The sequence below is a fragment of the Dictyobacter halimunensis genome, assembly GCF_036245075.1.
The window spans coordinates 1-57,671 of the sequence record NZ_BSRI01000003.1 but is presented as its reverse complement, the minus strand read 5'-3'; the positions used below and the strand labels follow the sequence as shown (position 1 = coordinate 57,671).

Annotated in this window: 54 protein-coding genes (1 of these 54 running past the window's edge); 16 read left to right on the top strand and 38 right to left on the bottom strand. The window is 51.3% G+C overall.

What is annotated here, in order from left to right; translation table 11 throughout:
* From AABA21_RS39040 to AABA21_RS39020, 5 genes are all read right to left on the bottom strand, one after another.
* Positions 1 to 324 carry the 5' end (the start) of a hypothetical protein gene (locus AABA21_RS39040; protein WP_338258616.1) on the bottom strand. It extends 1,059 nt beyond the left edge of the window, so the window shows 324 of its 1,383 coding nt (coding positions 1-324); it begins with the start codon at positions 322 to 324; the stop codon falls past the left edge of the window.
* 17 nt (positions 325 to 341) lie between these two features.
* Positions 342 to 1,139: a hypothetical protein gene (locus AABA21_RS39035; RefSeq protein ID WP_338258614.1), complete on the bottom strand. Its 798-nt coding sequence runs from the start codon at positions 1,137 to 1,139 to the stop codon at positions 342 to 344.
* Between the two features lie 66 nt (positions 1,140 to 1,205).
* The gene (locus AABA21_RS39030; protein ID WP_338258612.1) at positions 1,206 to 2,132 is read right to left on the bottom strand and encodes a hypothetical protein; all 927 of its coding nucleotides are present in this window, start codon (positions 2,130 to 2,132) and stop codon (positions 1,206 to 1,208) included.
* Between the two features lie 1,277 nt (positions 2,133 to 3,409).
* The gene (locus AABA21_RS39025; protein WP_338258610.1) at positions 3,410 to 4,507 is read right to left on the bottom strand and encodes a methyltransferase domain-containing protein; all 1,098 of its coding nucleotides are present in this window, start codon (positions 4,505 to 4,507) and stop codon (positions 3,410 to 3,412) included.
* A gap of 104 nt (positions 4,508 to 4,611) precedes the next feature.
* Positions 4,612 to 4,752 (bottom strand): hypothetical protein, encoded by a 141-nt coding sequence (locus tag AABA21_RS39020; RefSeq protein WP_338258608.1) that lies wholly within the window; start codon positions 4,750 to 4,752, stop codon positions 4,612 to 4,614.
* Between the two features lie 264 nt (positions 4,753 to 5,016).
* Here AABA21_RS39020 and AABA21_RS39015 point away from each other — a divergent pair, with 264 nt between their 5' ends.
* The 4 genes from AABA21_RS39015 to AABA21_RS39000 all read left to right on the top strand — a co-directional run bounded on the left by AABA21_RS39015 (position 5,017) and on the right by AABA21_RS39000 (position 7,620).
* Positions 5,017 to 5,283: a hypothetical protein gene (locus AABA21_RS39015; RefSeq protein WP_338258606.1), complete on the top strand. Its 267-nt coding sequence runs from the start codon at positions 5,017 to 5,019 to the stop codon at positions 5,281 to 5,283.
* Positions 5,284 to 5,345: 62 nt separating this feature from the next.
* Positions 5,346 to 5,690: a hypothetical protein gene (locus tag AABA21_RS39010; RefSeq protein WP_338258604.1), complete on the top strand. Its 345-nt coding sequence runs from the start codon at positions 5,346 to 5,348 to the stop codon at positions 5,688 to 5,690.
* A gap of 20 nt (positions 5,691 to 5,710) precedes the next feature.
* Positions 5,711 to 6,025 carry a hypothetical protein gene (locus AABA21_RS39005; protein ID WP_338258602.1) on the top strand — a complete coding sequence of 105 codons (315 nt, stop codon included), beginning with the start codon at positions 5,711 to 5,713 and terminating at the stop codon, positions 6,023 to 6,025.
* 809 nt (positions 6,026 to 6,834) lie between these two features.
* The gene (locus tag AABA21_RS39000; RefSeq protein ID WP_338258600.1) at positions 6,835 to 7,620 is read left to right on the top strand and encodes a DUF4231 domain-containing protein; all 786 of its coding nucleotides are present in this window, start codon (positions 6,835 to 6,837) and stop codon (positions 7,618 to 7,620) included.
* Positions 7,621 to 7,717: 97 nt separating this feature from the next.
* Here AABA21_RS39000 and AABA21_RS38995 read toward each other — a convergent pair whose 3' ends face one another.
* A complete protein-coding gene (locus tag AABA21_RS38995) occupies positions 7,718 to 8,128 on the bottom strand; it encodes a hypothetical protein (RefSeq protein WP_338258599.1) in 411 nt (136 codons plus the stop codon).
* Between the two features lie 284 nt (positions 8,129 to 8,412).
* Between AABA21_RS38995 and AABA21_RS38990 the strand changes: the two genes are divergently transcribed.
* Both AABA21_RS38990 and AABA21_RS38985 read left to right on the top strand, forming a co-directional pair.
* Entirely contained in the window at positions 8,413 to 10,590 is a 2,178-nt protein-coding gene (locus tag AABA21_RS38990) for a PAS domain S-box protein (RefSeq protein WP_338258597.1), read from the top strand.
* Positions 10,591 to 11,131: 541 nt separating this feature from the next.
* The gene (locus tag AABA21_RS38985; RefSeq protein ID WP_338258596.1) at positions 11,132 to 11,683 is read left to right on the top strand and encodes a hypothetical protein; all 552 of its coding nucleotides are present in this window, start codon (positions 11,132 to 11,134) and stop codon (positions 11,681 to 11,683) included.
* Positions 11,684 to 12,341: 658 nt separating this feature from the next.
* On the opposite strand, the gene AABA21_RS38980 is transcribed toward AABA21_RS38985, so the two are convergent.
* Both AABA21_RS38980 and AABA21_RS38975 read right to left on the bottom strand, forming a co-directional pair.
* On the bottom strand, positions 12,342 to 12,755 hold the full coding sequence (locus AABA21_RS38980) for a hypothetical protein (RefSeq protein WP_338258595.1): 414 nt from the start codon (positions 12,753 to 12,755) through the stop codon (positions 12,342 to 12,344).
* A gap of 376 nt (positions 12,756 to 13,131) precedes the next feature.
* Entirely contained in the window at positions 13,132 to 13,464 is a 333-nt protein-coding gene (locus AABA21_RS38975) for a hypothetical protein (RefSeq protein WP_338258594.1), read from the bottom strand.
* A gap of 319 nt (positions 13,465 to 13,783) precedes the next feature.
* Between AABA21_RS38975 and AABA21_RS38970 the strand changes: the two genes are divergently transcribed.
* Positions 13,784 to 14,776, top strand: coding sequence for a tyrosine-type recombinase/integrase (locus tag AABA21_RS38970; protein WP_338258593.1), 993 nt, complete (start codon positions 13,784 to 13,786; stop codon positions 14,774 to 14,776).
* 357 nt (positions 14,777 to 15,133) lie between these two features.
* On the opposite strand, the gene AABA21_RS38965 is transcribed toward AABA21_RS38970, so the two are convergent.
* Complete coding sequence (locus tag AABA21_RS38965; protein WP_338258592.1) at positions 15,134 to 15,652, bottom strand: hypothetical protein; 519 nt, start codon at positions 15,650 to 15,652, stop codon at positions 15,134 to 15,136.
* A 285-nt stretch (positions 15,653 to 15,937) separates the two neighbouring features.
* On the opposite strand from AABA21_RS38965, the gene AABA21_RS38960 reads away from it, so the two are divergent.
* The gene (locus tag AABA21_RS38960; protein WP_338258590.1) at positions 15,938 to 16,309 is read left to right on the top strand and encodes a hypothetical protein; all 372 of its coding nucleotides are present in this window, start codon (positions 15,938 to 15,940) and stop codon (positions 16,307 to 16,309) included.
* Positions 16,310 to 16,489: 180 nt separating this feature from the next.
* Here the strand turns inward: AABA21_RS38960 and fes are convergent, their stop codons facing one another.
* From fes to AABA21_RS38930, 6 genes are all read right to left on the bottom strand, one after another.
* Complete coding sequence (gene fes, locus AABA21_RS38955) at positions 16,490 to 17,746, bottom strand: enterochelin esterase (protein ID WP_338258588.1); 1,257 nt, start codon at positions 17,744 to 17,746, stop codon at positions 16,490 to 16,492.
* A 518-nt stretch (positions 17,747 to 18,264) separates the two neighbouring features.
* Entirely contained in the window at positions 18,265 to 19,095 is an 831-nt protein-coding gene (locus AABA21_RS38950) for a class I SAM-dependent methyltransferase (RefSeq protein ID WP_338258586.1), read from the bottom strand.
* Between the two features lie 460 nt (positions 19,096 to 19,555).
* Positions 19,556 to 19,807, bottom strand: a complete 252-nt coding sequence (locus AABA21_RS38945) for a hypothetical protein (protein ID WP_338258584.1) — start codon at positions 19,805 to 19,807, stop codon at positions 19,556 to 19,558.
* Complete coding sequence (locus tag AABA21_RS38940) at positions 19,804 to 20,217, bottom strand: DUF6262 family protein (protein ID WP_338258583.1); 414 nt, start codon at positions 20,215 to 20,217, stop codon at positions 19,804 to 19,806. Before AABA21_RS38940 ends, AABA21_RS38945 begins: the two co-directional genes overlap by 4 nt.
* Complete coding sequence (locus AABA21_RS38935) at positions 20,214 to 20,489, bottom strand: hypothetical protein (RefSeq protein WP_338258582.1); 276 nt, start codon at positions 20,487 to 20,489, stop codon at positions 20,214 to 20,216. The genes AABA21_RS38940 and AABA21_RS38935 overlap by 4 nt, the downstream gene beginning before the upstream one ends.
* Entirely contained in the window at positions 20,486 to 21,895 is a 1,410-nt protein-coding gene (locus AABA21_RS38930) for a tyrosine-type recombinase/integrase (protein ID WP_338258580.1), read from the bottom strand. Before AABA21_RS38930 ends, AABA21_RS38935 begins: the two co-directional genes overlap by 4 nt.
* Positions 21,896 to 22,082: 187 nt before the next feature.
* Here AABA21_RS38930 and istA point away from each other — a divergent pair, with 187 nt between their 5' ends.
* Both istA and istB read left to right on the top strand, forming a co-directional pair.
* The gene (gene istA, locus AABA21_RS38925) at positions 22,083 to 23,588 is read left to right on the top strand and encodes an IS21 family transposase (RefSeq protein WP_338258579.1); all 1,506 of its coding nucleotides are present in this window, start codon (positions 22,083 to 22,085) and stop codon (positions 23,586 to 23,588) included.
* Positions 23,585 to 24,352 (top strand): IS21-like element helper ATPase IstB, encoded by a 768-nt coding sequence (gene istB / locus AABA21_RS38920; RefSeq protein WP_338258578.1) that lies wholly within the window; start codon positions 23,585 to 23,587, stop codon positions 24,350 to 24,352. The genes istA and istB overlap by 4 nt, the downstream gene beginning before the upstream one ends.
* 25 nt (positions 24,353 to 24,377) lie before the next feature.
* On the opposite strand, the gene AABA21_RS38915 is transcribed toward istB, so the two are convergent.
* Together AABA21_RS38915 and AABA21_RS38910 are read right to left on the bottom strand one after the other, a co-directional pair.
* Positions 24,378 to 24,992: a hypothetical protein gene (locus AABA21_RS38915; protein ID WP_338258577.1), complete on the bottom strand. Its 615-nt coding sequence runs from the start codon at positions 24,990 to 24,992 to the stop codon at positions 24,378 to 24,380.
* Positions 24,973 to 26,082 (bottom strand): tyrosine-type recombinase/integrase, encoded by a 1,110-nt coding sequence (locus AABA21_RS38910; protein WP_338258576.1) that lies wholly within the window; start codon positions 26,080 to 26,082, stop codon positions 24,973 to 24,975. The genes AABA21_RS38915 and AABA21_RS38910 overlap by 20 nt, the downstream gene beginning before the upstream one ends.
* Positions 26,083 to 26,205: 123 nt before the next feature.
* On the opposite strand from AABA21_RS38910, the gene AABA21_RS38905 reads away from it, so the two are divergent.
* Complete coding sequence (locus tag AABA21_RS38905) at positions 26,206 to 26,433, top strand: hypothetical protein (protein WP_338258575.1); 228 nt, start codon at positions 26,206 to 26,208, stop codon at positions 26,431 to 26,433.
* 83 nt (positions 26,434 to 26,516) lie between these two features.
* Here AABA21_RS38905 and AABA21_RS38900 read toward each other — a convergent pair whose 3' ends face one another.
* From AABA21_RS38900 to AABA21_RS38880, 5 genes are all read right to left on the bottom strand, one after another.
* A complete protein-coding gene (locus AABA21_RS38900) occupies positions 26,517 to 27,485 on the bottom strand; it encodes a toll/interleukin-1 receptor domain-containing protein (RefSeq protein WP_338258574.1) in 969 nt (322 codons plus the stop codon).
* A complete protein-coding gene (locus tag AABA21_RS38895; RefSeq protein ID WP_338258573.1) occupies positions 27,478 to 28,974 on the bottom strand; it encodes a tetratricopeptide repeat protein in 1,497 nt (498 codons plus the stop codon). The genes AABA21_RS38900 and AABA21_RS38895 overlap by 8 nt, the downstream gene beginning before the upstream one ends.
* On the bottom strand, positions 28,955 to 29,137 hold the full coding sequence (locus tag AABA21_RS38890; protein ID WP_338258572.1) for a hypothetical protein: 183 nt from the start codon (positions 29,135 to 29,137) through the stop codon (positions 28,955 to 28,957). The genes AABA21_RS38895 and AABA21_RS38890 overlap by 20 nt, the downstream gene beginning before the upstream one ends.
* Positions 29,138 to 29,578: 441 nt before the next feature.
* On the bottom strand, positions 29,579 to 30,091 hold the full coding sequence (locus tag AABA21_RS38885) for a hypothetical protein (RefSeq protein WP_338258571.1): 513 nt from the start codon (positions 30,089 to 30,091) through the stop codon (positions 29,579 to 29,581).
* A gap of 32 nt (positions 30,092 to 30,123) precedes the next feature.
* Positions 30,124 to 33,360 (bottom strand): type ISP restriction/modification enzyme, encoded by a 3,237-nt coding sequence (locus AABA21_RS38880; RefSeq protein ID WP_338258570.1) that lies wholly within the window; start codon positions 33,358 to 33,360, stop codon positions 30,124 to 30,126.
* 446 nt (positions 33,361 to 33,806) lie between these two features.
* Between AABA21_RS38880 and AABA21_RS38875 the strand changes: the two genes are divergently transcribed.
* Positions 33,807 to 34,124, top strand: coding sequence for a hypothetical protein (locus AABA21_RS38875; RefSeq protein ID WP_338258569.1), 318 nt, complete (start codon positions 33,807 to 33,809; stop codon positions 34,122 to 34,124).
* 14 nt (positions 34,125 to 34,138) lie between these two features.
* Positions 34,139 to 34,318: a hypothetical protein gene (locus AABA21_RS38870; RefSeq protein ID WP_338258568.1), complete on the top strand. Its 180-nt coding sequence runs from the start codon at positions 34,139 to 34,141 to the stop codon at positions 34,316 to 34,318.
* A gap of 405 nt (positions 34,319 to 34,723) precedes the next feature.
* Here the strand turns inward: AABA21_RS38870 and AABA21_RS38865 are convergent, their stop codons facing one another.
* The 8 genes from AABA21_RS38865 to AABA21_RS38830 form a co-directional block, all read right to left on the bottom strand.
* Positions 34,724 to 36,868: a UvrD-helicase domain-containing protein gene (locus tag AABA21_RS38865; RefSeq protein WP_338258567.1), complete on the bottom strand. Its 2,145-nt coding sequence runs from the start codon at positions 36,866 to 36,868 to the stop codon at positions 34,724 to 34,726.
* A gap of 374 nt (positions 36,869 to 37,242) precedes the next feature.
* Positions 37,243 to 37,929 carry a hypothetical protein gene (locus AABA21_RS38860; RefSeq protein WP_338258566.1) on the bottom strand — a complete coding sequence of 229 codons (687 nt, stop codon included), beginning with the start codon at positions 37,927 to 37,929 and terminating at the stop codon, positions 37,243 to 37,245.
* 55 nt (positions 37,930 to 37,984) lie between these two features.
* On the bottom strand, positions 37,985 to 38,878 hold the full coding sequence (locus AABA21_RS38855; RefSeq protein ID WP_338258565.1) for a hypothetical protein: 894 nt from the start codon (positions 38,876 to 38,878) through the stop codon (positions 37,985 to 37,987).
* A 478-nt stretch (positions 38,879 to 39,356) separates the two neighbouring features.
* Positions 39,357 to 39,578, bottom strand: coding sequence for a transcriptional regulator (locus AABA21_RS38850; protein ID WP_338258563.1), 222 nt, complete (start codon positions 39,576 to 39,578; stop codon positions 39,357 to 39,359).
* 230 nt (positions 39,579 to 39,808) lie between these two features.
* Positions 39,809 to 40,579, bottom strand: coding sequence for a helix-turn-helix domain-containing protein (locus AABA21_RS38845; RefSeq protein ID WP_338258561.1), 771 nt, complete (start codon positions 40,577 to 40,579; stop codon positions 39,809 to 39,811).
* Positions 40,580 to 41,451: 872 nt separating this feature from the next.
* Positions 41,452 to 42,534 carry a phosphotransferase gene (locus AABA21_RS38840; RefSeq protein ID WP_338258560.1) on the bottom strand — a complete coding sequence of 361 codons (1,083 nt, stop codon included), beginning with the start codon at positions 42,532 to 42,534 and terminating at the stop codon, positions 41,452 to 41,454.
* 87 nt (positions 42,535 to 42,621) lie between these two features.
* On the bottom strand, positions 42,622 to 43,938 hold the full coding sequence (locus AABA21_RS38835; RefSeq protein ID WP_338258558.1) for a serine hydrolase domain-containing protein: 1,317 nt from the start codon (positions 43,936 to 43,938) through the stop codon (positions 42,622 to 42,624).
* A 395-nt stretch (positions 43,939 to 44,333) separates the two neighbouring features.
* A complete protein-coding gene (locus AABA21_RS38830) occupies positions 44,334 to 44,945 on the bottom strand; it encodes a recombinase family protein (protein WP_338258556.1) in 612 nt (203 codons plus the stop codon).
* A 271-nt stretch (positions 44,946 to 45,216) separates the two neighbouring features.
* Here AABA21_RS38830 and AABA21_RS38825 point away from each other — a divergent pair, with 271 nt between their 5' ends.
* From AABA21_RS38825 to AABA21_RS38815, 3 genes are all read left to right on the top strand, one after another.
* Positions 45,217 to 48,219 (top strand): Tn3 family transposase, encoded by a 3,003-nt coding sequence (locus tag AABA21_RS38825; RefSeq protein ID WP_338258554.1) that lies wholly within the window; start codon positions 45,217 to 45,219, stop codon positions 48,217 to 48,219.
* Between the two features lie 196 nt (positions 48,220 to 48,415).
* Positions 48,416 to 49,105, top strand: a complete 690-nt coding sequence (locus AABA21_RS38820) for a hypothetical protein (RefSeq protein ID WP_338258553.1) — start codon at positions 48,416 to 48,418, stop codon at positions 49,103 to 49,105.
* The gene (locus AABA21_RS38815; protein WP_338258552.1) at positions 49,095 to 49,295 is read left to right on the top strand and encodes a hypothetical protein; all 201 of its coding nucleotides are present in this window, start codon (positions 49,095 to 49,097) and stop codon (positions 49,293 to 49,295) included. The genes AABA21_RS38820 and AABA21_RS38815 overlap by 11 nt, the downstream gene beginning before the upstream one ends.
* 66 nt (positions 49,296 to 49,361) lie before the next feature.
* Here AABA21_RS38815 and AABA21_RS38810 read toward each other — a convergent pair whose 3' ends face one another.
* From AABA21_RS38810 to AABA21_RS38775, 8 genes are all read right to left on the bottom strand, one after another.
* Positions 49,362 to 50,594, bottom strand: a complete 1,233-nt coding sequence (locus tag AABA21_RS38810) for a coiled-coil domain-containing protein (protein ID WP_338258550.1) — start codon at positions 50,592 to 50,594, stop codon at positions 49,362 to 49,364.
* Positions 50,595 to 50,747: 153 nt separating this feature from the next.
* On the bottom strand, positions 50,748 to 51,692 hold the full coding sequence (locus tag AABA21_RS38805; protein ID WP_338258548.1) for a ParB/RepB/Spo0J family partition protein: 945 nt from the start codon (positions 51,690 to 51,692) through the stop codon (positions 50,748 to 50,750).
* Positions 51,689 to 52,666 (bottom strand): ParA family protein, encoded by a 978-nt coding sequence (locus AABA21_RS38800; RefSeq protein WP_338258547.1) that lies wholly within the window; start codon positions 52,664 to 52,666, stop codon positions 51,689 to 51,691. The genes AABA21_RS38805 and AABA21_RS38800 overlap by 4 nt, the downstream gene beginning before the upstream one ends.
* 403 nt (positions 52,667 to 53,069) lie before the next feature.
* A complete protein-coding gene (locus AABA21_RS38795; protein ID WP_338258546.1) occupies positions 53,070 to 55,070 on the bottom strand; it encodes a hypothetical protein in 2,001 nt (666 codons plus the stop codon).
* A 687-nt stretch (positions 55,071 to 55,757) separates the two neighbouring features.
* Positions 55,758 to 56,414, bottom strand: coding sequence for a hypothetical protein (locus tag AABA21_RS38790; RefSeq protein WP_338258545.1), 657 nt, complete (start codon positions 56,412 to 56,414; stop codon positions 55,758 to 55,760).
* 157 nt (positions 56,415 to 56,571) lie between these two features.
* Positions 56,572 to 56,802: a hypothetical protein gene (locus AABA21_RS38785; RefSeq protein WP_338258544.1), complete on the bottom strand. Its 231-nt coding sequence runs from the start codon at positions 56,800 to 56,802 to the stop codon at positions 56,572 to 56,574.
* 18 nt (positions 56,803 to 56,820) lie between these two features.
* The gene (locus AABA21_RS38780) at positions 56,821 to 57,267 is read right to left on the bottom strand and encodes a hypothetical protein (protein ID WP_338258543.1); all 447 of its coding nucleotides are present in this window, start codon (positions 57,265 to 57,267) and stop codon (positions 56,821 to 56,823) included.
* A 181-nt stretch (positions 57,268 to 57,448) separates the two neighbouring features.
* A partial coding sequence (locus AABA21_RS38775; RefSeq protein WP_338258542.1) for a hypothetical protein occupies positions 57,449 to 57,671 on the bottom strand: 223 nt, incomplete at its 5' end.

Sequence of the window (57,671 nt, the reverse complement as noted above, 5' to 3'; positions counted from 1 at the left end):
GACCAGCAGCGGCATCCCGACGGTGAGCATGTGCAGCCAGGAGGAGCGCCATTTCCTCGACCAGAGCCGCCTGAGCAGTCCATAGACCAGCGTCAGCAGCAGGATCGTGACCACCACCGTCGAGAGCAGGTCTTGGTGGATCAGGGTGTCCAGCCCTGCCAGCACCCAGGAGAGGAAGGCCAGCCCCCAGGAGCCGACTACGGCCCCATAGGCAAATCCAAAGAGCGCGGCCAGCAGGTCGGCGCTGATCAGCAGAAAGAGAAAAAAGTGGGTGCCGCGACTGCGGAGCGCCAGCAAGAATGGATCGGGGTGTTGTGCTGCCATACAGGTCATTCTCCTTTCTATCTGTTGCGCACGGTGCCTTCGCCATGATCCCAATCGTACGTCGATCGCTTCGGTGGTGCCTCGGACTTGGGTTCTAGCACGGCTGATGTTTCTGGCGGCTCCTGCTCCTGGTGCGCCTGACTCGTGCGCGAGGTGGCATCTGGTGCTGGCGGCTCGATGGGCAACGCTAACTGGACATGGGCAGCGGCAGCAGATGCTGGGGGTTCTTGATCCTGATCGGACTGCGAACGGGCGGCGGCCTGCCGGGCTTTCCTCTTTGCGGCCTGTTCCGCCCTGGCCTGGGCGGCGGCCTGTTTTTTCATGGCTTCCGCTTGCTGGCGTGCTGCTTCGGCCTGCAGGTGCAGGTGCTCCGCCTCGGTGAGCAGGCGACGTGGAGACCAGACCGTGCGCGGATGCAGCATCTCCAGCAGCACCGCGAGCAGCGGCGCCAACAAGAGCAGAATGCCCCAGCGGAGCACCACCACGCGCAGGGGGGTGTCCCATCCACGCGGCAACTGATCCCAGAAGAATGCCAACCAGGAAGTGAACGCTGGGAGCGGCAGGTAGATCGCCACCAACAACAGGATGCCGATCGCGCCAAAGAGCCAGGCAAAGCCACCCACACTCGCCCAGCGGTCACGCGCCTGCCAGATCTCCCTGGCGGCCCAGCGCTGGATTAGCCAGGCCAGCAGCAGAGACAGTGGGCCAAGGAGCCAACCGAGCACCAGCAGCCCAATCAGCGCGACACCACCACGTGCGGCATCTCGCCACCTGATCGTGACCCCATCCAGAGAAAACGATGGTTCCTGGTTCATGTAGATGGTCCCTCCTCTCCTGAGATGGGCCAGAGCAGGCGGCGAGCGTACCTCCGGATCTGGCTCCTAGTCCAGTTCGAGTTTGCGGATGACGATGCGCGCCCGTTGCTCCTCGCTTTCGATGCGATCCCGCCGGGCCGCGACGACGGCATTGTAGGCATCAGGCGCGCAAAAATACCACACAGCGGCAAAGTGCTCAAGATGGGATGGGAAGACGATCTGCCCGTAGCGCTGGAAGCTTTTGCGCGACAACTCGACTTCAATGGCGATCCGTTCACCAGCGGCAATGGGAACAACCTCCCCGGTGACCAGCGCCATGGTGTCGTTCTCTATCACTTCCAGGATCCCGTCTGGCCTGGTCGGCAGCGTTTCACCAGCCAGCTTGCGCGGCGTATCCAGCAGTTCCAGTTCCCGTTCGCAGATCCAGACATGCTTCGGGATCTGCTCCCAGCTTCGGCGCGCCAGCAACAGCCGAACGACATTGATATGGTGGTAGTGTTCCAGCGCCTGCTCTGTATTGTCCGTTGGCCAGTCAACCTCTTCATAGGGCAGCCCCAGGCGGCGCAGGCCCGCTTGCGTCAGCGTCACCCACTTCGGCTGGTCGAGCGTTGGTTTCCACGTCTTGGCGAATCCCATTTTCCCTACCCACCGGGTATCGACGATCCGGCCCACTGCATGGATGCGCTTGCGGTAATCCTCTGGCCAGGGCAGGATGCCACGATTGCCCCCGCGTGTCGATGCTTCCTCCGGATCATCGGTGCGCTCTGGTGCTGCTCCCTCGCGTGGCCTGCGGAGGCCAAGCGGAGACACGTTCGTGGCAGGGGCATAGCCAGGCGCAAAGGACTGCCCCAGGGTATCATAACGCATGTATTTTTGCTCACCAACGAGGCGCATCCCCAGCAGATCGCGTGGTGTCGGGAGTGATGATCCGTAGTGAGAGCGGCGTGGCTCATCTGGGTACTGTGGGTGCGATGAAATCCGGCGCGAGCTCATAGGCGTCCTTTCCTTTGCAGGTAGCACGACAGCATGTATTGACATGCATCGATGTATCACTATCCGCTATATACGTATCAAGATGCATGAGGGTTACATTGGAACCTGCCAACAACAATCTTGCCTGTTCAAGAGCTGTTATGCATTTGTAGGGAAGGGGATATATTTCCCTGTTGTCTGCTTCTTTTTGCAGAACGAACGCAGGACTGACGATATTTTGAGATTGCATGGAAGCAAGAGGCACGGCTTTGGTTGCTTGTTTTGTGGGACTCATGTATAAAATAGAAAGGGGGCACTGAACCCCGGTCCTTGTTGGTGCCGTGTGCCCTCTCACTTTTTTAGACACATCTTTTGTTTGACCCAAGGTAGCTTTACGGAAAGGAATATGATGTGGTTCTCTCGGCCGTTTCCCTTGCTATCTGCCAGATACCATCCAACCTCTCCTGATGAAGGAGTATAGCTCCTCTCAAGGTCGCTGTGGAACAGTGTGGATTGTCTGGCTGGCTCATTAGCTGCGCGGTACCCTGTGAAGGTGAAAAGGAAGACGGGTACGCCGCACAGAGGAAAGTGTCCTCTTTGGCAATCCACGTGAGTACCCTACTCCTTTCATACTTCTCTTGCAACCTCAGCAGAAATACGTAGCACAAAAGTGTTCCGTAGTTATAACTCAGTACTACATTTCCTATTCTCCTTTGCTACCACTATCTAGTTATGCTAGTATTGAACCACCAGCGAGCTACGTCTGGTTATAGAGAGTTCCCACTACGTGGCCGTGATCACCCCTCACCAGGTAGTGATTGCGGCCTTGTTCTGACTGCATGCAACACCATGTAACGATGAGAAAACAACATGCAACGACATATAGTGATGGCAATCGTGCATCCAAGGCTGGCTTCGGGCAAACAGGGAAATGCGCTGAGCGCCGGTGGGGAGCGCGACGAAAATTGTTTGTTCTCGCCATTTCTCTCTTTTCTTTGTCTCTGAGGATCAGGTATGGCGAGAACACCTCCCACCTTCGTTCTCTTCTCCCCTATCCGATACGTGGGCTGGCTTTCCAAGGAGTTCATCCACCTGGCGTCTCTGTGATGGTGCATCACTCTTTACCCCATCCCCATCCAGGCGTGATAGCTATAGTGGATCAAGCATCTGAAACGGAATATCGTCAGGTAACGAAATGGAGATCCCATGTGTGGCTGTTGGTCAATGGTCACTATCGCATCGCGAGCTGGAGGACGTGACCAAAGATCACCAGGGCCGCACATGGGAGCGTGTTCCTCTTAGAGGGAGGACTGCTGGAGGATGGCTTTGTTCAGGGCAAATGTCATCTGTCCCTCAGAGAGACAGGAGAACGTAAACGCGGTGTGTTTAGGGTGGGCAAGATCATCAAACTGCGTGTAAAGCATTTGGATCTCTTTCCAGAGTGAGCGATTCCCACGGATTTTTTCTGGGAAGAACTGAAGCATACGATGCGTTTCCCGCTCTTCTACTACATACACTTTAGCCCCCGTTGCTTTGCGCCAGAGCGAATACCCCAAGGTCGGAAGATGGATCTGCAGGAAAAAGCGGAAATCGGGATCATCAAAGAGCTGGGATTGAAAGGCCGTTGTTTCTACCAGCTCTAAAGGGATGCAGGGAAGCAGGGGGCGTTTGACGCCGTCGCCAGCATGCAGGAACATGAATTCGCCACCATACTCACAGACACGCCCCACCAAGCTATCACCGACCTTCTCGGCTTCCAGCATCACTTTGATCAAGCCCTGCGCCCAGTTGAAGACGATTCTCCCTCCAGGGGCCAGGGCGTTGATCCAGGAGGGTTCGAGCCGTTCATGCGCCCCGGTCACGATCAGCGCGTCAAACAGACCAAGGTTGGCCAGCAGATTACGGCCATCAGCGTGCAGGACCCGGACACCAGAGCCAACAATGCGCTCTATGCGTGTGCGTGCAGCATCGAGGAGCGCCGCGTTGATATCGATCGTAACGACATTGGCAGCACCAACCAGCGATGCGACCAGCGCCGCATTATAGCCGGTGCCGGTCCCGATTTCCAGAACGCGGCTCCCTGGGCGCAGGTGGACTGATTGGAGCATCCTCGCCATCAGCCCCGGATGAGAGGAGCTGCTATCTGGATAGCCCTCCGGATCAATCGAGATGGTGAGTGGCTGGTTGGTGTAGACCTTGTGTAGCCACTCAGCCTGGTCGGAGGACGCCATCCTCCATTCTCGTGCATTGGGGCTAACCCGGTCAAAAAAAACAGGCACAAAGGCATGGCGCGGGACGCGGCGAAAGGCGTTGAGGATATCTGCTTGTTGGACGTCTTCAGCCTGGATGGCTCTGACGAGTTGATCCTGCAACACAGTAACAGTGGCTTGATCCATAGGTTTCTCTTCCTTTCATGCTGACACGGGTGAGAAAAAAAGGAGGAGAAAACACATTTCAATGTTTCTCCTCCCGTGCCGGTTGTGCACTCCCGTGCACTTACTTATTTCTTGTTGTCATCTTCGCCCGGCGATGGTTCTGGACCGAGATCCTCATAATCACCATCGTTACCTCGGGGATCATCGGGTTTTGGGTCGGGTTCCGGTTTGGGATCGTCGCCCCACATGACATGTTCGTTTTCCATGATGAATTCCCTTTCTGCATACTATAACATCTCAGTGTTTGTGTATCATAGTATGCCTATCAATAGAACAAACAGGATTGCCTTACCTACAAACGTAAGTTGTCTTACTTTGCTTGTAATACAATTTTTACATTTCACACTATACCATATCATTGCATAGCATTGCAACAAACAAGCAGTATGATGCATATCATTGCATTTTATGCCGATGACGTTGCGAATAGTGGTAAGATAAGATGAGTACAAAACAGGACGGAGGGCTTTATGGGAGAACAACCAGAGTGGATCACGCTGGGTGACGCTGCCCAGTATTATCATGTGGCGAAAAGTACCATTTCTCGCATTATCAGGAAACACAATATTTCAACGTCAAAAGATATTGTTGACCCACGTATCCTGCTCATTGACCGCCGGGAGCTTTTTGGGATCATGAACCAAAGTGTGAAATATGGACATCGTGAGCCGGGAACCGTGACGCAGAGCCAGCAATCACTAGACCAGGCGGCGCAGATCTCTAGCCATGACAGCTAATTGGCTGTCATGGTGAGCGCCAGGCGCCGGCGTTGTGACCATCGGTCAGGGAGGGCATGAAGATGACCGTCACAGCAGCCGCAACGGAGCAGCGAAGAGCGCAACGTGCCGACTGCTACCTTGAAAAGAAAAAGGAACGCGACCTGTTTTGCTATAATGATCTGTTTATGCAGGAGGCTTCTATGGAGGATACCTATATTTATCTCCAGGGAGAAGGAGAGACTGGGATCTTTATCAAGGAGAGTACCGTGACTTCGGTTCGCTGTGACTTAGCTCAAAGCACGGCGGTCATAACCACAAGTGACTCTGATGAGTGTTACACGGTCGTTGGTTATTTGGCAGTTCACCAGCTTCACGATCATTTTTACCAATATTCAAAGCTCAAGCTCTTTCGTTATGAACAATGAGGAGGGAGACGAATACGCCTATGATGTTTGACGACTTGACCACGACCCAGATAGAGCTGATCGTTCATGTGAAGGCCGCCTGCCAAGCAATCAAGTTCTTGCGCAACGTTGAGCCGTTGGAGTGTCTCCAGGGCAAGGAGCACTACGAGGAGTGGGTCCGCCATATGAGTGCCCTCAATACGACTCGAACGCGGTTAGGCATGGCTGCTGAATATTTGCATAGTGACCTCAATAGCTTCAATGATGCCGTTATTTATGCCGATCGGACAGGCGAGGAGCGGACCATCATTATCGATTATGGGGACGATGACTACGATCCCGATCAGCTAGAATGATTCACTATTGCTGAGGACATTGCCAAGGGACGAGAGCGAAAAGCCCCTGGCAATGTTTGGTAACCCAGCCCTGTCCCTGTTCTACAGGGACACAAGAAACATCGCCCCATCGGATTTGGAGCCCTGTTTCTGTTTCCAGTATACAGATGCGTGACGACAGATCTGGTGTCACAGGCTCAGTTGCAGCACGCGTGTGTGACCCCGGCAGCATGTCACTGCGTGACGATTCTGCGTTACGGAAGATGCCTTGTTGCCGCAATCACCACCCCTGATCCAGATGATCTCCAGCCGTGACGACTAACCGGCGAGCGTTCCACAGATCTTCACACACCCTCATCATCGTCGGGGGCCTAGCTGGTTTTTATGTGGCTCCGGCGCTGCATCTGTACCACCTGCATGACACCAGGACAAAGGGAGTGCCTAGACGATAGTGTCCATCCCCTGGAGAAGTAAGATGGTGTGCAGCTGGCGATTGCAAGGCCTCTGCTTGCTCTGGCTCTCCAGTCGCACCGAGAACCGTACGAACGAATGCGGCTTTTTTGCCTGCCAGCAGACTGTGCAGGGCTCAAACCTCATCCTCCCGCAGAGCGTTCTTACCGGTAAGAAGCCGTGCCTCTGCTTCGGCAGCAGCATGCTCGGCTGCAAGGCTTCCTATGACGATGCTATAGCTGCATTGAGAGCCATAAATATATAGAGCTAAATATAAACGTCTTGCTGGCTATTGACGATACTCCGATCTTTGGTTTATATAGTGATAATACGTTATTGAGAGATATAGATATATTATCTCATTTGGAGGGCAAGGATGCATGTTGACTACTCGATATATATTCAAGAGCAATGAGCTCAAAGATAGGTATAGTAACGGTTCCATTGACCACCAGGCGTATCTCTCCTCACTTGCCACCATCAAAAGGGAAGTGGAAGAAGAAATCGCTGTCTTTGAGAAGCAACAGTTGCAGGAAGCCAACCAAGCACGAGCGCAGCGTCAACAACAGGCCGATGAGCTCCGACTCCAGCTGGAAGCAGAGAAACCAAAACAGGTACAAACCACAACGATCGTGAAAGCAAAGGAGAAGCCTATGCAACCCGTGCAACCACCATCACTGGAAGAGCAATTGTCACAAGCCAGGGAAGACTTTTATCAAAAAGAAGCCCCAACCATCATTGATGGATACAAGCGAGACGCCAAAAAACATCGAGCCCGGCATGATAAGATGCAGCTGGCGGTGATTGCTGGCTCAGCACTGGCGACAAGTACCACCGCCGCCACGATCTTTACAAATACCACCAATATCTCTCTCACCCTCAAAGTGGTTGCGGCCTGCTTTAGCTTATTGGTCAGCATTGCCTCCGGATCGATGGCCTACTTTAAATACAAGGAACGGAGCAATGATACGCAAAAAGCGGCTGATACGATCGAAGATGACCGTAGTGCCTTAAAACTAGGAATAGGACCCTATAAAGATACACCACATAAGGATGCATTAATCACATTTGCAGGAAATACCCATAAAACCATTGCAGAGCATAAGAAAAAACAGCAACTTCTCGATCAGCCACCGGAAGCAAAATCCAACCAGGGTGGTCAATAACAGCCTCATGGACCATGTATGGCACACACGCTTTTCCTGGGAACAGCGGAACGGATCGTAACGGTACAGTGACCAGGAAATGGGAGAGCAGGCGGTTTTAGGTCCTCCGCTTGCTCTGACCCTCCAGCAGCACCGTCAACCGTACAATCTCAGCCTCTTTGTCTGCCAGCAGACTCCGCAGAGTGTGAGCCTCATCCTCCAGCATGGTATTCCTGGCGCGCAGGAAACGCGCCTCCGCCTCAGCAGTATCACACCGGGCAGCTAAGAGCCTGGCGCTCTGCAGCAAACCCGTCCGTTCAAAGCGCCAGTGATCTCGACCGACGGAGAGGTCCGGGGTAAGAGGAAGGCGTCCGCACACACGTTCGATCAGATGCCTGCTCTCCAGATCCTGCTTCTTGTGCTTTCTATGGGCACGCTGACGACACCGATTGGAACAGTATTCCCGTTCCCGATGACCGCCTTTCGCCCTGGGTGGTAGCCTCTTCCCACACTCCACACACGCATACATACGCTCACCTTGCCCCTGATATCCATCAATCGTAACGGTCACGATTGCAGTAGGGTGCGACCAGGTTTTTTGCGCGAGGGAGAGCCTCATCCTATGGTTGTGGATAAGGACACGACCAACATATTCTCTTGACTGCAGATGGACGGGCAATGTCACGGCTATCCTCAGTACAGCTTGCTTGTTTCTTGACTATCTTCTATCATGAACATATCGTTCTAGGCGTGAGAGTATGAATGCGTCTTCATTTTCGGGGATGAGGGGCAGGAAAGAGATATCTACCTACTATGTCACATACAAAGCAGACCCGACGCATCACGCATGCGTCTCGTGGTACGCTCCTCCACATTCTTGAGGCGCTTCCCGGGGCCGTATTGGTCATCGATGATGATGCGACGATTGTGTATGCCAATGCGCATGCACAGGCTATGACCGGAGCCACACCGGGGGAGGTCGTTGGGACGTCCTTGTGGCGCTGTGCACCCCAGTTGGTGAGTCCCCAACTCTATCAGGCGGTCCAGCAGGCCTCACAGACCAGCAACCCAATCAACGTCGCGTATGTGTCTCCCGCCACCAAGAACAGGTTGCACGTCTCTCTTTCGCCGACCGATGAAGGCCTCGTGCTCTTTTTCCATGGCGATCCGGAACCACTGCCCCACCAGGAGGCCTGGAACCGGGACGAACGGATGTATCGGGATCTGCTGGAAAGCTGCGCTGATGCTGTCACGCTTGTGACCCCCGATGGGGTGATCCTCGACATCAATCAGCCTACCCTGGCAGGTGTACACCGGCGGCGGGAGGAGGTGATCGGCACTCCACTCACCGAGCTGCCTGTGTGGTCCCATGACCCTATGGTCCAACAGCAATTGCGTGCCGCCATGGCGCAAGCCAGCCAGGGAGAAACCGTGCGCTTTGAGGTCAGCATCCATCCACGAACTGGCCTGTCTCTGAACATGGTGATGACGATTATCCCCCATTGTGACGCTCGCCAGCAGGTCGAGTATCTCATCTGTGCAAGCCAGGATATCAGCGAATGCAAGCACGCCGAAAACGAACTGCGGACGCTGGTCGATGCCATTCCCCAACTCGTCTGGGTCAAGCGCCCCGATGGCTTTTCTGAATATCATAACCAGCGCTGGTGTGACTATACCGGTATGACCCCCGAACAGGCCCAGGGAGACGGATGGATGCAGGCCCTGCATCCCGATGACCGACAAGGGGTCCTGGATGCGTGGCAAGTGTCTCTCCACACAGGCACCCCCTATGAAAGGGAACTGCGCCTTCGGAATGGGCGCACCGGCGCCTATCGCTGGTTTCTGGCCAGAGCAGAGCCATGCAACAATGCCCAGGGCCAGATTGTGAAGTGGTTTGGCTCCAATACCGATATCGACGAGCAGAAACGGTTAGAGCGCGCCTTGCGCCAGAGTCAGGAGCGGGCAAACGTCCTGATGGATTCCAGCATTATCGGGATCGATATCAGCAAAGGCGAGCAGATTGTGGACGCCAACGACACGTTTTTGCGCATGACGGGCTATACCCGTGAAGACTTGCGTGCAGGGCGCATCAACTGGATGCAGATGACCCCTCCAGACTATAGAGAGCGGACGCTGCAGGCGCAACAGGAATTTGACACGCAGCAGTTGGTGATGCCCTATGAGAAAGAGTTGCTGGGCAAAGATGGCAGTCGCCTTCCGGTAATTGTCGGACGTGTCGCACTACCGTCCAATCCGGCGCAGGGAATCGCCTTTGTGCTGGATAATTCGGCTCGCAAAGAACTGGAGCGACGCAAGGATGATCTTATCAATATGGCCAGTCATGAACTCATGACTCCGCTTACTGCTGTGAAGCTGCAGGCCCAGATTGTGAGAAGGCACTTGGTCAAGCAAGGGCTGCACGAAGCAGCTGAGGATCTTTTAGGGTTGGAAGAGCCTGTGGCGCAACTCGAACATCTAGTCGGAGAGTTGCTGGATATCTCTAAGATCCAGACAGACGGACTGGAGTATCGGCAGGAGATGGTGGATCTCGACGCGTTGCTGCGGGAGATCACAGACACCATGCAATACCTCAATCCGAGCTACACCCTCGTGGTGCGTGGAGCAGCACAGACCACGCTGATCGGGGATCGAAAGCGGTTAAGGCAGATCTTCACCAACCTGATCAGCAATGCCATCAAGTATTCTCCCGATGCCAAGACGGTCGAAATTGACCTCAGTACCTCCTCTGAGACGGTCACGATCAGCGTACGCGATTATGGCCTGGGCATCCCGCGAGAGCTGCACGACAAGATTTTCGAGCGTTTCTACCGGGCCGCAGGTCCCAGGCAGCTCGCGGTTCCTGGATTGGGCATGGGGTTGTCCATTGTGGCGGAGATCGTCAAGCGTCATGGAGGAACCATTATGGTGGACAGCACCGTCGGGGAAGGATCGACTTTTACGGTCACCTTTCCTCGTACCAGGGATGTCTGAGCGCGGAACGTGCGTCACTCACGGTATCTGAACCGAAGATGGCAATGGAAACGGTGGAGGCATGGACGGCACTGCCATCACCGACGAGATTCTTGCGCACATCATCGCTTGGATATGATCTGCCTGAATCCGGCGGTTTTGCAGCGCATCACAGAGGCCTACCCGCTCTTGGGCCCCATTTTTATCTGGTTATGCCGATGACACGCATATCAACGCTGGCGCGGCAAGACCTCGACATCCGCTCAGGTAGTCTTACCAGACCTCTATCTCCAACGGTAGGACGAAGAAAACGCTCTGTGCTGATCTTGCCTACAGGCCCTTCATCAGCAACAGGCGAAGAAGCCTTGGAAACACCGGAGACCGATCTTGCTCTCGTGCTCTGAATGGGCTTGGCGCAAAAAAGCTTGCCGCACCCATTGCAGTATAGCGTTTTTGTTGAGAAGGAGGCAAGCTCAAGGAGTGACGAGCAAGAAGCATCAAACATGCGTGCTCTTTATATCCGTATCGTGTACAATAGCGAGAGCAATACATGGATTAGGTAATGTCTGATTTCAAACGGCAGCGGGAATGTGATAGGAAAGAAGACAACAAAATGATGCTTGCAGACCCATCAGATCCAGTATGGTTGACTTTAACGATGAATCTTGTGCCTCCAGTCATCAGTGGTTTACTCAGCGGCTTATCAGGAATACTTGTAGGTCTCGCTATTCAAAAACGTACAAACAAAGACCAAGAGAAGCGCGATACCTTGGCCTATCAGAGAGATACGGCAAATCGCAACGCCACATATCTTTATGACGCCTATAGAGCTATACGCCAGCTGGTGGGGGGCTACGAACATGCAATTGATGCGATTGCACCATTGTCAGCTGAGGATGGAGAATCCAACAACGTCAAGAGAACTGCAAATGAAAACATTCAAAGTAAGCTACAAGATGCAGAGGCGGAGATAAGCGCCTATGCACTAATCAACAAGGAACAGGAAATACACACCGCGCTAATGTCGTTTGAACCAATTATCTTCGTTTTTCTGACTCATAAATTTCTCGTTCGCTTGCTAGAAAGGAGCCAGTGGAGCCAGCTAAAGCTGTAGAGCAGTGAAATGGTCCTGACTCGTAACTTTTCCAAGCAGCATTTGACCTTTTTTCTCGAAGCGATCCGTAGCCGGACAAAGGGAAAACGCATGGTTTCTGACGCATAACTGTTCATGCTGTCCAATGAAGCCCCTTCAGAAGCAGCTTCAAAGGTATCATTTCCGACCCATATATTTTCGCACCGATGCGAAAAAAGCCGTTTGGAGCGATCCGAACATCCAGAAAACTATCGACTTGTTGTCTGGAAAAGAATTGCGTCAGAAAGCATCAAAAGTGTGCTTCTCTTGCCTCTTAACTACTCAGGTACACGAAATTTTATGGCTCAAAATGCGAAGAGAATTGATTCAAACGACAGCTAACCGCCGTTCATCTTGCATACCAAGCGTGGCTGAGTGATATTACGATGTTCCGCCGGCTTCAGGGGGCAAATTCTATCGTCGACCCACTATCCATTATGCCTTACGAAACAGTCGTAAAAGCTCGAGAAAACTTTGACAGAAAGAGAGATGCTCTTCTCACAATTGCAAAGGCATGGGAAAGTCTCATTTGACAAAACAGAACAATCGTTATCTTTGCGCTCCGGAGATCCAGCGAAAGTGGCGATAACTATTGCTCGCTCACCGTGTATCGCTCCAGTGCGCTAACCCTTTTTGACATCTAGCGTTTCTTGCCCAGAAACACTTCCTGGAAACTGGAAACCACAGCCCATACAAACCAATAGAAGCCAGTAATGCCAATGATCGCCGCGAACACAATGATTGCCACCAATTGATACAGTCCGTGCCCAAAGGCATAAAAGGGAACCAACACCAGAAACGTCGCAACGATGTAGGGAAGCAACTTCCTGGCATAAGATGGAGCTATAATTGTCATGAAACGCCAGACCATCTGACTTCCAAGTACCACACAAAGAAGAATGGTTCCCCACATTTTCCAGGGGAGAGGAAAATATAAGAAGATACCGGCGATTACCACCAAGCCAAGCTCTATCATCAGTAGAACACCAGAAGCAGTGAGTTTACGCTTCGCTGGTCTGCTGCTGGTTTCGATAACGCTCTGATTGTTATCCATGTGAAGCATGACCTCTGTTTTCTCCCAGTGTACCTCAAATGCGCGCGCTATTCCATAGTACAAATAAGAAGAATAAGAAGCAACGCAATCATGAGTTCCGCTCGTCTGTTTTGGAGTAGAAAGGAAAGGCAATCGTTCCCATGCGACGCACCAGATATCCGAATGGCCACAGGAACGATTGCCTAGATTGTCGGCTAGTTTAGGTTCTTCGATTTACTCATCGCAAAAATGAAAGATGGACACAAACAATCACATACATCATGATGATGTAATAGAGGAAGATAGTCTCTGCTCATGATTTTTCCATTCTACGGATCTCCTTTAGTAGGAGAACGCAAAAGAAACCGCCATACATCAGTTGATAGCAGTTCCTTGCTTACTTGTCACGTTGATAATCTTCCGCGCCGAGCAGTTGAGCCACTTCGTCATACAGCGAGACAATCTTCTCGATAAGCTCGGCCGCCTCTTGATCTCCCATCAGGCTGGTCGTCGCCTGCACGGTTCCTTCATTCCCCTTGGCTGGTTGCGATGTCAACGCGTGCGTAATTTCCTGGAATGATGTTCGTAGCTCGTCCTTTGGAAAATCGGCATCTCGAAGGGTGTGAAACGAGAGATATGCTCCCATCAGACGATCCTGAAGTGATGCCTCGCTTCTCGCCATGCCCAACACCGCAACAAAAAGTTTTTCCCACGTATAGCTTAATGACATATCTTTTTCTCCATATGCTCAATCACCTAAAAACTGATAACTTTTGAATGGACGTTTTCTTCTACTGTTCTTCATAGATACATTCATTGCCGTACATACATAACGTCTGACTGCATAGGAATTAACATCACCATAGGTAAGCTAATTCGGCGCAACAAAAGGCCAGGAAATAGACATTTCCTGGCGTTTTTGCTATACTCAACCTCAGAGATCGTGCTCACAACCAGCGCGATCCGGGGCGCTAAGGCCTCAAAATAACGCAAGGAAATACCAGGTCCGACCGAACGGATCTACGCTTTCCCACGAAAAGGACCAGATCATGCCCAACATCACATCCCTGGCCGCTACCCAACAGGATCTTATCTTGTCACTGTCAGAGGCACGCGATCGCTGGCGCGTTGCCAGCGAACACCTCGATTATGCCGCCGGCACGCGGCATAAATACCTGCAGGCCACCGACCATTTCCTCGCCTGGGTGAGCAGCACCTGGCCAGAGGTCACCACGGTAGCCCACATCACCCCAATATCCCTGGTCAGCTATCGTCATGCTCTCCAGCATGAGCAACGGCTCTCCAGCAGCACCATCAATCTCCGCCTCAATGCGCTGCGGACCTGGTGCGCCTGGTTAGAGGTCGAAGGCTATCTAACCACCAATCCTGCTGCCCACCTGCATCTGGTGGAACAGCAACAGGTATCCAAACGCGAGGGCCTGACACCAACCCAAATGGACGCACTCCTGCATCTAGCCCAGGGCTCTCGTCATCCGGAACGCAACTACGCTATTGTGCAACTGCTCCTGCAGACGGGTCTGCGCGTCGATGAATGCTCACAACTCTCCTGCGACGATATCATCTTTGGCGAACGTAGCGGCACCGTGACCGTGCGCGCTGGCAAGGGCAATAAGGCACGCACGATCCCACTCAATGCGACAGCCCGGACTGCCCTTGCCGGCTACATGGCGCTGCGGCTCCACAGTGCGCCCACCATCAAAGCGGCTGCGGCTGTCTGGAATCAGGAGCACGGTCTACTCTGGCACTCGCAAAAAAAAGGACGGTTGTCCACGGCCGCCATCGAACGCATGATTGGAGAACTAGTCCGTCAGGCAGGTACCCGTGTCCCACAGGCCACGAGCGCACATACCCTCCGCCATACCTTCGCCCGCAACTACCTCTCCCAGTATCCAGGTGATATTGTGGGTCTGGCTGCATTGCTCGGCCATAGCTCCCTGGATACGACCAGGCTCTATAGCGAACCCACGGTATCAGAGTTGGCGGCGCGCGTCGAGCACATGCACAGCAACGCGTATATGTAAGAAGATAGAGAGCAATCGTGACGGGCAGCCCAGCTGGCCAAGCGTCAACGATTGCTCTGTACGTCCATAAGCAAACAGCTTGCAAAAGAAGAGCAGGAGCTGATCGATACTGTGACTCAAGGCTTCTCTCTGTGTGAAGAGGATCGGTGCTGTTCCCACTCGTCTATAGGAATATAGCGTTTCCCCAAGCGAGCTCGATCCGAGGGTCTCTGTAGGATTTGTTCTGGTACAGCTCCCTGGGAAAGTGGTTTGTGCCAGTAGAAACGAACCCACAAGATAATCAGGACAATGAATACGGCCGCAAGGGGCAGATAGAGGAAAAATGCGAAGAGGCAAAGACTAATAAAACCAAACACATCAATTGAATGAAAAAAAAGAAATAGCTGTATAGAGAGAGCTAAGCGCATCAATAAGGAGCATCCCGCGAATCACCCCTACCTCTAGCAAACTTATACGGAATCGCCAAAAGTGTCCAGGTTGTTGAAGTTTTTGCCCTATAGCAGATTGAGTATAGGCCACACGTAATCGAGGGAGCAGGAAGTTCACACCTACCACAACCACACAGAAAAGCGGCATACCAATGATACTCCAACGAAGTATGAACCACACCTGATCTAAAGGCAGAAATTGCTTCTCACCCACGAGATAAAGCAATTCAAGCCATAGTAATGGCAATAGTATGAGAAACAGAAGGTAAAGGATAAAAGAAATAATTTCGATACATGCTCGATACAATCTCGTCCTTCGTATTTTGTTATAGGTAAAAGTCGAAAGTGGAACAATTAATGCAATAATGGCACAAATTGATTGAATGGCTGGATCGCTCAGAATCACATGAGCTTGTTGCCAGATTGAGTTAAGTGGTGCCCACATCACAGTACGCTCCTAAAACTACACTTCAAAGGAGTAAACGCAGAAATATCTCGAAAATCATATGCAATAGGTCAAATCAATGAATTCCTCGTTCACATACAATCTCAGGCAGAGAGGCGCCTCAGTTTTTGTCCACAACAATTCCGATTTCTGCACAAATCATCCACATAAGACAGAGACAATCTGTGGATAACCTCCTCGTCAAGAACCAGTTGCTCTTGTACACTTTGGATAGGAACACGACCATCCTCTGACCTGTTAGCATGATCAACCACAGGAGAATGCACCATGTCTTCCACCTTGGGACTCACCCCGCGCAGCGCACTCCGACACCGTCCAATCAATAACACAGTGACCGATATTCCACCCTGGGTGCGTGCCTCGCAAGCGCTTCGTCAACATAGACCTCGCCGCCAGTTTCCGGGCCAAGCAGTGCTGCTCCACTTTCAGGAACGGTTCCCATCGGCCTCGCTCGCGACCCTGGTGAGCCTGGGTATGGTGATCATGCTCATGCTCATTCTCATCGGGCAGGGGGTCGCCAGTTGGGCCAGCATGGTGGTTACCGATTGGCAGTATGGGCGGCCGCGTACGTATCAGGTGGACGCCTTTGTTGGACATGAAGTGAACGGCCAGCCCAGCCATTTTGTCGCGCATATCTAGACCGCTGACCCACTCACACCGCTTCACACCTTGTTGCCTACGTCGCACATATACTCACAAAGAATGAGGAATTCTTTGCGTTCTGCGGTGTAACTGCTAGCTTCAGTGTCATTCGCATGCAAGTGTCTAATGAGAAAGCAGAGATCTCATGTGGACCTCTGCTTCCAAGTTGAGATACACCTACTTCTTGCTCAGCAGTGTCAGTAATCCGTTTGCTAGCGATCCACGCCAGCAGAGGTATTCGTGGCCACCATTGAACTCAGCATAAGAGGCTTCATACCCCTTTGCTTGCAAGACATCACGCAGATGTCGATTGGTAACGACTTGATCGACTGTGGTGGCTCTTTCCAACAGTCCCACCTCGATGTAGAAGCGCAAAGGAAGCTTTTTCTGGCCCACAAACTGTTTTGTCAGCCACTCTGCCTCGCTGTCATCATCAAGCATCCAATTCCACCAGAAGGCACCCGATTGCGAGAGGACATTCCCAAAAGTTTCTGAGGCCGAGTATCCCACGAAAGCAGCAGCCAATCCTCCTGCACTGAGCCCTCCGATGATCGTCTGTGCAGGATCAGTGGTCACATGATACTGCTCGTGTATCCAAGGCAACAGTTCTTGCCTTAAGGCGTCAACAAGTAAGGGGGAACATCGGAGTTCTCGGTTCCGTGTTTCTTGGTCCAAACTATCAAGCAACACGGCAACAAGCGGAGGAAGCCTGTGCTCATGCAAGAGATTATCTAAAATGGTTGGAGTTGGAATCGCTCGCAGGTAGGCGAAACCATCGAAGAGCAAGAGCAGCCCATAGGGTTCATTGCTTCCCGTATATCCCGGTGGGGTATAGACCCAGACGCGCCGTGTGTTGTTGAGAAGAGCACTGTGAAAATGATGCATCTCGACGTTCCCTTGAGCAACATCGGTGCGTGGGCTGATCCAAGGCTGAGCAGGAGCATGAGGAAGTTCAAGAATCGAGACAACCGATTCTGGGACCTCGGGGGTATCCTCGTCTTGAGGAAACACGTACCGATGTGGATTGAGTGGATCAACTTGAAACGTTGCCGTACGTGCTTTCCAATCCTCAACTTCATCAAGAGGAACCAGGGAATCATTGAGTGAGAGTTGGTAGGTGGTACGCATATCTGACCGGACCTGGTAGGTTTTGTACCACACGTTGGTTTCCGGCAGACGGACCATCTGGTTCTTGGCAAAATCTCCCCATCGTGTCGGACCTCTAATGATCACCACATTGTGTGTCTCTCCTGGATCTTTCCAGAGGAAGGTTACAAGCCTGTGCACTTCATCACCAGGGACGACTTCGATGAGAGGGGTCCCCTGCTCACCAATGTCTTGCCAGAAGAGATCGAGAGCCTGAGCCTGTCCTGTTTGCAGATCTCGTTGCAACTGAACAAGACGTGGACTCGTGAGGCTAGTCTTCGTTGTCATGCACGATCCTTTCTTCTCTAGAAGGGTAACAGAGTTCTCACCTATCTGCAAAAGCAGCATAGCATGAAAATCACTGTATGTCTAGCACTAACCCCAAATGATTGCTAACAGTCTTTTCACGTGACCGCTAATTACTGTTCCAACCCTCTTGCATTGAGGATAAGCCACCATCAGGTGACAACAATTGAAATGTTCCACTTGCAGGAACTTTTTTCGGCTTTCTGGTTTCGGGGTCACTGAGTCTGCCACAGCTAACATATTCTGTCAAGGGGTCCGTCCCTTGACAGATGTTATCTGACTTAAATACTGGCGGATTTCTGCGAGATAAAATGGCGCTGAATCCCTGTCAACCAGCTTCAAATCAGGAGAGGTAGTGAAAGCGTACTGCCGCATATCTTGGCGGCCCCTTTCTCTGAATACGAGCCTTCGGTTTCAAGGTAATGGGTCAAAGAGGGCTGCATCAGATATGCGACAATTGCAAGAAATGTGGCAATTACTCTCTCCACTCAGGAGATAGGCTAGCTCTGCTTTCGCCCCACGTAGAGCAAATGATTCGCCATCCCTAAGATACTTGGGTCACTAGCGGTACGAATAATAATATCAAGCATCGCTTGATACGCCGCTGGATTGCCTTGCGCTAACCTGGTAAGTTCCTCTTGAAGGTCTGGTACAATTCCCTGTGCTGCCAATAAGGTCTCCATTACCAAACCATATCGTGAGAAAAATGGCTCTATTTCTTCTGGCCGCACTCCATATCCACCAGTGAAAGCGCCTGGTTGATCATTGAGAAATATACCCTGTTCGAGGACGTGGTATATGAAGGAGGGATCTATCAAACGGTGCTGCTCATTCTTCAGCGCGAGTGTTCGACGCAGAAAAGCATAACGAGGCATGAGAGCGACAAATGCGCGTCCTCCAGGACGGAGGACACGGACGATTTCGCAAGCGGCACTCTCTCGATCCACAGCATCAGGAAGATGGTAAAATGGCCCTAACGCTACTACTGCATCAAAGGATGCATCCTTCCAGCGCGAGAGATCGCGAGCATCGGCCACCACCATTTCTTCTACATGCGAGGCCACATGAGAAGCTGAGACTTTCTCCTGAGCAATTTTGATGAGTTCTGGAGACAGATCTGCCAACACCACCTGATAGCCGCGTTCTGCAAACCAAAGTGTGTATCGTCCTGGCCCTCCTCCAATGTCAAGTATCCGTGCTGATTTTGGCAGATAGGAACTCAATGTTTGGCAGGTGAGGTAGAGTTCTACTCTTCCTTCATCTGTACGCTCTAAGCGTTGCCATTCTCTCATGCCAAAGGTGTCATAATAGGCGCGAACCTTTTCGATCATAGATAGTTTCTCCTTGTTGTTCATAGACATCCATGGACAATGATTACGCCTTGAATCGGAAATTTTCTATGTAACTCTACACTTGATCGGCCGCCAATCCGTGTGCATACGACAGGCGCACCGTTTGGCATATAGAGAAGTATACTCAATTATTGCTGATGTTGCTGAACATGCGAGCATCTGCCGCATTTCTTAGCATTTCTGCCAAATATATTGACTGGAGAGCAAGAAATACAACGAATGAGTGTTTTTCAAAGGCTGAAGACAAAAGAGTGAAACACTTCGCCAGGTTATGTGGCACTGCTTGCTTAGTTGAAGCTAGCAAAATCGTCGCCAAGTAACTTGGCAATCGTCATTTTTTATCTGGCAAATGACAACAGAATATGTTAGCTGTGGCAACTGGTTCGTGACCCGAAACCAGAAAGCCGAAAAAATGTGGGGAGGGGAATGGGTCGTGCTGTTACCGGATCTGCTCCACCGGCACATCGTCTCGGCTGATGGCGGCCAAGGGTAGGCCCTGGTAGTTCGAGGTAGAACTTTCTGCATGATGCACTTCGATCCGCACTGCGTCAAACTTGAGCGTGAGCACGCAGCGCCCGGTGTGCAGAGCCCCAACGAGATCCCAGTAGGAGGTAATGCGGGTCACAATCTGCTCAGTAGCATCGCGTACGATCACGACGAGGCCGCTGGGTGTGGGCTCACTGTCGTTCATTGTTGGAGCTTTCCTCCTTGCTGATACAGGAGTCCATTGGCGACCTCTACTTGTCGTTTCAGGTCTCGATTCTCCTTTTCTAGCTTCTGGATGCGTTGCCGTAAAGCGACGATCATCGCATCTTTTGAGGCTGCAGAGGCTTGTTCTCTCGGAGGAATCTTGATCCGAGCTTTCGGAGTCTGTTGTGCTCGTAGATGGATGATCCGCTCTTTGATGGCCTCGTGCTCATAGAGCCAGGCCGTTGAGATGCCTGCCGTTTCTGCGACAGTTTTGAAATTAATGGGACGTTGCTCTTTGAGAAGTAGGGCGATGGCGGCTTCGGCACGTTGTTCAGTTGCGGCTGCTTTCTTTTGAGCATTGGCTCGCAGGCCCTCGATATTGCGTTGCCACTGTTTGATGTTCCGTGTCACGTCTGATCCTCCTGCTCCAAGAAAGAGATCAGTAAATGGAGGCTAGCAACGAGCTGCTCACATTTCTCGCGCATACGCACATAGCCAAGCGCATTAAGTAGCGGGATCTGTGCTTCTTCTTCGTGCAATCGGAGCCTCAGCCTCGGCAACGCACGTGTATTGATGCTGGCTCCACAGAGGTCCAACAGTTCTTCTGTTACTTCCATCGACTCCAGGCCAAGATACTGCTCCATGAGCTGGTCGAATGATGGATGATGTGTAGCTTGTGTCATGCAGATCCCTCCAAGGCAACAATACGTGCTTTGATCTCTGTAATGGCACGTTCTAGATGTCTAGAAGCCAGCACCAGTCCAGCTACTCGAGCCTCTTCTAGTCCACTTTCGGCTTCCGTTAGATCGGAGCAAAGTTGTGCAAGCACATCATCCAGACAGAGCGACCCATCCATCTCGGGGATTTCGAGACTCTTGATCCGCACCTCTAGTATGGGAATGATGTGATCTTGTTGTTGAACAACAAATTGGTTTCCTCTTTCAATAGCTCGCTGTTTCAGGCGCATTGCTCGTTCGTGAAAGGATTTGAGCGCAGGTACATCATCCGTCGAGGTCAACCACATAGGACACGTCAGGCATTTGTTGGCATGGGAACAGTCTCCTAATACGATCATTCTTCCACACCCGCCAACAGGCAACGTTTGACCTCGCACGCCCTTGCGCGTCATCTGTACCTCCGGTGTATTCGCCTGCGCATCTCCTTTTACAACATTTCCCTGGTAATCCACCGTTTTGTGGTTTTGAGCAGCGCGTTCAAGCTCCATGCGCATTTTGCTATCTCGGATACGTGCATACACCTGTGTCATGGAGAGCGAGCGATGTCCAAGCAATCGACTGATCACTTCCAAAGGCACATCCTCGTTCAGGAGCCTCATCCCAACCGTGTGTCGGAAAGGGTGCGCAGTAAAATGGTACAGCTTTCCATTACGATCTTTGATTTCGTGCTCGATCGCCCACTGATTCAGTTTTCGGCGAAACGTCATTTGTTTATATGGCTTCAGTGGCGAGTGCGACGATGGGAAAAGGTAGGGGCACGTCGTCCCCCACCGATCACGAACCTCCTGTTGTTGAGCCTGAATCGCTCCAATCACTTCTTCTTCGACCAATGGCACAACATGTTCTTGGTGCCCTTTGCTTTGATAGAAACGAAGATACCATTCATGCCGATCATCGCAAATTAAACAATCGGTGGAAAGTAAACATAGTTCGCTAATGCGCATACCGACTGCGAGTAAGATCATGACCATTCGCAATATAGCTGTAGGCAGAGAAGGCAAATGTAATCGTAGTTGGAACAAAACTTCTTCAGGAATCTCACGAGATACCTTTTCAATCGGTCTAGGGAAATCTTCATTGAAGATAATTTGTTCTTTGCACATTCCCTCACAGTTAAGGTAATGCGCACTTGTTTCAAGAAAAACACGTAGACTCCCTAACAAGAGTATTTGTCGGTCGGTCGATCCTTTTTGATACCATGAACTTCCCATGTAGGCAACAATGAGGGGACGGCAAATATCTTGTAGGCAGCAATCAGGAGCAAATTGTGCTAAAAAGCTTGAAAATGTATGGATGCTCCAGAGCTTTGTCACACAATCGGTAGTACTGTGGGTCGTAATATGATACTTCATAAATTCTTTCGCCACAGATCGTAGCCAGAGTTGGTGGATGTGTGTAAAATTTAAACGCGAATTGGAAACTGTGAATGCTATCATGAGAGTGAGCCACTCGCTGATCCAAAAGTGAGCCACAGGCCGGGAAAATCCGCTATACTTGAAAGAAATTTCAAGAAAGCGGAGGAAAGACAAGGTGTATCCCGTGGCACTTCGAGATGAGATTCGGACCTGGGTCTTGGTCCAGGGAAAAAGTCAACGCGCAGCAGCCCAACATTTCGGGCTTTCGCGCAATACGGTCGCCAAACTGCTCCTGGAAGAACCAGCTCCCCTTGAGCGCCAGTATCAGCGCCACGCTGAGCCAAAGACGCCCGTGCGAGATGTCGCTCTTCCGCAGATTGAGAAATGGCTCAAAGAAAATGAGTGGCTCTCGCGCTGGGCTCCCAAACAGTGCTGGACCGCCCATCGCATGTGGGTGGAGTTGCGCAAGATGGGCATCGAGATCGGCGAATCCACCGTGCGCATGTATGTGCAGGAAAAACAGCACACCCAGAAACCAGCCTTTGTGCCCCTCGATTTTGCTCCCGGCGAGCGAGCAGAATTTGACTTTGGCGAGGCGGCTGTTCAGATCAAAGGCCAGTTGGTCAAGGTCCCCTTCCTGGCCGGACGCCTGCGTTTTTGTGGGGCCATGTTCGTCGAGTGCTTCCCCACCCAACGACAAGATGCTTTCCTGCTCGGTCAGCGCCACGCTTTTGAGTTTTGGGGGGGAATCCCACGCATGGTGGTCTACGATAACCTCAAGCCTGCCGTGTTGCAGATCCTGCAAGGTCACAGTCGGCGGGAGCATGAGCTTTTCGCCCACTTCCACAGTGTCTATCGCTTTGAGGCCCTCTTTGCCAATCCCCATGCTGGTTGGGAGAAGGGCTCGGTGGAGAATCTGGTTGGGTACGCCCGACGCAACTACTTTGTGCCGCTACCAGAGGGTGCGGATTTACTGGCACTCAATGAGGTCCTCAGAGAACAGTGCCGTACCGATCAGCAGCGGATCATGGCCGGTCGGAGTGAGCCGATCAGTCGGCGCTTAGCGTTAGAGCAGCAGCACTTGGGACCACTGCCTGCCCATGCCCCGGATCTGGGGCCGATAGCGGAGGTGCTGGTGCATTCGACGGGTCGGGTTCGCTTCCAGGCCAACGATTACTCTGCCCCGATCCAGTATGCGTATCGCCGCTTGACGCTCAAGGCTGATCCTTTCCGGGTGCGCCTCTATGCTGGGGAGACCCTGGTAGCCGATCATCCCCGTAGTTATGAAAAGCGCCAGGTCATCGAGGATTGGCGCCATTATGTGCCGCTGCTCTTACAGAAGTCGTTTGCTGTTCCCTGGGCTTCTGCCTTGCGCCACGGGGATTTGCCTGCCAGTTTTGAAGCAGCTCGCCTCGAACTGGTGGCTCGCCGCCCCGATGGCAATCGCGAGTTTGTGCGTCTGCTGGAGTTGTGTCTGACCCATTCGGTTCCGACCGTTGAGCAGGTGCTGATGCAGGTCAGAGAGCAAGTCGATTGGAACGCGGATACGGTGCGCCACCGCCTCGCCTGGCAAACCCAGCAAGAACCGGCCGTTCTGCCACTTGATCCCGCTCGCTACCCGACCTATCAAAGCGAAACCCCGGCGCCCAACCTGGTGGCCTACAATCAGTTGCTGGAGGTGCGCGCATGAGCACAACCGAACTCTCCCAGGTGATGGTCAAGAGTTACCTCAAACAATTGCGACTGACACGCATGGCCACCGACTATGAGGCGTTAGCGCGAGAAGCCGAACAACGCGGTCTGGGATACCTGGGCTACTTACAAGCGCTGCTGGAAGGGGAACTGGCTCATCGGCAGGAACAGCAGTTGCGCCAACGGCTCAAAGCCGCAGCTTTTCCCTATCAGAAACGCCTGGAGGATTTTGATTTTTCCCTCATTCCCTCTGTCCCCAAGGTTCGCCTTCTGGAGTTGGCACAAGGGGCTTTTCTGGCCGGACACGATAACGTGCTCTTTATCGGCCCCAGCGGCATTGGGAAGACCCATTTATTGATGGGGTTAGGGCGGGCTCTGTGTTTGCAGGGATATCGGGTGCTGTTTCGATCAGCGGTGACGCTAGCCACCGAATTGGAGATGGCCCACAAGGAATTGCGGCTCCCGCGACTGCTTGCCAGTTATCGTCGGTTCGATCTGATCCTGGTCGATGAGTTGGGCTATCTGCCGTTTGCCAAACAGACTTCTGAACTGCTCTTTCAATTTTTCAGTGATCGCTATGAACGCGCCAGCGTGGCGCTGACCTCGAACCTGGCCTTTGCTCAGTGGACACAGGTCTTCGGCAATGAACAAATGACGGCAGCTCTCTTAGATCGGCTGGTCCATCGCAGCCACATTCTTTTGATGGAGGGTGAGAGTTTTCGCTTTCGCCACAGTTTGCAGAAGCAGGACGAAGCGTCCTGATGGAACGTTGAGGCCGAAACGTGGCTCAGTTTTCCATCAGCGCTTGGCTCACTATCCACTTGACGTTTACAGAAACCGTCAAATTTACAGCGTATCCCATCTTGCGCATATCCCAGATATCTTTTTCTGTATCTGGACGATCATCGTAAGCTTCACAAAGAATGTTATAAATCTGATGCAGCAAAAGGATGTGCCGATCTTCACTCTGATACCTAATGTACTCCTGATTTGCACGGAGAAAAGGGCCAACAGTACGAAGTTTCAGTTGTTTTTTTTCGACAAGGTAAGATCGTAAAGAACTTTCCCAGTAATCCATCTTTCTTTCCATGAACGATGATATATGTTCATGTGTGAGAACTGCGTTGAGCCATTGTACGAATGTATTCAAAAAACAGCGGATACGTGTCTGGTTTCCTCCCTCTTTCCACGTCCACTGGCCAGAGTCAAATTTGTACCAGTAGGCATATTTCAATTCTGTGTTGAGCGAAGTTGAAGTCAGAAGAAAACGAAAATATTGGGTGCCTCTAGTAGGATTCTTGAGAATCCACACATCCTCAGACCACATACCAACAAGTTGCTTTTGCAAACTGCATTGCTTTTCTACTGACCATCGGCATTCTTCACTCGGGGATGTCTCCATGTCTTCGCTCCCTTCCGTTCATGAGGGCCCTTTTCAGGTCTTCTGGTGAGAGTTGTAGGTAGGTATCATTCGTTGTTTGAATACTCACATGAGTCAACAAGCGTGACACAACCGCGATCGGGAGATTGTCGTCTCTAATCCAGGTGGTCGCTCGTGTGTGGCGAAACATATGTGGAGTAAATCTAATACCAGTCCGTTGGATCAATTTCTTTACCAGCGACATGACTGATGCATAGGTCATGGGATGTCCAATCTCTCCTGCAAACAAATTCACAAAGAGAAAGTCTGGGAGAGCATCAGCTTCCAGCGCTCCAAGGTCATCAATCAGGTAATCGGTGTAAAGACTCATCAGATCAGGTAGGCCAGGAATGGTGTGGGTATCGCGGGACTTGGCTCTTGCTCCATTGGGATTCCCATCACGCGGTACAATATGAATTTCCCCATCCTCTACATTCAGATCTTCGTGTTTTAAGCCCAAGCATTGGCCGACTCTCATCCCTGTCTGGTACATAAGCATGAGCAAAAATTTGTCTCGTGTGTGTGTACAAGCGGCAATGAGCGTTTGCACCTGTTCCTGGGTCAAGGTCTTGGGTTTGCGCCGTTCTCGTTTGACAGAAACGACTCGTGTGAACTCCGGCTTCGCTTTAGCAATGCCATGCAGAAATGGTTTGTATCGTCGCCGATACGGCATGGATAACTGGTACAAAGGCAACGCAGGAACCGTCCCCAGACGAGCGTGAAACACATAGAAGCACTGGACAGACCCAACCATTTGGTCAATGGTGGCGTTTGTACGTTTGGCTTGCTGCCACTCGATGGAAATGATCGAAGGATCAGGTCTGCGCAGCCAGGTAATGAAGCCTGCAAACTGTACAATATCTATCTCTGTCCAGCAAAGATGAGCGTCATGGAGGTATTCCCAGAATTGTTTGAGATGATGTGCAATTGTGCGGATCGTATTGGGACTCCGATCTAGGTCATCGAGGAACATGAGATAGGAGAGGATTGGTTGGATCGGAACAAAATCATCGTCAAGCACGACCCAACGAACCTGATCGGTGTTGGAAAGGCGTATCCGTTGTACCTTCACTGTCTACATCCCTTTCGTTCTGGAAATGGTTTATCTCTTTCATTCTACACAGAACAACCAAGGAAGATTTCTTTGCGTTCTCTACGTTGTGAGTGGGTGAGTTTCCTAGTCTAGATATTAGCGTTGAATGTCCGTGGGCAGGTCGAGGTAATCGAGCTTCCCGGCAACGACGCCACCCATGCCCGCCTCATCCTTGGGCCTCATCTTTCTGGACCTCAGGCCGACCTGATCCCTGTCGCCATCCACTTTGTCCCATCATCCAATCCCCATACTCCCAATATGCGCCTGGATATTGACACCACATCCATTCTCTTTCAAAATATTGAGGGACAGTTCCGTATGCATGTATAGTTAGTCCACAGAAATGGGAAGACACACGAGCATTTTCATGTTGACCAGAAGTGAATTTATTGATTAATAACAAAAAGGCTCAGTCAATAAATCCACTTCTGATCTTTAATTTCAATTGGTATATTCAATGATGCAAGGCATCTCCAACAAGTAGTCTCTTCCATATCATTAAAAGCTCCACAAGTGAAGCATATTTGTGTTAAAGCTAATCCGCATCGCAAGCAAGATTCTGCCCAAATTTCATTCTTTTGATTACAATTAGTGCATATATCGATAATAGAGACACCACATCGTTGGCAACTATCATAATCGAGAGGATTTCTTTCTCCACACTCGTAACATATCTGTTGAAGTTGTAAACCACATCGACTACAAAACTCCGCCTCAAAAGCATTCTTCTCTTTACAATAAGAGCATACTAATACCAACAGGGAAAAACATTTATGACATGCTTCTCTTTCAATAGAATTAAAACTTTTACAATTATTACAAATAATTACAGCAGGAAAGCCGCATTTGAAGCAAAAAACTGGCAGAGAAGCTGGAACGTTACAACTGGGACAATACATTGACTTTTTAGAGCCATGTATAGAATTTTTACTCGTTAACGTTTTGAGAATATGTCTAATTCCATGGCTAATATCAGTAAAAGCCGCATCACGATTTCGCCAAAGTGTTACTGGCTTTGCATCTTTTGGTAAACATTTAAGTGTATTAAATGGTGCATCTTCCCAGTTTATAGGCCGCAAAATAATAGGAACAACAACAGCCTCCTTCGCATCATGACGCTGCAATGCTTGTTTCATGAGCCGATAACACTGTTCGGAGTCTATGAAATCAGAACTGATGAGTAACAGAATAATATCAGCTTTATTCAGATGGAGTCTTGTTTCCTGCTCCCATTCCAAACCGGGACGAATAAGACTGTCATGCCATGCAATAATTAACCCTTGCCGCTGCATGATTCGCAGGTGCTTTTCTAATTCACTACATAAACTTTGGTCTTTGGGAGCATAACAGAAAAAAATCTCTATAGCATGCACACTATTCATATCTAGCTAGTTCTTTAGCAACTAAATACGCTCTCCAAGCCTCTCGCATCATTCCAAGTCCTTCAAGCGCCAAGCTTCTACCATAATGAGCAGCGGCCTCTTTAGGATTGAACTTAATCGACTGGTTAAAAGCCACTAAAGCTTCCTCATATCTTTCAAGCCCATTTAATACCATGCCCTTACCTGCATATGCATCGGATCTATTAGCCATACAACCGATAGCCTGCTCAAACACAACTAACGATTCGTCAAACCACTCAGATCTAGCAAGAATAAATGCTTTGCCAAGATAGGCTCCAATGTAGTCAGGGTTCAGTTGAATGGCCTGGTCAAAGATAGTTATAGCTTCTTCATGTCTTCCAAGCCGATCAAGTACTATTCCTACACTACAATAGATAGCTGCATCGTTAGGCCTTAGACCAATAGCTTGCGCAAAGGCAACTAATGCTTCGTCATAACACTTGAGTTTCTCCAAAGAGGACCCCATACCGAGATATGCACTGATTTCTTCAGGATCCAACGTGCTAGCACGCTCAAAGGCGAACCATGCATCCTCATAACACCCAAGTTCATAAAGAGCTAATCCTTGGCCTAAATAAGCCTGTATGTTCTGAGGAGAATATTTTATAGCCTGCTCAAAAACAAACCAGGCTGCCTCTTCATAGCGCCTAAGGGAGTTCAATGTCAACCCTTTACCAAGATATGCACTTATATCTTGAGCATCAAGTTGAATAGCTTGGTCAAAAACCACCAAAGCCTCTTCATACCGCTCAAGTACCTTTAACGTAATCCCCTTAGCGCTATAAACACCACCATTGTTAGGTTCAAACTCAAGAGCTTGTTCAAAAGCAGCTAACGCTTCCTCGAATCTCTCAAGTTTTCCGAGGGCTAAACCTTTACTTAAATATATGCTTGCATTATCAATTTTAAACGCCAGAGCTTGTTCAAAAACAATTAAAGCTTCCTCGTACCGCCCTAATTCTCCAAGAGCTAATCCTTCAGCCATCAGTTCCTGAGCTTTAATGGCATTAACCAATTCCATTACGGTTTTACGAATACCTCTCGCGATGTCCGCAAATGCAGCATCACGATTGGACCATTGACTTACAGGTTTCGCACCAGTTGGAAGTACATGTAATATGCTAAAAGGGGCTCCATCCCAATCCACATCTCGCATGATTATTGGTATTACACGTGTCAGGCCTTCTTTATGCCTCTCTAAGGCTTTTTCCATCTCCACGCTATAACAATAATCTGACGCCATAAAATATGAACTGATCAGCAGAATGATGATATGAGCGCTTTCTAACTTCACATCAATTTCTTGCCTCCATTCTGCTCCCGGGTTAATTTCTCCAGCAGACCAAGTCGTAATATTCGTCAGGCGTTTTAAATGAGCTAAATGTTTATCGAGTTCATCAAGGAGCGGCTTATCTTCGTGTGCATAACAATAAAAAAGCTTTAGCGACTCAATAGATTTTGCTGGCATAACTAGACTTTCTTATACCTAACCTTTCAGTATTGGAGGCGTTGCTACCATACCCTGAGACCTTGATGTAGCTATCCGTAATCGCGTCCCGTAGGGCCTCCTGATAACGCAGCTGTAACTTGTAGCGATGCAGTTGAAGGTGCTGCTCCGAGAGGTTCTGCATGGCCTTAAGGCGCCTTGCTTCCTCGTCCTTCCAAGTTGGTGGTGCCTATCCCTTATGCTCCTTTAGCTGTTATCTCAACGCTATCAAGTATTTATTAGGTCGCTCACTTACAATTGCATGTCGCCCTCTGTCATTTTTCCGATTTCCTGGCGCGTTTGTATCAGATAACTTGGCGCTCTTGGCTTGAGAGGCGTTTGCAGCAGATTGGCTTCTCTCATAAAATGCCACAGCGTTTTGTCTCATCTATTCAGCCCTTTGCTGGGTAGGTTCAAATGAGCAGGATTTCTCAGATAAAATGGCGCGTATCTCTCAGAAGCCGCTCCTAGAGCCGCATAATTCTTATGCAAGCATAAAGTGGCGCGAAGCTGAACTATAGACACAGGTTCGCGTCCAGGGCCACAGAGTCGATGCTGCGCCAAATTATGCGATAAAGCTCATCCTCTAAACGTGCTTGGCAGCGTGGCAAGTTTCTTGAGAAACCGCCAATTTTATCGGATAAATGACACCCTCGCGTGGTGGCTGCGGCAGAAACTTTTCATGGCGTTCCACAAACGCAATGGAGCCCTCGTCCTGAAGCTCAACATCACAAAAAATCTCCTCTTTGACCGTATCAACGACTGTTACTAATTTCATCGTACGAGCACCATGTTGTCGCAATGCATGCCCAATTGCCTCTTGTACACTCACGGCATGAATCAAATAGATGGGATTTTTCCTATCAGCACGTGTTACTCGTGAGGTTCGAAACTCAACATGATAAGGAATGACATCCTGGCCTGCGTCTTTGCGGAGCTGCGTACGGTGATGCTCGACCCAATTGGCGATATCGAGCAACCCTTGAGTACTTATACCAAGAGAAACGGTAGAAGAGGACGCAGAGAGACGATAGGTATCTGGCTCTGCTCCTGGGGTAATAGTGATTTCTGGCTCTCGTTGTTGATCCAGGTCGTGCATATCTTTCTCCTATCACCAAAAAATAACAACTCCTATTGGAGAGGCCATCCCCCATGTTCATGAATCGCATCATCGATTTTTGCCATCACGGTTATGGTCTCTGCGAGGGCTGTTGCCATACGTTGGTACTGCATAATATCTTCGAAAGTAAGACTATCTCCCTTGCGATCCTTCAACCATTTCTGACAAATTTGATAACCACCAACATGGAACTCCCAAATCTCAGGTTGTATGCCCTCAAAATATTGCGCCTTGTTGATCCAAACACGACCTTGACCTGGTGTATCAGTTCCCTGAGTGTAGCTGATTTTATCCACTATATTGTTGCCCGAGATAGGATATCGAACCGCAATGTCAGTGATACCTTTCATTAAATGCATTGCTACTAATCTAGCACCTAAGGCACATAATTCACGAAATAGCTCTTTGCTTGTAGGAAGAGGCAATCGTGGAAAATCAACTTTAAGAAATTCCGCGTAACGCTCTCGATACGATGGCGAGTAAAAAATAGCATACATGTAGTGAAAGATGTCTTCTGGACCAAACGTACGTTGAAGATCCCCCTTACCATCTGGGATGCTAAGCATCTTGAGTTTGGTTGAAGCATCTTTCACGAATTCTCCTGAAAGGTTCGCATTGCGACCACGAGTAGCGCCTATAGAGGTATCCAGATCAAATAGTGTGGGTGCTTTATTCGGACCTGAATAGAGATACAGGGGAGCGATATTTGCATTATCAGCAGAAGATAAGATTGTTTTATCGATAATATGATTTGCCACGAAAAAGTTGGAAACAATCTGCTCTCTACTCGCACGCATAAAGCATATGGCAATGTTACTGCCGTCTAGCATGTGATGCATAACTTCAGCTCGCGGCATGCAAATCAGGCCTCGGGAAACTCCAGTATAGTAGGTAAACCGTACATCAAAAGGCCGGTAGGTTATTTCTTGTACATTTGATTGCTTCAGCTCCGCCCGGCGTAGATCCTTTTGTGCGAGAGCCACCTGCCAATCACGAGAATCTCGGCCAAGATCGTACCTCTTACGTGCTTCCTCAACAGGAAGAGATACAAAGGTGTTCAAGACCTCCATTAATGCCGTCTTTGATCTTTGGATAGCAAGAGTATCACGAGCAGTATACAATCCGACCGAGTTCGTAGGCATGATCTCTGTCAGCTTCCATCCTCGCTCATACTCTTCAGCCTTATTTCTATCCTGAGAAAAAAAATAATAGAATGGACGCTGTGGAGTTAGCGTGGTCCAGGACGTTGTGGCAACATCATTGGTTACGAGCCAGTCATATTTGGAGGCTCTTGACCCCCACAAGTCAGCATGCAGAACGGTAGCATCCTGGCCGCTACTTTTATGCCGCTTGACAAAAATCCCAATGGCAACACCTTGCTGGATATCAAAAACATTCTGGTCTTGGGTACCAACAGGGGGCACTTCTTTTGGCTTTGTACTGCCATGCAAGTCAAGTAGATAGATATCATCAAAGGTACGCATCAAACTCTGGCGCATTCCAGGAAAAGTCGCATTGCGAAAATACTTATGGTTGGTGATAAAGGCAAGAATGCCATATCCTGTTTGTTCAATACGCCATTGCGCAAAACGAATAAATTTGACGTAATCATCTTGCAAGCCTTTCGGATTGCGCTCGCCTAAAGGCTTATTATCTACCTGATAATAGTCTCGTATTAACGAGGTTATCCATTTCCCTGTATTCGCAGATGCATAAGAATAAGGAGGATTCCCTAAGATGACCATCACAGGATAGGTTTGTTTGACCTTTGCCGCTTCATTTGCTTCGTCGGAAATATAACGACCAAAAAGAACATTTGAACGCTTAAATGCTTCATCTAACGTATTGGTAAGGTAAATACCCAGGCGTTCATTCGTCTTAAAGTCATATGCCCAACTTTTTCGCTCCGGCTCTGGGAAGTCTAACGCAGCTAATTGCATACCCAGTTTGAGGTGCGCCATAGCATAGGGAGCAACAAGCAATTCAAAACCGAAGAGGCGCGGCAGGAGGTAGTCCCTGACGTAACCAGACCACATGCCCGCATTGCCCATCTGGCGGTAGTTTTCACGAATATGAGCAATCACGCTATACAGAAAGGTCCCTGTACCTGTGGCAGGGTCAAGGATCATAACACGAGGTTTTCTCTCAACCTGCTCTTTTCCATGTTCATCCACATAGGAATAAGGAACAGATCCTGTATCCGCAAGGCCATCAGGGCAGTCAAAATGTTCGCGCAATAGATAGTCAACTGAACGAACAATATAGGAAACTACCGGCTCAGGCGTATAGTATACCCCACGCATCTCTCTCAATTTGGGGTCATACTGCGCCAAAAACGTTTCGTAAAAATGGACAATCGGGTCTTCCTGGCGCGTGCGCTTACCAAAATCAGCCAGCACCGCTTTCATATCAGTAAAGGCCAACACCTGGGCAAGCTCATTGACAAAACCAACAAACGGTTCATCATCCAGGTCAGGGCCAGCAATCGCACCAAAGAACCTCCGTAAGAAAGGGTTCGTACGAGGAATTTCTTTTACGGCATCTTCCCGGCGAAAAGGCTTCTCATTGTGATGGTTGCAACGAGCCGCAAACAAGCCATAGGCAATCGTTTGGGCAAACATATCAGCAAAGCCATCTGCCGTAAGATCAGGGAGTAAGAGTTCTTGAAAGACCGTATAGAGGTCTTTTATGGTATCCGAAGCTTCATTGGTCCGAAACGCATCAATAATGATGTCGCGAATCATATGGGCAAGACGAGCCATACGCTGAGCGAGCTCCTGAGGCTTCCGAATACGCTCACCACGGTGCTCAAGGAACAGGTGCAGCAGTTCTTCACCGAGCTTGACCCCATCTTTATCTAAAATAATTTTTTTATTATGGATGCTCCCCAGCCTGGCTGACATCCGTTTTTCTCCCTGGACATACCAGCGGAATTCCAGATAATCGGTCAGGATTAAATTATCCAGGGCGCGCAGATAGCGTTTGAGCTGCGCATCTTTCTCAATTTTATCCAGCGGAACACCCACATCTTTTGCTTCGATATAACCAATAGTAAGGTTATTGCGCTCAATAACATAATCTGGTGCTCCGCAGGCAATTCTCTTGGGCTCATTGGTTGCGAATACGCCGGCTTCTATCTGCTCCAAGAGATGCTTGAGAGTTCCTCGATAAGTATGTTCTGTGGCAAATCCCCTCCTATAGTTTTCTTCCACTGCCTCCAGATAAGCTCGCAATGCTATATTAGCCATATGGATCCCTCGCATAAACAAATACATGTATATATGCATTTACATTATTTTAGCCCCAATAATGTACCTTATAGAGGCACAAAAAGCAATGAGAGGTTTATCCGCATATGGGAAATACCAAGGAAGCAGGCTATGATATGCTAGCAGCAGTAATATGGAGATGGTATCCCTTTTCGTTGCTTGAAAAACGCCTGGAAAAAAACCGAGGCCCAGGCGTTCTTCTTTGTTTTTCGAGAGCGCTGTGTTCCGTCAATTGTCACCATCTGCAAAGTAACAAGCATCACCTGACAATACCTCCTTAGAAATGCCAAACACTCTATTCGCTTCATCGCTCTTTTCCCAACTTGTATCTTTTTTCAGCCTTCTTGTCTAGACAACCGAAACAATATATGGTACACTTGTTCAAATACAAATGAGGTAACTTATCTTTTATGAAGGGATAATAAATGGCAAAGATTAAAGAGGTAATTCGTACGTATCAAGCTCGCTGTGAACAAGCAGTGCTTCAAGCCGAGCCTGAAAGCGCTGAGTTTATGGCCTATACACCATTACTTGATGTATTCAAGAAACACCAAAACAATCCAGATCCAATTTTGCTCATGAGTAATTTGACGGCTGCGACAGTGCATCGCGCCTTGCCGCTGGCAGAGCGTGAAGTCCACGTGAAGGCACGGCAGGCTCAACAGATAGCGCAGACATTCGTGGGCGAGTTTCAACAAGATGCTGGTTTGGATGGTATATCATTTCGCGCGATCATTCACTAATGAAGGAACTATATATGGCAAAAACAAAAAACAACGATGTCAGCGTAGTTGGTCTCATCACACTCCTGCTCTTTGTGGCACATCTAGTCATCATTGCTGGTGATGTTCAAACCATCATCGATGATCCCAGCAAAGAGAATAAACCCGCTGAAGTACTCAAGCTCGCCTTTGACTTCACCCGTTACTTTGGTTAGCAATTGAGAGAGTGAGCAATGATGAACCACCTCTCTCGCTATTCCTACACTTATCTGATGACCATGGTTTCCACTGCTTAACCTCGTCCAATGGACAAAACAATGAGGAAAACACGCAATAAGTGGCGCCAGGGAATGGAAGTACCTGGCGCCACTTATACTGGTTGCAAATGCATTCCAACTCATTTGCTGGCCTATTGTACCAGATTAGCGCGTATCGTTCTATCAACCAAGAACCATCTGCGGTATATAAAAAGCCTCACTCATCAAGCAATCGTTACCACCAGCAGAGTTGATCAGGTGCTCACAATTGGTCCCCTCTCACGGAAACGCACTCATGACACCGACGCTCGGCAGATTTGTCAGCAGCAGGTGTCATGAGTGTTGATAGATCAGCGAACACCATTAGGGAAAAAGCTTGCGTTGCGGGTCAAGGTAGAGCACCAGGGCTTCACTAGCCTCATAGGCAGCGCGCACCCCATAGACCGCACGCAACTGCTGGATCTGACGCGCCACCGCCTCGGGCAAGCGATCGCAACGCTCCTGCAAGCGGCGCTGCACCTCCGGATCGGGCTGATCACCGGCCAGATCCTGGCGAATGAGCTGTTCAATGTAACCACTACGGTTGCTCGTGTGGGCCGCGAGTTGCTGGAAGACCTGCTCATCAAGGGTAATCTCTAGGCTATGGCGCAACGCCGCTCCTTCTCCCCCTTTGCGCGGCCGACCCACGCGTTTCTGCTTGGATGGTGAAGTCAGCACGTGAGGACGATCCGCAGGCACTGCCTGATCAGGGCGTGCCACTGGCGAGTGCGAAGGGGCAGGCCTGGCCTCCGGCCCACGGATCTCCGCCTCATCCTCCTGAACAGGTTCCGACTCTAGAATTTCACCTGTCTCAGGGTCTACCATCCCATACCAGGCTGTCACCGGCGAGGAGACCATCGTAAATCGCCCCTGCTGCTGGCCAGGCACAGCAATATTTTCCATCACGCCACCAACCAGGTAGAGCGCCTGCTTCGCCCGCGTGAGAGCTACATATTCAATGTTGCACTCCTGTTGCTGCTGCCAGGGCAGCTTCGCGGCCGGATGGGGCATCAACTGCGTTTCGATGAGATACACCGTCTCATATTCCGAACCCTTGGCCTTGTGGACCGTAGAGAACAGCACGCAGCCCTGGGCCTGCTCGACGAAAAAGCCCTTCACGTAGTTCTCGTAGCCCTCCAGCGTGCCCTGCTCCTGATTGTCCAGATAGGACCGGTAGAGGGCCAGCAACGTCTCCACGTTGTCATTGACACTGGCCACCTGAAGTTGGGAGTCGGGGATATCAGCCAGGATGCGCAACTGGTCAGTGCGGTATGTCTCCAGCAATGTGGCAAGTTGCCTGAAGGCCTTCGGAACATCCTGCGTCACCTGCTGCACGATCTCCAGCAGAAAGCCAGCGATATCGCGGCCCAAGACCTTGGCCGGTGTCCCCTGACGCAGCAGCGCCAGGCAAGCCGTCACCAGTGGTGCATTGGTGCGGCAGAGCACCAGATCGCCGGGTTGCGCCTGCGTCAGAAAGCGATCGGTGGCGATAACCTTGAGGGTGCCCGGTTTAGCCCACGGGGCGGGCTCGATCTCCGGGACCAGTTGACGCGCCACCTCCAGATGGGACGCGGGACAGCGATAACAGATCCACAGGGGCAACACCTGCGCGTGCGTGCGCGCCAGGATCGTCGCGATACTCTCGGTATCCGCGCCATTGAAACCATACATGGCCTGGTGCTCATCCCCGACGAAAAACAGGCGGCCACCGCGGCGCTTACAGCAGCGCAAGAGCAGCTCTAACTGCGCCCGATTGAGATCCTGCGCCTCATCCACCAGCAGCAGATCAAAAGTCGGCAGCTCCGCCGGCAGGTGTGCGGGATCAATGATAGCCGGGAGCCACACCTGATCCACGAAATCCACCAGGCCCGTATTGCGATACACCTCCTGGCTCCGCTTGAGCACAGAGGACACCCCTGGCAGCATGCGATGCCAGCGCACGTCTGGATCATCGGGATCAAAACCGATCTCGGGATAATGTTTGATGAGCTGCCGGAGCAGCCGCTCGTCATCGGCAGGCGTCAGCGTCCGGCGCACAAACTGGACCAGCTTACGCAGTTGACGCTGATTGAGTAGCGTCTGCTTGAGGCGGGTGGTCTCGTAGTACTCCTGACACAGCAGCGTATATTTGTCGCCCTTACGATCCAGATTCTTGGTCGCCAAACAACGGTAGCCCAACGAGTTAATCGTGCAGCACTCCAGGGTGATCCCTACCTGACCCAGACGCTGTCGGAGGCGACGCGTGCGGATCTTCTTGCCAAACTCCTCGACCACCGAGGTATTGAAGGCCGTCACCAGCATGCTGCTCCCAGGGGGCAGCAGATCTCCACTGGCATAGAGCTCCAGTGCCTCCAGCAGGGTCGTGGATTTGCCTGATCCCGCAGACGCCTTTACCAGCAAGTGCCCTGCTTCACGCTGTAGGTAGTCAAAGATCGCCTGCTGATATCTGCTCGGTTGAAATACAGCCATAGCCTATCTCTCCTCCATTTTCATCTTGCCATAACTATAATTTCATCCGGGTGAAATTGTCAAGGGGTACCCCATACACGGGATGGCAACAAGGGAATGCGGCTGCTACACGCAGCGCGCTCATCAGGCACCAGGAGACCGAGTGAGGCATCACACGCTGGCAGACGAGCCCGCAACAGCATGGCGCCGGGCGCGTGAAGAAACCGGCGGCGAAGCGCACGCTTGACGCGGAGGGTAGACTCGCCAGAGCGAAGCGAGGTCGGGTTGGTAGACACGCTCATCAGTATACCAATCGACCTCGCTTCGGCGCGCAGCGCTCACCCTCCAGCGTCAAGTGCGCCGGTTTTAGCGCCCGGTGCCTACGGGCCGCCTCATCAAACACCATTGTCCGGGGTAGCACGCCCCCTATCCTGCTGTAATAAATTGTATATGTGACTTAAGACTTTTGTAAATTCTTTACTGATGAGCAGATGAAATAATAAACAAACACAAAGTACAAGTACGGATACCACAAACAACACAATTCCCGCGATAAGCCAAAAGTGAGCAGCCACCATGACAGCAGATAATCCACCTGCAATGATAGACACAAAAGCAAGTTTTTCGTGAACTGGGCTATATCCATAGCTGTCATCGTTATTCTGTAATCGCGTAATATAGAGAAATCCAGCAGCGCAAGGCAGCGAGAACGCAAAAGCTAACCAAGATACATATAAGAATATATCTTGAGGTCGCCCTACCGATGTAAGAACTTGTAAGAGAACAAGATCGAGAACAGCAATACCACCAACATAAATCACATCACTTCTATAACTTTCCTTTCGGTTGTGACCAACAGTGCGCCCATCTTGAATGATTGCTTGTATTTTTGGAATAGTTTCATCAGATGCTCCCAGATCTTTCAAAATCTGAATAAATGCCTCATCGTCTTCAGGCGTTGTCTTTCCTCTCAGTTGCCGCAGCAGCGGAAAAGGTAATCTCCTCACCACATAAAAAAAGGATCGACGCGGAGAAGAGAAATCAGGCCGTACTGGCGCATTCAGTTGACCTTTATCGGACAAGAGACCACCTCCTCATAATACCTTGAACCAACTGTTCTATTTCACCCGGATAGAATCATAATTCTTCCGGGTTATCGCTCTCGAGCAGGTCAGGATTATCATCTGGCCCTGCTGGCTCTTGGCTGATCTTGCCCAGCGCCACCGTATACAATGGCCCTTTGGAATCCTCACGCCAGCGGTACTTGACATAGGGACCCCAGTAGGCCAACTGCACCACCTCTTGCACCTCCTGTGGCAGGGGATTGCCTGGCCGCACCCCACGGAGCGCCTCTTGCACCTGTTCCGGCGTGGTGACGATCAGCTCTTCAGGGATGGGCTGCCCTTCCTTGTGCAGGTGGACCGCATCGAGCAGCGCCATCATAGCCGAGGACAATGCCCGTTTGCGAATCGAAAAGGTTTCAAAGTAGCCATTGCCCGTCGTGAGCAGCTGACGAATGCGGCTCAGGCGCTCTTCCCCGTCAGACAGGTCTTGGCGAGCGCGCTTCACGTCACTGACGAGCGTCATCTGTTGGCGCTCATCCAGACTGGCATAGAGATCATGCATAAAGTCATCACGGAAAATGTCCAGCTCCAGCCAGGCCACCAGCTGCAGGACTTCCTGGAGCGCCTGCAGTCGGGTCACCAGTCGTCGCCGGCGCAAGACGGCCAGTGTGGCCTGCAGGTGCTCAGCATGCTTGACACGCCCAAAGCGCTCGCCAAAGACGCGCTGCGCCTCCTCCTCTTTGGCTACCAGGTCCTCCCACGTCCCCATCAAGACGGTGGCACGCCTGGCAACCTGCTGCATCTGCTCAACCAGCGGCGGCAGTTTCTGATAGAGCGCCTCCGCCTCGTCGATCATCACATCTAACTCATGCGGATCGCCGGGCTGCCAGTGCTGGCGGCGACGGGGATCACTGCGGGCAACTTTGCGTGGCGCCTGTGGATCATGCCACTTGCGACGTCGTGCCATGGTTTCCTCCGAGTTGTGATCAGAATATTATAGAACATACACAATAATCATCAGTATACCCGACGGCCCAAACCCCAGCAAGTAGAGCGCAGCACACCACGCCCCACGCTCCCATATAGCCCAGCTTTGGGTTGTGAGCAAAATATAATTTATTGATCATAATCAAATTCCGGTAGTTATAGTAGCTACCGGAATTAATATCATACTATCTTATTATCGTCATGTTGTACGTATGTATGAATAAGATTGTGATAAGAATATAGTAAATTGCTCACAACTCTAAACTCAACATTTAGGTTGTGCTTTTGTTATTATAAATTGCTCACAACTTTCAGCCGTATGCTTCCTTCCCCTCACGCGCTCCCAGAGACTCCCTATATGCGGCTAGCGCGGCGGAGGTCCGTGCTTCTAGCTCGCCAGCAGAGGCAATCGTTCCCACCTGGTCAGCTCGGCCAACCGAAACGATTGCTGGGCTGCATCACCCCTCTGGCAGGAGCGTGACTACCTGGCGCGCCGAGAGCGTCGCTCCCGGATACAGTCGGATCGCATGCGTGTGCGCGTGGATCTCCCCAAGTGGATGATCGGTGTGCGGGCGGGCAAACGGCACCCACCGCTCTCCCGCTTCCGCCAGATACGTCACCTCCCACAAAATTGTAAAATGCGCTGTCCATGCACCATCCTCTCGCTTGATTAATCGCATCGTGCTCTTGTTGCCTTTCTTGATCTCACCATGGCTCCGCCGCGGAAACGGGACGCCCGCCAGCAGCAACCAAATACCGTCCGATCGTATCGTACCCGCTTTCCTCTCAGCCGTGCAACATACGTGGCGCTCCCTCGAGCAATCGTCATAACCAGGCCTCAACTACAGTGCAACACGATTGGTCTGCATCCCTCTCACTCCACGTGGCTCACCTAGCAGCGGATCTCTTGCTACCAGCTCCGGCCAGAACCATCTGACGCCGTGAAGTCCATCTCTACCTGGAAGTTGTAAGTATCGGCGGTATTTCCGATCTCCCTGGAGATCTCGTCGATAATGTTTTCGAGCTCGTCGTCATCCTGGTAGATCAGCGTGAGGAGATATTCCGGATCTCTCGCCCCTTTTTCCATGCGATACGGCTGGAGATCCCGCTCAATGAGATCCAGCACTTTCCTCTTCCCACGGATGTACTTGTTATTGCCATAGATGACCAGCCACAACGTGACGGTGAGCGTTTTTGCCCCGCCATGTGGGCAATCAGCACAGGAGCGCCACCGATACTCATCATGGAATAGTTGCCAGAACAGAGCCTGTCCTGCTGCGTCAAGAATTTCTGTCCCGTCATGCATTTTCCCCGGATGAAATTGTTTGTCCTTGATTGTCGCCTGCACACCTGCTCTGGCGACGTTGTGCAACCGTTCAAAGTCGGCCAGTTTCACGGAGCCATCCGGTATATGAATCACAGGAGCTCTGTTCGGTGGGTGTGCCAGCAATACTTGGAGCTGTTTTTCCAGGTTAGCAACGCGTTCTTCCAGTGCTGTCTGTGTCTGGACATGCTGTCCAGGCAGCGACGAGCGATAGGTTTCCAGATCATCCATAGTGATCCTCGCCCGGTTCTTGTGCGGATAGGCTGCTTTCAGCTTACCGTCGCGGATCGCGCGCTGGATCGTTTTCGTGGCCACCCCACATCGTCGAGCAGCCTCGGTGATCGTGATGTACTGCATATGGGCCTCCTTTTCCTCTCACCGTAGCGTTGTCTGGACGCCCTGTCCAGATCGCTAGCCAAAAGAGGTAGGGCATCCACAGGCCGAAACACACAAGCAACGCGACCATCGTCCATGTCGTCAATGAACCTCATCGGTCAACACTCGTGGTACCCCTGCATCAATCGTCACGACTAGGCCACAGCTGCAGCGCATCACGATTGGCCCAGCAATCGTAACACCGAAACCAACCGGATCTCCAGAGCGCTGTGCGAACGATTGCCTGCGTCCGATGGAAACGCCTGAGCGGGACACATGGAGAGGAAAACAGGTGGGCCCAAATACGCAAAAAGAACGTCTGTTCGTTGACTTCTCCTACTATGCCGATATACTTATATATATCAACTCATGTGCCTGTAGCTCGTTTTTATTCATTGTGTGATTGTATGAAGCATCGATACGGAAGACACGGGGCAGGCGCCTGGTTACGGCATTATTTGAAAAAGCGCAAAAACTGGCAACGAGCCCTTCCTGCCATACATGAGGTAGGGCTAGGATCACTGTAAAAATCGATCACAAAGCAATTTGTTATATTTCTTCTATCTCTATTTTTGTGAGAGTGGAGATGGATCTAGCACTGGACCTGCTCGTGGAATGTTCTTGATGGAGGTTCTTGGTATGAATAGAGCAGTGAGACCCGTTCCATTCATACGCAAGAGCCTAATTGTAAATGTGGGAATTCGGTGAGTGGAAAATACGATAATTACGTGAGCGAATATAGTGACTACCTATTCAGAAAGCAAGGTTATTCCCTTGGCTTGTGAGACCATTCGAGAAGCATGGGCAAGGAGTAAGAGAAGCCATCATCACTCGCCGAATTATCCAATTTTCGCTCACCGAATTCCCACATTTACAAATCGTTGGCGGGCAAGAGAAGCAATTTCCGAACTGACTTTCCACCGATTCTGAAGTCGTGCTAGGCGTCGCTGCATTCCGCGCATCCACTCTGGCGAGTGCGTTCCGTCTTGTAATGCCTGAGTAAAGTGGAGAGTTCCGATAAAGGCGATGCCAAAACGAAGTGCATCGAGTAAGAGATCCAATTCAGCAGCAGTGGGTCTTCGCTGTTGGGCATATCCATCCACGACGGCAGCAATACGGTGCACGTCTGGCTGAATATGCCAGGCCAGAGGGTCATGAGGAGGAAGATCGCTATCCAGATGGCATTCGAGCAACAGCCGCCCCAGATCAAGAATAGCAGGCCCCCATCCACTGGTGTCCCAATCAATCAAGATTGCCTGGTCTGTTGAAATTTGCACCGCATTGGCTGCCCAAGCATCGCCGTGAATCACTGTCCGAGGGAGAAAAGGACACTGTGCAAGGCGCTGAAGGGTTTGGGTGAACTCGGAGTGGAGGGACCTCCACTCCGCTGGGAGTCGGGGTTCAACGGAGGCGAGGTGGGCCTGAACTGTGGAAAACGCATACTCTGCATCCCAATAGGATTTTCCTGGAGAAAGCGTGTTGGATGAGAGTTTGCTAGGGCTGAGGGCATGCAAAGATCCCAAGTTTCTCCCCAGCAGTTGCAGTTGTCCCAACGTCGGCTGAAGCACCGCGCCTTGGATAAAGGTCGTGATGATCATACACCACTCTGGCGTTTGGCTCAGCAGTGCTCCAGCACGAGTCCGAAGCACTCGCGGTGCCGGATAGTTCTGCAATTCGAGGCAAAGGAGGGTCGCCGCCCGCGTCCATACCCACTCGGCAGTATCAGGCGTTGCCCAGGGATAAAAAAAGCGAAACCAATCGGGCAGAAGACGATCGCGCTGGTAGGCTCGGGCCACCCAAGTTGTTCCATCTTCGTGCCGAAGGTGATACACCAGACATCCCTCCGAAGCCGAGGATTCAGAAGGCTGATGCTGGGTGATGGCCTCCAGGTCGTCGTATTCTTGAAGCAACGTGGTAAAGAATGTCATCTCATCCATGATTCTGACTGCCTTTCTCTTTTGTGTGCGACGGGACCGGTTTACGGTGCATCAGTGTAAATATGATAATTATGGCTGCTTGTGGTGTCAATCTCTTCCTTTCAGATCGGCGCTCTCGCCTGCTCCTCTCTCTGCTGTGAACCAGAAGAACGGCTGGATCACTCGTAGACGGGTTGCGTTTCCTTGCTCATCCGGTTTTTCAAAATGGACCTCGATATCCTCATCATCAGCTCGGTAAAAGCTTGTCTTGCTCAGAGGCACCAGCGCATATGTGGACCATCCCTTAAGATAGAGTGTCCCCTCTTCCTCTTTTATGTCCACTGTTCCATACACACTGCGGTAGGTTCCGATCACGCTTCTCTTCATCTCTGGGTTGTATGAAACTGGCTGATGAAGAGGTGAGGGAAGGTCGAGCACGAGCTGGCCGATCCGCCGGGCCAGTCTGCTGGCGTCAAAACTCCCTCGATTCGAGAGAATGATGATGGTGACGCCATCTTCAAGGAAGTGCCCAAAAAAGCTGGAGAAGCCTGGGACGCCTCCTGCATGGCAAATAAAGGGGTGGTGACGGTACTGCCCGATTCCCCACCCAAGACCATAGTTCTCTGTCTCTCCAGTTGCCAGTTGGACGGGAGTATACATCCGATTCTGGGTCTGACGGTCGAGCAAACGCTCCTCACGAAGCGCAGCATCCCACAGGAGCAGATCTTCCAAGGTTGATCCTAATCCTCCTGCGGCATGCTTCGCCGCTGCGGTGAGAAAACGGGCGTGTTGATACCCCTGTGCGGTGTGGGTATAGCCGCTCGCACGAAACGGAAGAATAGGCTCCGGACTCAGATAAGATGAATGGGTCATGCCCAACGGCGCGAAGATGAGCTGTCGCATCACCTCTGCATAGCTCATCCCTAACAGTTGCTCCAGGATGCGACCAAGCAGTACATAGCCTGAATTGCTGTAGCTATACTTGGTGCCCGGCACAAAGTCGAAAGGAAGATCTTTGAAAAGGGTAATGACCTCATCAACAGAGTTCTTGGTATGTGCATGCTTGCCCCAAAACTCCGGCTGGGTGACAAAGTTGGGAATACCAGAGGTATGTGTCAGAAGATGCCTGAGTGTCACCGTATGTTGGGAGATCGGGTAATCAGGGAGGTACTGCTGGATCGGATGGTCAAGACGGAGTTTTTCCTGCTTCTCTAGAAGCATGATTGCTGTTGCTGTAAAGGGCTTGGTGAACGATCCAAGGCCAAAGACCGTGTGGGGGGTCACAGGTTGTTCCCATTCCAGGTTGGCCAGCCCGTATCCCTGGCAGTGAACAATGTGGTCCTCTTTGAGAAGAGCGACTGCGACTCCTGGTTCATGTGAGCCAATCTGAGCATGGAGAAGCGCGTCAATCTCAGTGCTGATCATTCGTTCCTCTTTTCCTCTGCGTAATTGTCAACAACAACCTAATCCAATAAAGAGCATACAATCCCCAGAGACGAGACAAGCGCGTTTGAGGATATCACGCAGGTGAGTATAGTGGAAAAGACTGACGCGCACATTGGCCTTTTGCACGGTTTATTTCTAGGCACAATGGTGTATAATATAATCAGAAGCCTTGTTCTCCCATTTCTCCCTCCTTTAACGACAGAGCTGATCAATACTTTTTTTGTTTCTCGACCAGTTCTCTAGTCCCACTTTGGCGGTTTCTCGAATGCAGATTTTGCTAAAGCCTGCTAATAAGCGTGTCGCTCTCGCACTGTCCGCTAAGGAGCTGCTTCTATCACCTAGCCTATAGAGCCGATCAAATTGAAACTCTAGCGTCACTCACGAAGCTTGCGCCTGTTGATGTAGGTATTGAGAGCGAGGTGGTTCTTGTATCCAAGGAGTGTGGCGATCTTGCGCACCGAGAGTCCCAGCTTGAGGAGATCCTTGATCCGCTCCTGATCAGCATCAAACTTGCTTTTTTGAAGAGTGCCTTTTGGCTTGCCGAGCGTTTGGCCCTGCCTCTTTTTTGCTGCGAGAGATTCTTTTGTCCGTAGACTAATGAGATCACGCTCCAATTCCGCAAAAAGCGAAAAGAGGGTAATGATCACTTTCGAATGCATATCGTGCTGAGAAATATCCAGGTTCTGTTTGAGAATGATGACCCGAATGTTCCGGGCAACCAACTCATTGACGAGGGCGATAACTTCGGCCGTACTGCGACCCAATCGTGAAAGCTCGGTGACAATGAGCATATCGGAGCTGGCTAACATGTGAAGGATCTCTTCGATCCGCCGTTGCTTGCTGGTTTTGCGCGAAGATATGGTGATCTCAACAAACTCGTCAATTTTCAGATCTTGTTTCCTGGTCCATTCCAAGATCTCCAATTTCTGATTGTTGAGATCCTGTTTGTCCGTCGAGGTTCTCAGGTAGGCAATGATTTTGCTCATCTTTGGACTGTTTCCTTTTAACCAGTTTGCTCCCACAAGACACATACAACTTGTAGAGGTAATAAAGAGTATAACACGGTCCAGATTATATGTGTGATAACGACCGTTATAGCATAGACAACGCATGACCAATCTCGGCTCCTTGGTGACGTTTCTCCTACTAATGCACCCACTCCATTGCACTCGCCTCGCTTCTCCCTTTAGGATAGATGCATCGGCCCACGCCTCTGTTCGCGGCAGAGGAATCTGTGTGGGCAGGAAGGAATCCTCCATGACCGATATTTCACGAACGGCGTATCTTCGTTTTACCCGTGCCCCTTCGGTGAAGGAACTACGCACCATCTTCACGCCGACACCAACAGATGTCGCCTTCGTGGCGACCCATGCACGTGGACCCGCCCAGAAATTTGCCTTGATGATCTTACTCAAGGTCTATCAACGCTTACAGTATTTCCCTGATCTCCAGACAATCCCCGGAGCCGTCATCAATCATATCCGCTCCGTGATGGAGTATCCACCCGATCTCGTGCCCGATATCGCTTCGGCCACGCTCTATCGGTACTATGCTGCGATTCGGACGCATCTGGAAGTCAAAAGCCAGGGAAAGGAACTGCGCCATAGTGCCGCCCGTGCCATGCACCAGGCCGCTCAGGTGATGGAAAGTCCTGCTGACTTGATCAACGCAGCCACACAGACACTCCTCATAGAACATTACGAGCTTCCTGCGTTCAGCACCTTGGACCGTATGGCTTGGCGCATTCGCCGCCTCGTCAATACAGGCATTTACCAGCGTGTCCTGGCCCGCTCTAGCACCGAGCAGCAACAGACCTTCTCGCGCCTGCTCGAAGGAGATGGAACGTCTCCCTTTACTGTCTTCGACCGCATTAAAGAAGCGCCCAAGAGTGCGACGCTGACGCATCTGGACGAATGGTTAAGTCGTCTGCTCTGGCTACAATCGTTGGGCAATATGCACCCTCTGCTCGAAGGTGTACGCCCTGCAAAAATTACGCACCTGGCACAAGAGGCGGGGAGCTTGTACCCATCAGACCTGCTGGACTTCTCCGAGGCCAAACGCTTCACTCTCTTGGCGTGCCTCATTTTTCAGGCCACTGTCTCCACGCGTGACGAGATTGTTCAGATGTTTCTCAAACGCATCGCACGACTCACCGAGAAGGCCAAGCAAGAACTGGAACGGCTACGAAAAGAGGAACGAGCCATTACTGAACACCTGGTCGAGGTCCTGGCGGACGTGGTACAAGCAAGCGCGGACGCGAAAGATGTGGCAGAACGGGGAAGCCAAGTGAGTGTGATTCTTGAGCGAGCTGGGGGACAGGCATTGCTCCAAGAACAATGTGAGCAGGTCAGTGCTCATCACGGCGACCGCTATCAGCCCTTCCTCAAAAAATTTTATGGCAGTCATCGCAAAGCGCTCTTTCAGGTGATCAAGACGTTGGATCTGCGTTCAACCACTTCAGATCTCACGCTCGTTGAGGCCATGCAGTTCATTCTGGTTCACGAGCAGAGTCCCAAGCAGTACGTAGAAGCAACGTTTGATCTTCCTTTTGCCAGCAAGAAATGGCAACGAACCATTTTGGTCAGACGAAAGGGGAAAACGTGGTTCGCACGCCATCACCTGGAAACCTGTGTTTTTTCGTATCTGGCGGAAGAGCTGAAATCGGGGGATCTGTGTGTGGCAGGTTCAGAACAATTTGCGGACTACCGAGACCAGTTGCTCTCTTGGGAAGAGTGTGAACCCAAAGTCGCAGCCTACTGCCAGCAGTTGAACCTTCCTGCAACGGCAGAAGGCTTTGTCTCCCATCTGCGCACCTGGCTGACGGAAGTGGCCGCCGAAGTGGACCGAACCAGGCCAGAGAACCATTCCCTGCTGATCAATGAGAAGGGAGAACCCTCACTCAGGAAAACGCGTGCGAAAGGACCACCCGATGGACTTGCCCAATTAGAAGAAGCACTCCACGAACAAATTCCAGAGCGGCACTTGCTGGATGTCATTGTTCGTATTGAACAGTTGACCGGCTTTCGTCGCCATCTTGGGCCACTCTCTGGCAATGAGCCAAAAACGGATGATGCCTGGGAACGGCAAGCACTCGCGATCTTCGCCTATGGAACGAACTTGGGACCACAGCAGATGGCACGGCATCTGCGAGGCCATCTCTCCGCCGATCAGATTGCGCATATTGACCGACGACATATGACCACTGAGAAGTTAGATGCGGCGCTGCGCGATGTGATTAATTGCTTCAACCGCTATACCCTCCCACACTACTGGGGCGATGAGAAACGCGCTGCGGCTGATGGAACACAATATGAGCTGGCAGAGGAAAATCTGCTGGCAGAGCAGCACATTCGCTATGGCGGTTTTGGAGGGATTGCCTACCATCATGTGAGCGATATGTATATCATGCTCTTTACCCAATTCATTGCCTGTGGCGTGTGGGAAGCGGTCCATATTCTCGATGGACTCATCCGTAACCAGTCCGATGTTTCGCCGACCACCGTTCATGCCGATACGCAAGGGCAAAACCTTCCTGTTTTTGGACTTTCATACATGTTGGGCATCAAATTATTGCCCCGTATTCGTAATTGGAAGGATCTCAAGTTCTACCGTCCTTCTAAAGAGACGACCTACGAGCATATTGATGCGCTCTTCCGCGACAACGTGATTGACTGGAATCTCCTCGCGACCCACTGGCAAGATCTCCTACGCGTCGCGATCTCGATCCAGGAAGGAAAAGTCTTGCCATCCATGCTCCTGCGCAAGTTGACCACTTCCAGCCACAAAAATCGTCTGTATCAGGCATTTCATGCACTGGGCTGTGTTCATCGGACCGTCTTCTTGCTCACGCTCATCTCTGATGTGAAATTGCGCGAGGTGATTCACCGGGCCACGAATAAAGTGGAGCAATATAACGCACTGGAAGACTGGGTACGGTTCGCTGGAGGCGGAACCATGTATGCACGTGCTTTTGAGGAGCAAGAAAAACTCGTCAAGTATACGGGACTGCTCACCAACTGTATTATTCTGGATAACACGTTAGAAATCAGTGCTGCACTCAATACCTTGGCACGGGAAGGGTGTATCCCGACGATTGATGAACTGGCTGCTCTCTCGCCCTACCAGACCCGCCATATCAAGCGCTTCGGCAATTACGAAATTGATCTCTCGGCAGTCCCTGCTCTCATTGCCGATGATCTGACTTTTCCCCTAGAGGCACCAACAGAACCTGCCCCCATCGAGTCGGTCCAAGAACCGTGAGACATGCGTGCTACGCCTGAAATGAACAGATGTGATCGCGTCAGTGCTACCCTGATCGCGGCCACATCTGAGAGCAATATAACAAATTGCTTTGTGATCGATTTTTACAGTGATCCTAGCCCTACCTCTACATGCGTCTTTTTCGGTAACCCCCATCGCCCTCCCCGGATTTCGAGGAAAGGCGTTTCTCGTTCTTATGCAAGATGATGAATTAGGCCCACAACAACCAACAGATGAAGACCCACCCAAGTTTGACCGCCCAACCTATGAGTCAAGCATTGTCAAGGAGACCTTGGCCCAGTTTCCAAACACGGAGCAGATCCCAGCCATTTCCCAGGATGAGACGACGATTCGAAGAATTGCTCAACGAGATGCAGAACAAGCTCTGAAGTTTGCTCTATATGAGCGTAATCCCAACCACCTTCTGTTACTTGATAAAAAGAAAATAGAGCTCTTGGCAACTCAGCAGGCAAATAATTCCTTGAAAAGCATGCACAATACCGTGCATTTAGACATTGACCAAATCGCACAGGTCTATGAGACTTCTTTTGTTGCGTTTTTCACTGAAGCAGAAAAATGCGAGCCTTTCCTCCCTGGAGAAAAGCTACCCTACTATGAGATGGCGAAAAAAGATGGGGACAGTGGTCTTCACCGCAGAGTGAGTCAAAGCGCAGGAGAAGATAATCGGTATCATCTTCGAGATTTAGCTGTGAGTCGAGTCAAAGATCATCTTGGCATATCTCTCCGGGATGTAGATGGGGAGGAGCTACTATCTTGCCTCTTTACTATTCATAAGTGGGCCGATGTCTACGAGGAAGCTCGTCAAAACCAGAAAAGCTGGGAGGTGTGGCCAAGGTCGGGAAACACCTTTCGCCTTGACATCTAAACCACCAGAGCCGATAGCGCAGGAGGCTCCATCATCGCTGCCGCAGGAAGCATCCCGCTCCATGTTGGTCCCAGATAAACCAGAGCCACCTTCGTCGATCCAGTTCTGGAGAACACTCTCTTTTGTCCTGGTCGCTGTCGTACTGGTGCTGGCAATCCTACTCGGGCTGGCTCACTGGTATCACTGGTAAATAAAAAACAAAAATGTGGGATTAAAAAAACATCCACATTTTTGTTTTTTATTTTTCGGCCCAGAACTACGTATCCGACCGCTTCTCCTTCGAATGGCGGCGCGCCAGTTGCTCGATCTGCTGCTGCAAGCGCTCCAACATACGCTGCTGCCCTTGCTCTAGCTCGCTCAATCGTTCTTCGAGGCGTTCCAGTCCCTGTCGTTGCTCAGCCTGCTCACTGCTGAGGTGTTGCAGCAGCTGCTCCTCCTCACGCTGTTGGCGCGCAACCCCCTGCTCGAGGTGCGTCAACCGATGGTCCATAGCTTGTTGCTGCTGATCGACGGCTGTACGCATCTGCTCCAGGTGCTCTTCCAAGACACGCAGGGACCGCTGCTCGGTCGCCTGGATGGCTTGCTGAAGCTCGTGATGGGACTGCTGACGCGCACGGTCCTGCTCACTCACAATCGTGGCAAGCTCCTGGCGGAGCGCCGCCCGATCCTGCTGCTGCGTCAGCTCCAGCTCGTGCAGTGCTGTCTCCAGACGCTTCGCGTCACTGGCTAGTTGGTGGATCTCGTGCTGCTGCGCATCTACCCGCTGATCCAGGCGCTGGATCTCCGCTTGCCCACGCTCATCGGCGCGGTCAAGCCGCCGCTGCCAAGTCGTGTTCAAGGCGTCCACAGCCTGCTCCTGCTGCTCTTGTTGGTCAGCCACCTTCTCTTCCAGCGCCGTCACAGCCTCTTGGATCTCAGCACGAGCCTGCTCCTGCTGGCGCTGCTGTTTGGCCAGTTGCGCTTCGAGCGCTGTGAATGTCTCGTGGATTTCGGTGCGGGTCTGCTCCTGCTTCTGGTGCCAGCGCTGGGTCAGATCTTGGAGCTCCTGATGTTGCCGGAGCCCCAAACCCTCCAGTTGTTCGTGGAATGTCTTCCCCTGCTCTTCTATCTCCTGCTGAAGACGGGCCGCCTCAGCGAGGAGCAGCTGGTGATCCGTGCGGATCTGCTGCATCTCACCAGGGATACTGGTCAGGTAGATCTGACCGGCCTCGCTGGTGATCGCCGCAGTCTGGTCGAGAATGGGCGTCAGTTTGGCCAGATCACTGGCGCGCACCTGACGCGTGCGCTTATTGATCCCGAGCTGAAGCGGGCGCACCGGGAGCTTCCCTTGCTGGACCCAATCGCGAATGCTCTTGTCCTGGCGCTTCGTGATCCTGGCTGCATCGGTCAGAGTCAACCAGTAATCTCCCGCCGGATACTCCTCCACTGAGGCCAGGGCTTCCACATAGCGCACCTTCTCCTCAGCTGCAGCGCGCTGCTCATTGCTCATATTGCTTCCTCATGACTTGCGTATTAATCGTCATGGCTCGCGGTGGCCACCTGGTCATCACGATTGCCACCACATTCAGCCTATTAGGCCCGCCGGAGAAATTTACAACGCGAAGCCCTCAAAATTCCGCTAAGGTTTCTCGTACAAATATGACTACGACCGCGCTAAAATAGCCTCGATCTTCTCCTTGATCTTCTCGAGCTCTTCTCGCTCGGACTGGCTTGGTACACGATCTCCGAGCACTTTTTCATAGCGCTGAAAACTCTTGAAGACAGAAACAGCCTTTTCTTTCCCTTTCGCTGACTCCACCGAGACAGGTTCTCTCTTCCCGCTCTTCTCATTCTGGAGAATCTGTTCCACGAGGTGTTTGACCTGATCGGTCGAAATCTCTCCGTCGAGGAACTTTTGGATGATCGGAGCGCGTAATGCTACTGCCCTCTCGCCCCCCAGCTCATCAAGTTGCCGGAGATAATAAAAACAGCGCTGGCCTCGCGATGGGTCTACCTTGAGCATATCCTGAATATCGGGGGCCGATTCTGCAGCGAGCATACACAGGGAGACATGAGAACGGCTCACCTTTAATTCGCCCGCAATACGTTCCTGGCTCCAGCCCTCATCCTCTTGCAACTGCCGAAACGTCAGTCCCTCCTCCATCAACGTCAGCGGCTGTCTTCCATTGTTCTCAAAATAGGTACCCTTTGCCAGTTGCAGGCGATCATAGTCCTTGATCACCGCCTGGACTTCCATAATGCCTAGTTCTTTCGCCGCCTGAAGACGGATGTGTCCGCCCATCATGAGGTTGTAAAAGTGCCCATCATCTGGATCCTGGCACAAGACAGCCGTGAACTGGAAGCCGAGATCTCGTATCTGGCCTTTGAGTTGCTCATATGTTTGGGCATCGAGATGTTCTCGCTTCTGATAGCGACCTGGTCGGATGCGCTCTATAGGGACGAGAGTGAGCCGGCGTATGGCCGGCTGCGCCACACCCGCGCTCTCCCGGCTCCCGTGGATGCCGTACTCTTGCAAGGTGACCGACGGGTCCTGCACCGCTGTCTTAGCTCTACGAGCCTTGTAAGGATTTTGGGGGTTCTGCGTCATTCTGCCACCTCCTCATATGCCTGCTGCTCGTGCATGGCCTGGTTCAGCGCGTCAGTACACTTGTCGCAGAACTTCAAACCGGCTACCTCTCCTTCATAGCCTAACAGCTGAAGCGTAATAGCGCAGAGCTCACGAATGGCCCGATCCGAGGAGACCGCTGGATGCTCGAGGCTCGCAATATGCTGATTCAGGCATTCACCAAAAACCTTGCTCCAGTGCACGGGCTGATACACCACTTCCTCCGCATCGCGATAGAGCGCTTTAAGATAGACGAGGGGCGTCGGATTGTTCGACGTGTGTAGCACCTTATTGGGCAGAATGCCTAGAATAGGAGGCTGCTGGTCCGGGCGCCGCTGATAGCGTTTCTGCAGATCCTCTTTCAACTGGTGGTACGATTGCCAGTCAAGCTCGGTCGGCTCAAAGGGAACCAGAATTCCATCAATGGCATCCCACAGAGCAAACGTGATATCGTCCTCTGTGCTAGCATCAGCATCAACAATCACATAATCGATGCTTTGGGGCGGAGCCACAAATTCTTCGTCGGTGGTGGGTTCAAGATGGAAAATACCAAGATTGACCTTGTCATTGTTCCACCACGAGAACCGTTGCTCGAATGAGAGGGGCAGAGTGAGAGCTGCACGCAAATCCTCGATCATATCTTTGATCAAGTAGGGATAACGCTCTTTTCGGATAAAATCATTGATATCTTCATGATCCCGGCTCCCAGCAATAAGCCAGAGGCGTTTGCGCACCTGCCTGGCCGCGCTCTTGAATGGTACGCCATTGATGATACACTCCTTTAACGTCGTGTCGAAGTGGCGTTGCCGGTTTTCAAGAATATCATCATTCGCCTGTTCCGACCCATCTATCAGCAATACCGAGCAACCTAATGCCGCCAGGGCCTGAGCAAATTCACGCGCATAGAGTGATTTACCCACGCCACCTTTTTTCGACTTGATTTGTATCACACGCATATATGAGTCCTTTCTTCCCATTCAGGGAGGGGCTAATGTGCATTGTTTGACTTCGCGAAGTCAAACAATGCAGTTTCCAGGGCATGGCTTTACAATATCGCAATTTTCCCTATGTCTTCTATCGCTCATTTGAGGGATTGAATTACCATCTGTGGAAAATACCCCACGTCTATATGATGTCCTTTAATATGGATACTGCTTTTTTTGACTTCGCGAAGTCAAAAAAGTAACATTCCATAGCTCTTATTCTACCGTTTCAAAAACCTATCTGGCAATGCCTTTCTTCCTCTCCACGATCTACAGCACACTCGATAGCAGATACATTTCTCTTTACTTGCCACAATCAGCATTTTCTGAAGCGATAACTATATAAATGCAGGCGATCTTCCTCCCAATACAACGATTAGTCTGGCTCATGATCAGGCTCGGCACAGTGATGTTGACACTGTGCCGGCAGCGGGATATCCTGCTCTACTCCTGCCTGGATCATCATCATGCTTGGTACGGCCCGCACCGCCACCTTAATCTGTGCACTGCGCTTGCTGGACCAGTGCCAGGATGGTACGCACACCACACAATAACACTGGCCGTTATCGGCACGATAACTGATGGGAGAGCTACATTCAGGGCAAGGCTCGGTCTGGATGGCTACTACCGGCTCCATCAGGGGCTTGAGTACCTTTGTCGCCAGGACGAGCTCATCCTGGTACCGCTGCCACGTTTCTTGGTCAACCATGACCTGCCAGATGCATTCGCGCAACGTATTCGTAAGCTTCTCATCATGCTGCTCGATTTTGGCCTGCTCCTCTGGATCAATCTGGATATCGTAATCTGGAGCAATCTCTAGCAACTGTTCTGCAGTCATCTGCTCCAGATCTAATTGTGTTTCTTGCATAACGTCCTCATGGGAGGGGGCAGTGGCTTCCCCACATTCCTCATGTTTGTCTTCAACGAGTTCCTCTTGTGGCTCCGTAGAAGCAAACACGGCCTGTGGCAACGCTTTTTCTAACGCCTTCCAGAAAGCCGGCATCCAGGTGGGACTCCCATCGGCTGCATTGCGTTTTCTGATCTCTTCGGGAGGGATCGCATAGACCTTCACCAACGCCATGAGCATCGCCCGGCGTATGGCCTCCACATCGAAGACTCCATGCGTTTTGAAGAACCTCACCAGAGCGTTGCGGAGATAGGCCTCGGTCGCCTGGTCATTGGTCCAGAGCTTCAGTGCCGGCACCACCTGTTCCACAAATCGCTGGGGGCTGCGCGCCGACGCCTGCTGAATGTGCTCGCGCCAGGCGCTCGGCAGCTCGCGGCGTGGGGCTTTTTCTACTTCAACAAGTTTTTCAGTCTGTACAGGCATTGACGCGACCGCCGCGGGCATTTCTGTTTCTTGTTTCGATGTTTCGGATGTTGGGGTAGAGGAACTTTGTTCGCCTGCTGTATTCGTCACCCCATCGTTTCGGGAGAGATTCTGTTTGCTATTGGTGCTTCCTATAGCCTTTGCGCCAGCAGCCCCAACATTTTTAAGGTCGGTCGAGCTTGCGAGACCGTTCGTATATTTATCTTGATAATTATTGATTGAGATTTCGTTTTCGTTATATACGGCAAAAGTATTGGAAAAAGTATTGGAAAAGTTTTTCCGCTCTACTGTATCACGGGCAATAGCCGCGTCTAGCTGGTTTTTAATGCAGTCAGCCCGGCGGCTGGGCTGGGGCTTGCGACCGGGCTTCTGATTGCAGAGGACACGGCGATAGCAATCAAAGTGCTCGGCCAGCCACAGGGCCAGCTCCTTGTTTTGCCGGATGGCTGCGGCATTCTCGTAACGTGGGGGGATATAGGCCGGCGAGCGCATCCACTGATAAAATGCATAGGCCCGCTCATATAACGGGCTGAAATCTTTGATATGCCGGACCTGTAGATAGGTGGAGCCGTCTGGCCGCACGACCTCCACGATCTTTTCGCAAAAAATCACGAGCCCCTGCTCCCGGATCTGCTGCCAACGCCAGCGGATCGAACGCTCAACCAGACTCAGCTTGATGGACATGTCTTTGTAGAGGCGGTCCAACCCCACATAGCAGTCATTGCCAGCGCGTTGATAGCTGACATAGCTGCGCCAAGTCTGAAAGCTCGCCACCGACAGAATCTGCTCGACGATCTTATAGAGCAGATTGCGCCCCTGCTTCCCCTCGAACTCAGGATAGCCAAACTTGTATGGCTCTGCCTCATCCTCACGAGGCTTCTCGTCGCCGGACTGCTGGTGTTTGACCCCATCAGCATCTTCCACCTCATCCTCATCGCCCAGCTCATCAGCGGAGTCGCCCTCATCCTCGCCGCTTTCATGCTTCGCCTCTAAGACTATAGGAATAACAACAGGCAACGCAAAACGACGCTCTGCTCCGTCAAGCAATTGTGTGCTTTTTTGGGAAACATTCTCCCCAATTTCACAGATACTTGTCCCAATTTGGGGCATAACATCTTGCCTTTTTTTGGATATGTTTGGTATACTCTTCATAGGTAGTTTATGACAACTGAATATGGATCCAACGAAAATAGGCGACCCTCAAGACGGCCAAATCTATCGGGGTTGCTTTTTTTCGTCCTGGTTCCAGTACCCAGTTGCCCCTTTCTTTCCCAAATACAAATTTTTACAACATACGACACGACCCATCTCACCACACATGCTAAATCTACTATAACGCGTCTCCCAAGGCTCGTCAAGCGTCTATAAGGCTCATCATTCACATCTGGTACTGTTGGGCCTCGTTGCCCTTCTAAACGCATTGTCATGCATTCCACATGCATTTCATGAATTTCAGCAATCGTGAGCAATGGCCGCTGATCGCCTCGTAACGATTGCTCATTCCCCCTCGTCAGGAAAGAACGCTGCCGGGCAAATCGTGTCACCTCCAGCTGCGCCGGCTCCAGTGACGGTTGCCATGAACAATAATTGCTGCACGCCATCATTGCCATTGATTAGAAAGGGACCCACCAATCGTCACGCTTGGCCGTGGTGACCAGGTGGGAACGATTGCACATCTCTGCATCGCATAGGTGGCAATCGTTACTTTTCACGAGCGGCGCCTGGCGGTCACGATTACCGGGCGCCGCGCCGCTGCTCCAGCGGGGCAATGTACATGTCATAAATAGCCCGCAGATGAGCACGGCTCGCTTTCTGAGCAAATCCCTGCCAGGAGGCATGACCACCCAGGACTACAAACTCCGCCTGGCCTTCATATTCGACAATGATGGAATGATAGTCAGGATCTCCCAGCTCCATCATCGCCTGCGCCAAGTCGGCTCGCTCGTCCTCGTTCTGGTGTTGGCTAGGAGCGGCTGCGCTGATTCGATTGATCTCCGTACGCAGCGTCGCTGCAATGGCCTCCACCGTCAGCGAGTTGTAGCCGATGCGTTCCATCCCTCGTAAGAATTCGATGGTCTGCGGCAACAGATCCTCGCCATACAGCTGGCGCAGCTGCTGCCGTCTCTGTTCCTCAGCCTCCAGGCTCTGACGCTCCTGCTCCAGGCGCTCTGCTTCTGCTGCTCGCAGGCGGAAGGCGTTGGACTTGCAGGCATCGGAGCAATACTTGCGCCGGCGATGGCCGGGGACGATCGTGATCGGCATTCCACAGCCAGGGTTCTCGCACACAGGAACGGAATCTTCGGGCTCCTGCCCTTCAGCAATCGTTTCACCACGATGCGCCGGATCTCCGGGGCGCTGCGCGAACGATTGCATGGCCTCCTGCTCACTCATCTGCGCCCCTCCGCCTGTACAACGACCCTTGATGGGGTGTCGCATTCCACAACGAGTTGTGTTTGCATGCTATACTCTCCTCGAGGGCGCTAGCTTGCTTCGCTATCTGACGCCCCCAACGTAGTGGCTCTCTCGGCGAAAGAGAGCCATTCCCTCTCTACTGCTGTTGTTCTGGACGATCGTATTTGCCTGCGTCAATGTCTTGATTGACTTGGTGCAGAATATCCGGGTACAGCACATTGAAGACAATATCTTCGATCATACCTGCCGTTGGCGTGATCCCGGCTGCTTTCAGGCGCTGAGTCGCAATCTCAATCGCGCGATCAGCTTCCTGCTCCGCCCGTTTCGTGATGGCACTCATCTGTTGCGGATGTAATTCGTCTGCCATCGTTTTCCTCGCTTTCTGTTAGTGTTGGGCTGCGATGAGCACATAGCCACACGTCAATTCTGAGACCACATCCAGCCCGAAAGGCCGCAGTTTGCCACGCATGCGTGACAGATGACACCGTACAGGCTTCAATACCTCTTTGATATCACCCTGATCCAGTGCCCGATTCATGACCCATTGGCACTGATCCAACGGTTCACCAGACTGGCAGGCCAGCAGGTCAGCATAAGGGCAATAATCAGGATAGGATTGGAGCAATAAATGCAGCAGAGCATACTCCACGTCGGTAAAGCTTTGCTGCTCTGTAATGCAGACAAACCCGTCACAGTTGGGGCAGAGCAACGTCATCGTCCGTATGTGGTCATCACAGGTGAGCAGGCACGATGCCGGCAACACATCGTGCACCTGGTAGTTGCGGTAGCGACGATGATCCTGAATCAGAGGCACAGGAGCCACTGCATTCATAGGATGAATTCCTCCTTCTACACTTCGTTCGGTGTCGAGGCTGACACCCCATGGTGCCAGGGACACCGTTCAACTTCTTTTGTTCACCGGAACCGATCAGAGACCCATCGGCCCGCGCCTAGTTCTCACCTGATGACCAAGCAAGAACCGGGAGCCGAACGACAATCCCATGTCATCTGGGTCAAAATAGGTGCTCTTCGGCATCTCCTAGTTCATCGTCAGAAGAATACGAAGCAGCCTGGCCAATGGTATCATCATGGCTACTCACCGCCATAACGCCCTGAGTCATGCCAGCCACGATGGCGGCCTGGGCCTTGAGTCGGGCAGGTGCATCATAGCTGTGCAAAGAATGCCCCATGCGTGCAGCCACCTTTTCCAGCGAGAGATAATACTCCTTGGTATAG

Coding starts and splice junctions, on each gene's coding strand:
- AABA21_RS39035 (WP_338258614.1), bottom strand. CDS start 1,139: ATGAACCAGGAACCATCGTTTTCTCTGGATGGGGTCACGATCAGGTGG.
- AABA21_RS39030 (WP_338258612.1), bottom strand. CDS start 2,132: ATGAGCTCGCGCCGGATTTCATCGCACCCACAGTACCCAGATGAGCCA.
- AABA21_RS39025 (WP_338258610.1), bottom strand. CDS start 4,507: ATGGATCAAGCCACTGTTACTGTGTTGCAGGATCAACTCGTCAGAGCC.
- AABA21_RS39020 (WP_338258608.1), bottom strand. CDS start 4,752: ATGGAAAACGAACATGTCATGTGGGGCGACGATCCCAAACCGGAACCC.
- AABA21_RS39015 (WP_338258606.1), top strand. CDS start 5,017: ATGGGAGAACAACCAGAGTGGATCACGCTGGGTGACGCTGCCCAGTAT.
- AABA21_RS39010 (WP_338258604.1), top strand. CDS start 5,346: ATGACCGTCACAGCAGCCGCAACGGAGCAGCGAAGAGCGCAACGTGCC.
- AABA21_RS39005 (WP_338258602.1), top strand. CDS start 5,711: ATGATGTTTGACGACTTGACCACGACCCAGATAGAGCTGATCGTTCAT.
- AABA21_RS39000 (WP_338258600.1), top strand. CDS start 6,835: ATGTTGACTACTCGATATATATTCAAGAGCAATGAGCTCAAAGATAGG.
- AABA21_RS38995 (WP_338258599.1), bottom strand. CDS start 8,128: ATGTATGCGTGTGTGGAGTGTGGGAAGAGGCTACCACCCAGGGCGAAA.
- AABA21_RS38990 (WP_338258597.1), top strand. CDS start 8,413: ATGTCACATACAAAGCAGACCCGACGCATCACGCATGCGTCTCGTGGT.
- AABA21_RS38985 (WP_338258596.1), top strand. CDS start 11,132: ATGTCTGATTTCAAACGGCAGCGGGAATGTGATAGGAAAGAAGACAAC.
- AABA21_RS38980 (WP_338258595.1), bottom strand. CDS start 12,755: ATGGATAACAATCAGAGCGTTATCGAAACCAGCAGCAGACCAGCGAAG.
- AABA21_RS38975 (WP_338258594.1), bottom strand. CDS start 13,464: ATGTCATTAAGCTATACGTGGGAAAAACTTTTTGTTGCGGTGTTGGGC.
- AABA21_RS38970 (WP_338258593.1), top strand. CDS start 13,784: ATGCCCAACATCACATCCCTGGCCGCTACCCAACAGGATCTTATCTTG.
- AABA21_RS38960 (WP_338258590.1), top strand. CDS start 15,938: ATGTCTTCCACCTTGGGACTCACCCCGCGCAGCGCACTCCGACACCGT.
- fes (WP_338258588.1), bottom strand. CDS start 17,746: ATGACAACGAAGACTAGCCTCACGAGTCCACGTCTTGTTCAGTTGCAA.
- AABA21_RS38950 (WP_338258586.1), bottom strand. CDS start 19,095: ATGATCGAAAAGGTTCGCGCCTATTATGACACCTTTGGCATGAGAGAA.
- AABA21_RS38945 (WP_338258584.1), bottom strand. CDS start 19,807: ATGAACGACAGTGAGCCCACACCCAGCGGCCTCGTCGTGATCGTACGC.
- AABA21_RS38935 (WP_338258582.1), bottom strand. CDS start 20,489: ATGACACAAGCTACACATCATCCATCATTCGACCAGCTCATGGAGCAG.
- AABA21_RS38930 (WP_338258580.1), bottom strand. CDS start 21,895: ATGAAGTATCATATTACGACCCACAGTACTACCGATTGTGTGACAAAG.
- istB (WP_338258578.1), top strand. CDS start 23,585: ATGAGCACAACCGAACTCTCCCAGGTGATGGTCAAGAGTTACCTCAAA.
- AABA21_RS38915 (WP_338258577.1), bottom strand. CDS start 24,992: ATGGAGACATCCCCGAGTGAAGAATGCCGATGGTCAGTAGAAAAGCAA.
- AABA21_RS38900 (WP_338258574.1), bottom strand. CDS start 27,485: ATGAATAGTGTGCATGCTATAGAGATTTTTTTCTGTTATGCTCCCAAA.
- AABA21_RS38895 (WP_338258573.1), bottom strand. CDS start 28,974: ATGCCAGCAAAATCTATTGAGTCGCTAAAGCTTTTTTATTGTTATGCA.
- AABA21_RS38890 (WP_338258572.1), bottom strand. CDS start 29,137: ATGCAGAACCTCTCGGAGCAGCACCTTCAACTGCATCGCTACAAGTTA.
- AABA21_RS38885 (WP_338258571.1), bottom strand. CDS start 30,091: ATGCACGACCTGGATCAACAACGAGAGCCAGAAATCACTATTACCCCA.
- AABA21_RS38880 (WP_338258570.1), bottom strand. CDS start 33,360: ATGGCTAATATAGCATTGCGAGCTTATCTGGAGGCAGTGGAAGAAAAC.
- AABA21_RS38875 (WP_338258569.1), top strand. CDS start 33,807: ATGGCAAAGATTAAAGAGGTAATTCGTACGTATCAAGCTCGCTGTGAA.
- AABA21_RS38870 (WP_338258568.1), top strand. CDS start 34,139: ATGGCAAAAACAAAAAACAACGATGTCAGCGTAGTTGGTCTCATCACA.
- AABA21_RS38865 (WP_338258567.1), bottom strand. CDS start 36,868: ATGGCTGTATTTCAACCGAGCAGATATCAGCAGGCGATCTTTGACTAC.
- AABA21_RS38855 (WP_338258565.1), bottom strand. CDS start 38,878: ATGGCACGACGTCGCAAGTGGCATGATCCACAGGCGCCACGCAAAGTT.
- AABA21_RS38850 (WP_338258563.1), bottom strand. CDS start 39,578: ATGCGATTAATCAAGCGAGAGGATGGTGCATGGACAGCGCATTTTACA.
- AABA21_RS38845 (WP_338258561.1), bottom strand. CDS start 40,579: ATGCAGTACATCACGATCACCGAGGCTGCTCGACGATGTGGGGTGGCC.
- AABA21_RS38840 (WP_338258560.1), bottom strand. CDS start 42,534: ATGGATGAGATGACATTCTTTACCACGTTGCTTCAAGAATACGACGAC.
- AABA21_RS38835 (WP_338258558.1), bottom strand. CDS start 43,938: ATGATCAGCACTGAGATTGACGCGCTTCTCCATGCTCAGATTGGCTCA.
- AABA21_RS38830 (WP_338258556.1), bottom strand. CDS start 44,945: ATGAGCAAAATCATTGCCTACCTGAGAACCTCGACGGACAAACAGGAT.
- AABA21_RS38825 (WP_338258554.1), top strand. CDS start 45,217: ATGACCGATATTTCACGAACGGCGTATCTTCGTTTTACCCGTGCCCCT.
- AABA21_RS38820 (WP_338258553.1), top strand. CDS start 48,416: ATGCAAGATGATGAATTAGGCCCACAACAACCAACAGATGAAGACCCA.
- AABA21_RS38810 (WP_338258550.1), bottom strand. CDS start 50,594: ATGAGCAATGAGCAGCGCGCTGCAGCTGAGGAGAAGGTGCGCTATGTG.
- AABA21_RS38805 (WP_338258548.1), bottom strand. CDS start 51,692: ATGACGCAGAACCCCCAAAATCCTTACAAGGCTCGTAGAGCTAAGACA.
- AABA21_RS38800 (WP_338258547.1), bottom strand. CDS start 52,666: ATGCGTGTGATACAAATCAAGTCGAAAAAAGGTGGCGTGGGTAAATCA.
- AABA21_RS38790 (WP_338258545.1), bottom strand. CDS start 56,414: ATGAGTGAGCAGGAGGCCATGCAATCGTTCGCGCAGCGCCCCGGAGAT.
- AABA21_RS38785 (WP_338258544.1), bottom strand. CDS start 56,802: ATGGCAGACGAATTACATCCGCAACAGATGAGTGCCATCACGAAACGG.
- AABA21_RS38780 (WP_338258543.1), bottom strand. CDS start 57,267: ATGAATGCAGTGGCTCCTGTGCCTCTGATTCAGGATCATCGTCGCTAC.